Below are 57,671 nucleotides of genomic sequence, written 5' to 3' on the forward strand. Positions count from 1 at the left end.
GAAACATCTGGTTTCTTTACCCAAGTGTAGTCGGTACCATCAGGCATATCACCCTTGTTGGAGATAGCATCGCCTGGGTTTGGCAGCTTGCCTGGCTTGGTATCAACGTCTTGGCCCTTAGGTTCAGGGTTCTTGGTAGTTTCACCACCATTGTTCTTAGTATCATCCTTGACATGGATAGTTACTGGAACTTCATCCTTTGAACCATCTGGGTAAGTTACGATGATAGTTGCATCCTTGTCGCCAGGGGTTGAAGTGTCTGGAGTTTCTTTCCAAGTGTAGTCAGTGCCATCTGGCAAGTCGCCCTTGTTGGAGATACCGTCTTCAGCCTTAGGAGTTTCGCCCTTGTCGACCGTGACGTCTTGACCCTTAGGATCGTACTTGTCGGCGTCAGTAGTCTTAGTTGGAGTGTTGTCCTTGACGTGGATAGTTACTGGAACTTCATCCTTTGAACCGTCTGGGTAAGTTACGATGACCGTGGCATCCTTATCACCAGGGGCTGAAGTGTCTGGAGTTTCCTTCCAAGTGTAGTCAGTGCCGTCTGGCAAATCGCCCTTGTTAGAAATACCGTCTTCAGCCTTAGGAGTTTCACCCTTGTCGACCGTGACGTCTTGACCCTTAGGGTCGTACTTGTCGGCGTCAGTAGTCTTAGTTGGAGTGTTGTCCTTGACGTGGATAGTTACTGGAACTTCATCCTTTGAACCATCTGGGTAAGTTACGATGACCGTGGCATCCTTATCGCCAGGGGTTGAAGTGTCTGGAGTTTCCTTCCAAGTGTAGTCCGTGCCATCTGGCAAGTCGCCCTTGTTGGAGATACCGTCTTCAGCCTTAGGGGTTTCGCCCTTGTCGACAGTGATGTCTTGGCCCTTAGGGTCGTACTTGTCGGCATCGCTTGGAGTTGTTGGCGTGTCGTCCTTGACGTGGATAGTTACTGGAACTTCATCCTTTGAACCATCTGGGTAAGTTACGATGACCGTGGCATCCTTATCGCCAGGGGTTGAAGTGTCCGGAGTTTCCTTCCAAGTGTAGTCAGTACCGTCTGGCAAGTCGCCCTTGTTAGAAATACCGTCTTCAGCCTTAGGGGTTTCGCCCTTGTCGACCGTGATGTCTTGGCCCTTAGGGTCGTACTTGTCGGCATCGCTTGGAGTCGTTGGCGTGTCGTCCTTAACGTGAACGGTAATTGGAACTTCTTCCTTTGAGCCGTCTGGGTAAGTTACGATGACCGTGGCATCCTTATCGCCAGCAGTTGAAGTGTCTGGAGTTTCCTTCCAAGTGTAATCAGTACCGTCTGGCAAGTCGCCCTTGTTAGAAATACCGTCTTCAGCCTTTGGAGTTTCGCCCTTGTCAACAGTGATGTCTTGACCCTTTGGATCGTACTTGTCAGCGTCGCTTGGCGTAGTTGGCGTGTCGTCCTTAACGTGAACGGTAATTGGAACTTCTTCCTTAGTACCGTCTGGGTAAGTTACGATGATAGTTGCAGGCTTGTCGCCAGCAGTTGAAGTGTCCGGAGTTTCTTTCCAAGTGTAGTCAGTGCCATCTGGCAAGTCACCCTTGTTAGAAATACCATCTTCAGCCTTAGGAGTTTCGCCCTTGTCAACAGTGATGTCTTGGCCCTTTGGATCGTACTTGTCAGCGTCGCTTGGCGTAGTTGGCGTGTCATCCTTAACGTGAACGGTAATTGGAACTTCTTCCTTTGAACCGTCTGGGTAAGTTACGATGATAGTCGCAGGCTTGTCGCCAGCAGTTGAAGTGTCCGGAGTTTCTTTCCAAGTGTAGTCAGTACCGTCTGGCAAGTCGCTCTTGTTGGAGATACCGTCTTCAGCCTTAGGAGTTTCACCCTTGTCAACAGTGATGTCTTGGCCCTTAGGGTCGTACTTGTCGGCGTCGCTTGGAGTCGTTGGCGTGTCATCCTTAACGTGAACGGTAATTGGAACTTCTTCCTTTGAACCGTCTGGGTAAGTTACGATGATAGTTGCAGGCTTGTCGCCAGCTGTTGAAGTATCTGGAGTTTCCTTCCAAGTTTAGTCAGTACCGTCTGGCAAGTCGCCCTTGTTGGAAATACCGTCTTCTGCCTTAGGGGTTTCGCCCTTGTTAACAGTGATGTCTTGGCCCTTAGGGTCGTACTTGTCGGCATCGCTTGGAGTTGTTGGCGTGTCATCCTTAACGTGAACGGTAATTGGAACTTCTTCCTTAGTACCGTCTGGGTAAGTTACGATGATAGTTGCAGGCTTGTCGCCAGCAGTTGAAGTATCTGGAGTTTCCTTCCAAGTGTAGTCAGTACCGTCTGGCAAGTCGCTCTTGTTAGAAATACCATCTTCTGCCTTTGGAGTTTCACCCTTGTTAACAGTGATGTCTTGACCCTTAGGATCGTACTTGTCAGCGTCACTTGGAGTTGTTGGAGTGTTGTCCTTAACAGTTACGGTGACATCGACAATTTGCGGATCTTGACCAGGGATAGTAACAGTTACTTTACCTGGCTTGTTTTCACCAGCAGTTGAAGTATCTGGAGCTTCGTTCCAAGTGTAAGTAGTACCATCTGGCAGCTTGTCCTTGTTTGAAATAGCATTCTTAGCATCTTCATCAGTTAAGGTGTGACCCTTGTCAACTTCAATGTGGCCGCCTTCAGCATCCTTGGTCTTTTCATGTGGATCTTCAGTGTCTGGGATACCATCGTTGTCATCGTCAGTATCCTTGGTGTCTGGCGTGCCATCACCATCGGTGTCGCGCAAGATCGTTACTGGAACAGTAGTATTAACTGTTTGTCCACCCTTGGTTACTGTTACTGGGATTTCGATTTCGCGAGTATCATCGCCAGCCTTGTCAGTCCAGTCATCTACCTTTGGAGTACCAGTCAAGTTGCCATCCTTATCAACAGATACGCCATCTACTGGAGTTGAGGTAATGGTTGAGTCTGGAATGCTTGGTACTACTACCTTAGTTGATGGAACTTCCTCGCCATCCTTTACTGGATCAGGGTTGTTAACCTTGACGGTTAATTCATCCTTGGTCTTTTCATGTGGATCTTCAGTGTCTGGAATACCATCGTTGTCATCGTCAGTATCCTTGGTGTCTGGCGTGCCATCACCATCGGTGTCGCGCAAGATCGTTACTGGAACCTTAGTATTAACCGTTTGTCCTCCCTTGGTTACTGTTACTGGGATCTCGATTTCGCGAGTATCATCGCCAGCCTTGTCAGTCCAGTCATCTACCTTTGGAGTACCAGTCAAGTTGCCATCCTTATCAACAGATACGCCATTTACTGGTGTTGAGGTAATGGTTGAGTTTGGAATGCTTGGCTCGATTACCTTGGTTGATGGAACTTCCTCGCCATCCTTTACTGGATCAGGGTTAATAACCTTAACAGTTAAAGTATCAGCATCCTTTGGATGTTCATCATCAGTATCAGGAATCTTGTCATTATCGTCGTCAGTGTCTTTGGTATCTGGCGTACCATCACCATCGGTATCACGCAAGATCGTTACCGTAACTGTCTTATCAACGCTTTCAGAGCCATTAGTTACAGTTACTGGAATTTCAATATCACGTGATTCTTCACTGTCATCTTTCCAGTCGTTAATCTTCGGCGTACCAGTTAAATTACCATCCTTATCAACAGTTAAGCCATCAACAGTGTCCTTGGCAGTCACAGTTGAACCATTCTTAGTTGGGATAACTACTTGGGTACCACTAGGAACTGCTTGACCTTCAGTTACTGTTTCATGCTTGGTAGTAGCATCCAAAGCAGCTTCGTTTTCAGAGACATTAACTGTTACGGTGACATCCTTGGTTTGACCGTTTGGCAAGGTAATTGTAACTACACCCGTGCTAGTACCAGCTTCTGAAGTGCTTGGCTTGGTCTTCCATTCGAATTTGGCGTCATCTGGGTAGGTACCAGTCTTGTCAATGTAGTCTTCTGCATCACCAATAGCTGAATCTTTATCAACATTAACTGTCTTACCAGTTGCATCGACAACGTGAACTGGGGCATCTGAAACAGTATCAGTTGAGTCGTCAGAGTAAGTTACCGTAACATCGCCGGTAGTGTCGCCAACCTTTGATACGTCAGGCGTCTTAGCCCATTCTTCGCTCTTTGGCGTTACGGCATTGCCATCAGTGTCCTTCAATGAACTTGGGTCAATTGAATCAGCAGCCTTCACATCGTTGCCAACAAAAGTGTATTGATCTTGAGCCTTTGGATCTACCTTATCAGCAATCTTGGTTTCAGTACCATCCGTTATTGTTACGTTTACTGGTAATGGATCAGTCTTGGCACCATCAGGGTAGATAACTCGTACAGATGGACTTTCACCATTTGCTGTTTGGTTTGTACCAACCTTAGTCCAATCAGGTTCATTTACCCAAATGACCTTAGTACCTTTGGTTTCTGAACTATCGTCAGCAGGTACGGTGGTTGGCATGTCACTCATATTTTCAATGGTAGTTGAAGCATCCAACCCGTCTTTTACTTCATCTAGCGTTCTAGTAACATCTTGTGTAACTGGATTTGGATATACAAAGACCGTAATCGGTACATCCACACCTTCACCGTTCGTGGAATTCTGAACATGAACCACTGCTGGTGTACCTTCATTGACAACGGTTGTAACCGTACCAACTCCGTCTTTACTTGGAGTAGTAGTACTTACCATCTTGGTTGCTTTAGATACATCTGGAGCTTGCGTCCAAGTATAAACCGTATCCGAAGGAAGACCCTTTCGAGCTTCTTCAGCAATCCCTTGAGATGCGTCTGGCATGTTGCCAACAGTCGTGTAAATATCTTGACCTTGGTAAGTTACAGGATTTGGTGCTAAGGTGTATTGTTCACCAACTAACTTGTATGCATTTGACTGAGTATTTTGTTGGTAAGTTGAAAAACCAGCTAAAACCCCAGAGAATTGGGTACCATTGTCACCAGTCGGCAAGGTACCTTGAGTAGCATCAGTATGGTCGGCATCAAATTCGATCGTGTAGCTTGAGTATTGAGAGTTACGAGTCTTCCCCCATGACTTCAAGGAAATGTAGGTTGAGAAGTCACGTGAGTTAACCGGTGCTCCAGAATTAATATTCTTTTGTTGAAGCTGATCGTTTACGCCATTTTCATCCGTCTGCAAGTATGACCGTGTTGAATCATCTTGAGAAGCGGTGATAATTCCTGAACCATTGACAGTCTTACCGTTGATCGTGTAGCCAGTATTAGTAGTATTACTGTTATCACCCTTATATTGGCCAAACGAGTCTAGCAAGATCCCGTGGGTATCACCATCATAAGCATTACCCATCATGTCTTTTCCTTGATCAACATCTTTATCAGCAAAAATCAAGGTATATAAGTTGTTCAAAGTGTTAGCACTTGAGCCTTCCAACATTGAACCGTAGTATAACCCTTGAATATATTCGTTAGTGGCCGAAGTCCCTAAAGTAGAGCTACCAACCAAGTTAGGAACACCATTGGCATTAGAATCTGTAGATGGATTAAAGGTTTGAACAACATGTTCTTCTGGATCAGAAACTACTCCATAATTTCCTCGAACGTAACCTGCACCATCATTATCGGCACTCTTTGGAGTATCGATAGTTACCGTCACATCACCAGTAATCTTGTAGTCACCAGTTAAAGCAATCCCCATCCGGGCGTTTTGTAAACCTTTAACACCATTAGCGTAGTAACCATTGTAATCAGTGTAATTTAACCCATATGATGGGAAGAAGGTAATCTTGTAGTGAACCTTGCCGTTACCGTTATCGGTCTTTTCAACTTTAATGTTGTTGTTAACAAAGTCGTTATTTTCTTTTGGTTCGTCCTTGTTACCTAAGTTGGCGTTTACAATCTCGTAAGCCTTATTAACCCCATTGGTAGTAATAAACTTGTACCACTTTCCATCAGTACCTTTGAAAATACTTGAGGTTCGATTGTTAGATGAGGTTAAGCCAGTTTCTTGTGAAAGCTTGTTATTAACCTCAGATGACTGGTTACTAATCCCTGGTCCAGAAATGTTAACTGCATTTGAATCAGTTGCTGAAGCTGCAGCAGCTTTAAGAACCGCTTTAGTAGCAACAGGAGCCTTGCTTGCTGCACTAGTGTTCTTGTTTGCAGACTCAGTTGTTGAACTGGTCTTAGCTGAACTTTCACTAGTAGCAGAACTTTCATTAGCGTCTGAGCTTTCAGCTGCAGAGTTGGTTGAACTTTGTGCTGAACTAGAGCTGGTCGTTGCAGCTTCCTTAGTTTCTGCAGAACTATTAGTACTTGCTGCCTTGTCAGCAGATTCCGTGCTTGAAGTAGTATCTGCGCTAGTGGAGCTGCTAGTTTCAGCACTAGCATCCGTGTTGCTTGAGCTCGAACTAGTACTGCTTGAGCTTTGACTAGTTGCCTTGCTAGTTTCCACTACACTAGTATCAGTTGTTGCTGCTGATACCTTTTGCAATGGAATCCCTGCACCTAAAGCTATACTAAAAATAGTAGCGCCAATAAATACCGAAGCAGTCTTGCCTGAAACTTTCCGAATGGAATAGTGGCGCTGCTCTTTGGTCTCAATGCGTTTTCCCATTATAATACATTCCTTTCAATACACACACGATACAGCAATTATTTAGAATAACTAATAATTCTGAGCACACAAATTAAATCTGTATCGCTTGATTTTTCCCTTACACTCGTAATCATATACCGTTTAGTTGGTAAAGTAAAACATTTACGGCCGTCAAAATTATCGTCTGATCTATATTTATTTGCTTATTCATTTTCCGTTATAATAACAATCTTGCCCATATTTTGTTATCTTAATCACAATATTTATTGGATGATCTGCAAGAAGTGCGTAGCTAATGCAGAAAGCGATTGCATTTAAAATTACACATAGATAAAATAATAACCGTTTGTTTCAAATTGTAAAAATGATTTTATAACGGATTTTATTTTATTTTTGCCCCTTATTTTTGATTATTTAATTACAAGTTGTTTATCGTTGATCAGCAAACGGCATACCCTCAACGTTTGATTGCCTTTGTCAATGGGAATTTATTCCTAAAATAAAAAATCTTGACATTTTTTAAAAAAATCCGCAAAATAATATGTGTTATCTGAATAGTGATGACCTTTAATTTAGTCCAGTGAGGCTTGGAAGGAATTCTGCATGTAGGCATTTTTTAATATTTGCCCGTAAGCAAGACTGCCCTGGACTACCAGAGCAGTCTTTTTTTCTTCGGTCATCCGCAATGAAAGGAGATTTATATGAGTAAGGTAATTATTGACGCCACTGGCATGCGCCGGGCGCTGATGCGCATGACTTATGAAATAGTTGAGCGCAATAAAGGTACCGAGGATCTAGTTTTAGTTGGAATTAAAACTAGAGGCTGGTATATCGCACAACGAATTGGAAAAAATTTAGAGAATTTGGAAGGTGTTAATGTTCCGGTTTTGGCTCTAGATGTTTCCAATTATCGGGATGATTTGCCAAAAGCCGAACGTGAAAGCATCATCCGCAGTCAGCAGCTTGACTACGATATTACCGATAAGAAGGTAATTTTGGTCGATGACGTGCTGTTTACCGGTCGAACTATCCGAGCTGCGCTTGATGCTCTAATGGATCAAGGACGGCCAGCTGCAATCAATTTAGCAGTACTGGTTGACCGTGGACATCGGGAATTACCAGTCCGGCCAGACTTTATTGGGAAGAATATTCCGACCGCTTTAAGCGAAACCGTCAAAGTCGCCATGACGGAAGTTGACGATCGCGATGCGGTCAGCTTGGCCTAAGCATAGTAAGGAGTTAAAATCTTGAAAAATCAAACTCATGCTAATGGCGCCATCCTTGACGTCGATGAAAAGCCAAAATTAGGCGAAGGAATTGCACTGTCGTTGCAGCACATGTTCGCCATGTTTGGTTCCACTGTCCTGGTTCCTATTCTGATCGGAATCAACCCTAGCATTGCCTTAATGGCCTCCGGTGTGGGAACGCTAACGCACATGCTGCTTACCCACTTTAAAATCCCTGCCTATCTAGGTTCCAGTTTTGCCTTTGTGGCTACCATGCAGGCCTTAATGAAGGCTGATGGCTATCCTGCCGTAGCTCAAGGGGCAATTGCTTCAGGGTTGGTTTATGTCATAGTTGCTTTTATCATCAGCAAATTTGGTTCTGACTGGGTGAACAAAGTGCTCCCGCCAATTGTGGTTGGCCCAATCGTCATCGTTATTGGCTTGTCGCTTGCTTCAACCGCTGCCAGCGATGCGATGATGAATAATAATAAGTATGATTTAACCTACTTTGCCGTAGCTATCTTCACCTTAATCATGACCTTGATCTTTCAAATGTACTTCAAGGGCTTTCCAAGTTTAATCTCCATTATGTTGGGATTGATTTGTGGTTACCTGCTTAGCTGCGTGTTAGGAATTGTGGACTTCTCCACTGTTGAAAAGGCTAAATGGTTCTCATTGCCAGCCTTCCAAGTGCCATTTGTTACTTATAAATTTAAGTGGTATCCAGAAGCAATCCTGACCATGGCCCCGATTGCCTTTGTTACCATGACTGAACACATGGGCCACATTATGGTGCTCGATTCGATGACGCAACGGAACTTCTTTAAAGATCCTGGTTTGCATCGGACAATGCTGGGAGACGGGATGTCAACGATTATTGCCGGCTTTATTGGTGGACCTCCAACAACCTCTTACGGTGAAAACATCGGTGTCCTTGCCATGACCAAGGTTTACTCAGTCTGGGTATTGGCTGGGGCAGCAGGCTTTGCGATCGTCTTCAGTTTTATCGGTAAGATTTCAGCTTTAATTGAGTCAATTCCGATGCCGGTTATCGGAGGGATCTCCTTCCTGCTATTTGGGACGATTGCCTCTAATGGTTTAATGATCTTAGTCGATAACAAGATTGACTTTGGTGAAAAGCGCAACATGCTAATCGCCTCCGTGATCTTAGTCATTGGGATCGGCGGTGCCTACCTGCAAATCGGCAGCTTCCAATTAACCAGCGTTGCTCTTTCAACGATCTTGGGAATGTTAATGAACTGGATCCTGCCTGAAAAAGCAGCTAGCGAAAAATAAGCTTACTTAACTAATTCAAAATCAAAGAACGTGTGGTGCTAATGCATCACACGTTTTTTAGATAAGAAAAAGCCAGATTTCTGATTGAAATCTGACTTTTCTTTATTTAATGCTCAATGTGTGTATTGAAATTAATGACGCTTACGCTTCCGAGTATCGGCCAGGCCGAACAAGAATGCTGCGCCTGCTAACAAGACACCTGCAACTGACCAGGCAGTCTTCTCATTCTCACCAGTTTGTGGCAATTCTGATGAGTTGTTGTTAGTTTGAGCAACCTGCTTAGCCGGTTCAGCCTTCACATCAGAAACTTCCTTAACTACAGTCTTCTTGCTCTTGTTAGGAGTTTCTGGTGTCTTCGGCGTTACATTCTCGACTGTCTTGCCTGTATTTGGCTTTGAAGGAGTCGATGGAGTCGAAGGCTTGGATGGCTTTTCTGGGGTGACATTGTCAGTCTCCTTGCCTGGCTTCTTAGTGTAGACAACCGTAGTGTCCTTGCCTGGGTTTTCTGGCGTTACCGTTGGCGTTGATGGCGTGTAGCCTGGGATGTCTGGCACTGGTTCGTCAGGAGTTACCTTGGTTGGATCGTTAGGATCCGTTGGGTAAGTTGGCGTTGGGGCATTTGGAATCTTGTTGCCATTAGGGTCAACCGGAATAATCTTACCGTTAGTGGTGTACGTTACCGTATCAGTTACGTTAGGATTTTCTGGAGTTGCCGTCAAGCCACCAGCTACCTTCTTGTCTGAGTGGTAGCCGTTTACTACAGGTACCGAAACATTGCCAAAGGTCTTAGAACCAGTCCAAGGAGTGGTTGAAATCGTCTTGCCAGTTACCTTGTCGACAGTGACAGTTCTAGTGAAGGCGTTCTTTTGAGTTTGAACGTTGTCGCTAGGAGTATTGTCGCCGGCACCGGTGTAGTGAACGGTTTGACTAGCATCGCGAGTAACATCGGTTTGATCTTCAGTGTACTTCGGACCATCTGGGTTGTTAGGGTTGATTGGCGTATTTGGATTCTTTGGATTGTCTGGCGTTACCGTAGTTGTACCGTGCTTGAATACAACAACGTAAGTTTGACCATTGTTCGAATCGCCAAATTCGCTACCAACTTTGCCAGTGTAGCCATCTGAAACTAATTCGTAACCCTTGTCTTCCAAAGACTTAATCGTGTCAGCAGTCGTGTAGGTGATCTTGTCGCCATACTTGCCTGACAAGTCCTTAGTTTCTAGAACTGCATCGTTATTGTCTTGGTCAACGTACTTAACAGTTAATGAACTGTCTTTCTTGTTGTAAACAACTGGCGTGTCCTCACCTGGATTGCTTGGAGTTACCGTTGGCGTTTCTGGCGTGTAGCCAGGAATGTTTGGTACTGGTTCATCCGGCGTTACCTTGGTTGGGTCAGTTGGATCCGTTGGGTAAGTTGGCGTTGGCGCATCTGGAATCTTGTTGCCGTTTGGATCAACCGGAACAATCTTGCCGTTAGTCGTGTAGGTTACAGTATCAGTTACGTTTGGATTTTCTGGCGTTGCTGTCAAGCCACCCGCTACCTTCTTATCAGCGTGGTAACCATCAACAACTGGCGTATCAACTGAGCCAAAGGTCTTAGAACCAGTCCAAGGAGTCGTTGAAATGGTCTTGCCAGTTACCTTGTCGACAGTAACAGTTCTAGTGAAGGCGTTCTTTTGAGTTTGAACGTTGTCGCTAGGAGTATTGTCGCCGGCACCGGTGTAGTGAACGGTTTGACTAGCGTCGCGCGTTACATCGGTTTGGTCTTCAGTGTACTTAGGACCATCTGGGTTGTTAGGGTTGATTGGCGTATTCGGATTCTTTGGATTATCTGGCGTTACCGTCGTTGTACCGTGCTTGAATACAACTACGTAAGTTTGACCATTGTTCGAGTCGCCAAATTCGCTGCCAACTTTGCCCGTGTAGCCATCTGAAACTAATTCATAGCCCTTGTCTTCCAAAGACTTAATCGTGTCAGCAGTCGTGTAGGTGATCTTGTCGCCATACTTGCCTGACAAGTCCTTAGTTTCTAGAACTGCATCGTTATTGTCTTGGTCAACGTACTTAACAGTTAATGAACTGTCTTTCTTGTTGTAAACAACTGGCGTGTCCTCACCTGGATTGCTTGGAGTAACCGTTGGCGTCTCTGGGGTGTAGCCAGGAATGTTTGGCACTGGTTCATCCGGAGTTACCTTGGTTGGGTCCGTTGGATCCGTTGGATAAGTTGGTGTTGGGGCATCTGGAATCTTGTTGCCGTTAGGATCAACCGGAACAATCTTGCCGTTAGTCGTGTACGTTACCGTATTGGTTACGTTTGGATTTTCTGGCGTTGCCGTTAAGCCACCCGCTACCTTCTTGTCGGCGTGGTAACCGTCGACAACTGGCGTATCAACTGAGCCGAAGGTCTTAGAACCAGTCCAAGGAGTGGTTGAAATCGTCTTGCCAGTTACCTTGTCGACAGTGACAGTTCTAGTGAAGGCGTTCTTTTGAGTTTGAACGTTGTCGCTAGGAGTATTGTCGCCGGCACCGGTGTAGTGAACGGTTTGACTAGCATCGCGAGTAACATCGGTTTGGTCTTCAGTGTACTTAGGACCATCTGGGTTGTTAGGGTTGATTGGCGTATTTGGATTTTGTGGGTTGTCTGGCGTTACCGTCGTTGTACCATGTTTCAAGTAAACATTGAACGTTTGTAAGGTCTTGTCATCGTTATCATAAACATCCTTGGTCGGATATTCAGACTTGTCAAGGACATAACCTTTATCCAGATAACTTTGAAGTTTAGCGTTATAGCCACTATAAATAATGGTTTCGCCAATCTTGCCAGTTAATCCACCAGACGTGCCGATTTGAGTTGGAACTTTTTCGCCTTGAGCATTGACATAGTCTTCATCAATAAAGTTGACGATTGCTGCAGGACTTGCATAGTAAACGACTGGCGTATCTTTGCCTGGGTCACTTGGAGTTACTGTTGGTACTTCTGGCGTGTAACCAGGAATGTTAGGAACAGGTTCATCCGGCGTTACCTTGGTTGGGTCAGTTGGATCCGTTGGATAAGTTGGATTTGGCACGTTCGGAATCTTGTTGCCGTTTGGATCAACTGGAATGATCTTGCCGTTAGCAGCATAAGTTACCGTGTCCTCAACGTTTGGATTTTCCGGCGTAGCCGTCAAACCACCAGCTACCTTCTTGTCTGCATGGTAACCGTCAACAACTGGCGTATTTTCAGTGCCAAAAGTCTTCGTACCAGTCCAAGGCGTACTTGAAATTGTTTCGCCAGTTACCTTATCAATCGTTACGGTTCTAGTGAAGGCATCCTTTTGGGTTTGTACCTTGTCAGCCGGAGTCTTGTCGCCAGCACCTGTGTAGTGAACGGTCTGACTAGCATCACGGGTAACGTCCGTTTGGTCGCTAGTGTACTTAGGACCATCTGGGTTGTTAGGGTTGATTGGCGTATTAGGATTCTTTGGATTGTCTGGCGTTACTGTCGTCGTTGCGTGGTCGTAGTAAACCTTGACATCGCTGTTTTCGGTATTACCGTCAACCGTTACCGCTGCAACAGATGCTTTATCTGGAGCAGTGTAGCCGTAGTTGGTCAAATCTGGTGAATCGACCTTGTTCCAGCTGCCTGATTCAACCGACCAATCGCCGTAGGTAACTTTACCCGTCGTCTTGTTAGTTGAAACCGTCCGCGTCAAAATTACGTCTTGCTCAACTGGCTTAGCTAATTTACTTGGAATAGCTTCGCCAGTTTGCTTATCAAGATATTCAATTGTCCGTTTAACGGTCTTGGATTCAGTCTTTGTATCGACATCGTCTGAATTCTTGATATAAGTAACCGTAAAGGTCTGTTCTGGATTATCGTAGGTTGCGGTAAAGCCACCGGCAACTGTCTTATCAGGCGTGTAGCCTGATACTGCTGGAGTATCAACTGATGAGAATTCATTGGTGGTCCAAGGAGTTGACGAGATGGTTTCGCCAGTTACCTTGTCAATCGTCACTGTCCGCGTAATCGTGCCAGTCTTGACATTGTCGGCTGGCGTTTGATCACCGGCACCAGTGTAGTGAACGGTTTGCTTAACATCCTTGGTAACCGTAGTTTGGTCGCTCGTGTACTTAGGACTGTTAGGGTCGTTAGGGTTGATTGGCGTATTTGGATTTTGTGGGTTGTCTGGCGTTACCGTGGTCGTTGCGTGGTCATAGTAGACCTTCACATCACTATTTTCAGTATTGCCATTTACCACTTCGGCTGCAACCGAAGCTTTATCTGGAGCAGTGTAGCCGTAGTTAGTCAAGTCTGGTGAATCAACTTCGTCCCAGCTGCCTGATTCAACTGTCCAGTCGCCGTAGGTAACTTTACCAGTTGTCTTGTTGTTTGAAACCGTCCGCTTCAAAGTTACGTCTTGTTCAACTGGTTTAGCTAAACTTGCTGGAATAGCCTTGCCAGTCTTCTTGTCAATGTACTCGATGGTCCGCTTAACGGTCTTTGATTCGGTCGTAGTTTCAATAACGTCTGGATTCTTAGTGTAAGTAACCGTAAAGGTTTCTTCTGGGTTGTCGTAGGTTGCAGTAAAGCCACCAGCAACGGTCTTATCAGGCGTGTAGCCTGAAACTTCTGGAGTATCAACGGATGGAAATTCATTGCTAGTCCAAGGGGTTGATGAAATGGTTTCGCCAGTTACCTTATCGATGGTAACCGTCCGCGTAATCGTACCAGTCTTAACATTGTCGGCTGGAGTTTGATCGCCGGCACCTGTGTAGTGAACGGTTTGCTTAACATCCTTGGAGACATTGGTTTGGTCGCTAGTGTACTTAGGACTGTCTGGGTCATTAGGATTAATTGGCGTATCTGGCGTTTGTGGATTGTCTGGAGTAATCGTCGTGGTTGCGTGCTTGAAGGTTACTTCGTAGACTTTCCCATTGTTGCTGTCACTGAAGTCTTGACCATCTTGGTTAAACCCATCTGCTACTAACTTGTAGCCTTTATTTTCCAATGACTTAATGGTGTCAGCAGTTGAGTAGTTAATCTGGGTACCATAGTCGCCCGACAAAGACTTGCTTTCCAAGACTTTATTGTTGGCATCAAGGTCAATATAGTTAACAGTTACGTTGCCGACTTGGCTCTCGTCTTTTTTATAGTAAAAAATCACGTCACCATTATAACGTTGGTTTACTCCAGTAAGAAGAATTTTCCCATCGAAAGGAGTTTCAACGTTAATTGCATTAGTACTGTCATCGACCCCCAGTTCGTAAGGTCCCAGCGTCTGGGTCGTTCCATTATAATAATTTATCTTTACATTTGCTTCAAATCTACCATATCCTGTTGGCCCCCACCCAAGATAAGTGTATTCGGCGTATATATCTTTAGTGCCCAAACTATATGGGACAAAGTGGATAACCTTAGTATCACCGATAGTTGAAAAGTTAAAGTTAGAGACAGTACCTTGAGTAGCACCCTCAGTCTTGACGTAAGAATAGCCTGGAATTGTTGGTGCAGCTCCAACAGAATAATTTGTACCAGTCATCTTATCATAAACAGTTGGATCTACACCGGGAATTTCTTTATCAGTGTCAACATCACGATATTGAATAGAAACTTTACCCAAAACTGGATTAAAGTCATTTAAAACAGCTACCCAATCGCCAGTTTCAACCATCTGACCATTTTGGGGCACCATATCTTTAAAGTTTTCTTCTGTCTTATCACCCTTGTTGGCAGAAGAAATTAAGTAAGAATCGCCGTAGTTAACCAGGGTGTCACCACTAAGAAATAGTTTCATATCTGCACCCTTAACTAACTTAGTAGGCGTGGCGTTGCCTTTTTCAAAGACATAGATTGTTCCTGGTTCAGAACCGTCTGACTTAACCGTCAAATACCAATCCGGGCCGTGTCCCGCAGGGTTGTTTTCGTGAAAAGCACCATAAATGTAGTAGTCACTAGAAATAAAATCGGTCTTTACGTTATTTGCGCTTTCAGTAAAAGTTACATCTGGCGTAATTGAATTTTTACTTGAACTTGAATCATTTGATTCCAATGCTGCAGCCTTCAGCTGAGAAGCTTCAGCCATATTCTTCAAGTTTGAAACATCGACTGTGTTGTTTGTTTCATTAGCTGAACTATTTGTAGCCTTTTCTTCTTGGCTGTCATTTGATTGAGTGCTTTCACTAGTTGTGTTGGCACTTGCTTGTGAAGAACTTGAAGCAGCTGAGGAAGTCTTCTGTTCAGATGCTGAACTGCTTGCAGTCTTTTCGCTTGATTCACTAGCTACATTAGCTTTGTTAGTTGAATCTGCGGAACTACTCGTAGAGCTTGCTGCAGTTTTACTTTCACTAGTTGACGCAGCTGATTTTTGATCAGATGATTTAGCATCGGCATTATTAGTTGAAGTGGAACTTGTAGTTGCTTCACTTGAACTTGATTTAGAAGCTGCACTAGCATCACTGGATTCAGCAGCAACACTCGTATCATTTGAGCTGGATTTTTGGGAGTTAGCAGTATTTGAGGCTGTTACAGCCGTTGAATCAGTTGCAGCATGTACCTCAGATACTGGAACTCCAGCACCTAATGCGATACTAAAGATAGTTGCCCCGATAAAGACGGAGACAGCTTTACCCGACACTTTTCTGATCGAATAGTGTCTTTGTTCTTTAGTGTTTATACGTTTCCCCATTTCTAAACACATTCCTTTCAATACACACTTTTACCTTACAAAGTAATTAACATTTTTCCCATAGATGCATAACTATAAGCTAAGTATCTAACACTTACATTGTAGCATTAATTTGCATATGCGAACATTTTGACCACTTGTTTATTTCACGTATTTCCTTAAACGACAGCATTTACACCTATCTGTTATAATAACCACCTTTTATTTTTAAATTGCTGCTTAAGTTGCAAACTCCACAAGTCAAAGCTCTGACCTTGTTACAACAAGATATTTTTAAATCACGCTTATTTGAAACCGCAAACAAAAAAGAATCGCATAGAGTTTTTGCTCTATACGATTCTCAGTGGTTACTCATCATCAACAGGACCTGATAATGAGACTTTTATTTTTATTAATGACGTCTACGCTTTCTGGTGTCTGCCAGTCCAAGAACAAAGGCTGCACCTGCAAGCAATAAGCCAGCAAGCGACGGCGTGCTCTTATGCTCTTCGCCAGTTTGTGGAAGAACTTTACTATTATCAGTCTTTTCTGCCGAAGTATTCTTTTGAGCAGAAGCATTCTTTTCAGGACCTACGTTTACATTGGATCCACCACGACGCTTATTCTTGTTTCCTTCTGGATTAGTATTGCCAGAATCTTCTCCCTTTCCATGTTTCTTTGGAGTTTCTGGTTTAGCTGGCTTTGTTTTCTTGTTGTAGACAACCAGCGTGTCTTCGCCAGGATTTTCTGGAGTTACCGTTGGCGTTTCTGGCTTGTAGCCAGGAATGGCAGGAACTGGTTCGTTCGGCGTTACCTTGGTTGGATCGTTTGGATCCGTTGGGTAAGTTGGTGTTGGCACGTTCGGAATCTTGTTGCCGTTTGGATCAACTGGAACAATCTTGCCGTTAGTCTTGTACGTTACTGTATCAGTTACGTTTGGATTTTCCGGCGTAGCGGTCAAACCACCAGCCACCTTCTTGTCAGCATGATACCCGTTTACTACAGGTACGGAAACGTTACCAAAGGTCTTTGACCCAGTCCAAGAAGTGGTTGAAATGGTCTTGCCAGTTACCTTGTCAATCGTAACGGTTCTAGTAAAGGCGTTCTTTTGAGTTTGAACGTTGTCGCTAGGATTCTTATCGCCGGCACCAGTGTAGTGAATTGTTTGGCTAGCATCCCGGGTAACGTCTGTTTGATCTTCAGTGTATTTTGGTCCATTTGGATCATTAGGATTGATTGATTCGCCTGGATTCTTAGGATTGTCTGGCGTTACCGTCGTAGTTCCGTGCTTCAGAACAACTTCATAAGTCTTGCCATTGTTGCTCTCAGCAAATTCTGAACCTGCCTTGCCAGTATAGCCGTCTGATACTAATTCATAACCCTTAGCTTCTAACGACTTGATAGTATCAGCAGTCGTGTAGGTGATCTTGTCGCCATATTTGCCTGACAAGTCCTTAGTATCAAGAACGGCATTGCTATTGTCTTGATCAAGGTAGACAACCTTGAATGAACTCTTTTCCTCAGTTGGCGTAGTTGGGTTCTTAGTATACGGAACATTGGTATCCTTGCCAGGGTCACTTGGTGTTACCGTTGGCGTTTCTGGAGTGTAGCCTGGAATATCAGGAACAGGTTCATCCGGAGTTACCTTGGTAGGATCGTTAGGATCAGTTGGATAAGTTGGATTTGGTACGTTTGGAATCTTGTTGCCGTTAGGATCGACTGGGACAATCTTGCCGTTAGCAGCATACGTTACCGTGTCTTCAACATTTGGATTTTCTGGCGTAGCGGTCAAACCACCAGCTACCTTCTTGTCTGCGTGGTATTCGTCAACAACTGGCGTATCAACTGAGCCAAAGGTCTTAGTACCAGTCCAAGGAGTCGTCGAAATGGTCTTACCCGTTACCTTGTCAACTGTCACAGTTCTGGTGAAGGCGTTCTTTTCAGTTTGAACGTTATCGCTAGGATTCTTTTCACCAGCGCCGGTGTAGTGAATGGTCTGCTTTGCATCCATAGTCACGTCCGTTTGGTCTTCAGTATACTTAGGGCCATTTGGATCATTAGGGTTGATTGGCGTGTTTGGATCCTTTGGATTATCCGGCGTTACCGTCGTTGTCCCGTGCTTTAGGTAAACATTAAAGGTTTGTAAAGTCTTGTCGTCATTATCATAAACATCCTTAGTCGGATATTCAGACTTGTCAAGGACATAACCATTATCCAGATAGCTTTGAAGCTTAGCGTTATATCCATCATAAGTAATGATGTCGCCAATCTTACCAGTTAATCCACCTGACGTGCCAATTTGAGTTGGTACTTTTTCGCCTTGAGCATTGGTGTAGTCTTCATCAATAAAGTTGACGATTGCTGCAGGACTTGCATAGTAGACAACCGGCGTATCTTTACCTGGGTCACTTGGTGTTACCGTTGGTACTTCCGGCGTGTGGCCAGGAATGTCAGGAACTGGTTCATCCGGAGTTACCTTAGTTGGGTCAGTTGGATCCGTTGGGTAAGTTGGAGTCGGTACGTCAGGAATCTTATTGCCATCAGGATCAACCGGAACAATCTTGCCGTTAGCAGCATACGTTACCGTATCCTCAACGTTTGGATTGTCTGGAGTAGCGGTCAAACCACCAGCTACCTTCTTGTCTGCGTGGTAATCTTCAACGACTGGCGTATCAACTGAGCCAAAGGTCTTAGTACCAGTCCAAGGTGTACTTGAAATAGTTTCGCCCGTTACCTTGTCAACTGTCACAGTTCTGGTGAAGGCGTTCTTTTGAGTTTGAACGTTATCGCTAGGATTCTTTTCGCCAGCACCGGTGTAATGAACAGTTTGACTAGCATCCCTAGTTACATCAGTTTGGTCATCCGTATACTTAGGACCATTTGGATCATTAGGATTAATTGGCGTATTCGGATCCTTTGGATTATCCGGAGTCACCGTAGTTGTACCGTGCTTAAATAAGACCAGGTAAGTCTTGCCATTGTTTGAGTCGCCAATTTCTGAACCGGCCTTGCCAGTATAGCCGTCCGAAACTAATTCATAACCCTTATCTTCCAAAGACTTGATCGTGTCAGCAGTCGTATAAGTAATCTTGTCACCGTATTTACCTGACAAGTCTTTAGTTTCTAGAACCGCATTATTGCTGTCTTGGTCAACGTACTTAACAGCTAGTGAACCATCTTTCTTGTTGTAGACTACCTGCGTGTCTTTGCCTGGGTTTTCTGGGGTTACCGTTGGTACTTCAGGCGTGTAACCAGGAATATCGGGCACTGGTTCGTCCGGCGTTACCTTGGTTGGGTCGTTCGGATCAGTTGGGTAAGTTGGGGTTGGTGCATCTGGAATCTTATTTCCATCAGGGTCTACCGGAACAATCTTGCCGTTAGCAGCATAAGTTACCGTATCTTCAACATTTGGATTGTCCACAGTTGCGGTCAAACCGCCGGCTACCTTCTTATCGGCGTGGTAACCGTCAACTACCGGAGTATCAGTAGTACTGTAAGTAAGCTCTTCGCCAGTTTCAGTCTTTCCGTTAATCGTGTAAGTCCATGGCGTTGATGAAATTGTCTTGCCGGTAACATTATCAACCGTGACGGTCCGATCAAATTCACCAGTCTGGACATCCTTAGCTGGAGTCTTGTCGCCAGCACCAGTGTAAGTAATGGTTTGAGTCGACGGAACCTTTACCTTGGTTTGGTCTTCGGTGTACTTAGGACTATCTGGATCGTTAGGGTTGATCGGCGTGTTCGGATCCTTTGGGTTATCTGGCGTTATCGTCGTTGTGCCATGCTTCAATACGACCAAGTAAGTCTTGCCGTTGTTTGAGTCGCTAATTTCTGAACCTGCTTTGCCAGTATAGCCATCAGAGACTAATTCATAACCCTTAGCTTCCAAAGACTTGATCGTGTCAGCTGTTGTATAAGTGATCTTGTCACCGTATTTGCCTGACAAGTCTTTACTCTCAAGAACCGCATTATCGTTGTCTTGGTCAACGTACTTAACGGTTAAAGCACCGTCCTTGCGGGTGTAGATTACCAAATCTTCGACAACCGGATTTTCATAGGTAGCCGTGCCCGCACCAGCTGAAGTTTTATCAGGAGTATAGTTTTCAACCGTTGGCGTGAGGACATCTTTGAAACTATAAGTTGTCCAACTGCTTTCAGGTTCATATGTCGGATTAGGTCCGTCTGTTGAAGTTTCGTTTAAAACCAGCGTCCGAGTTAAAGCATTATCAACAGTTGATACAGCCGTAGAGTCAGGTTTAGCACCATCAGCATAGTGATAAGTAATTTTCTGAGTAGCCGGCATACTTGCTTTGTACAGTAATACATAAAAAGAAGTACGGCGTCCGTCAATCATACCTGATGAATTTGGCGGCGTCACAAATGACGTGATTAAATTAGTTTCATCTGAATAATCGATGCCGAAAATTGTACCATTATTGGCCGGCGTGTATTGATCAAAATCAACTAATTTTCCATCAGTATTGACCTGAACAACTTTATACCCTTGTTTAGCCAAGGCTGCTATTTCGCTAGCAGTCGTATAATCTGATACGCTTCCTCGCTTGCCGGTAACACTATCTGTCTTGAGAATTTCTACTCCGGATTGATCGCTTTCCAGCCAGCCCTTCAAGTCGCCACCCGCATCATTTAAGGACTCTTTGGTAATACTGCTAATATCCGCATATATGACTTTAATAGTAGCAGTATCGTCTTTAATATAAACAACTTCCGTGTCCTTTGTCGGATCTGACGGTGTAACGGTTCCAGTATTGTAATTATTAACTTTTTTAATAGTTACATCTTTACTAGTTTGATCTTCAGCTGGTGCAAGACGGTAATCTTTGACAACCGAAGAAATCATTACATTAGATTCTACTTTGCTCGGATCGTAAAAATTGTTGAGGTATGGAAGCTTATCGCCAATTTGCTTTCCATCTTTATCTACTGGAACAATATTACCAACTTCTTGGTAGGTTAAGTGAACATTAGCTGTGTCAGGATCATATGGGTTTGGGAAGCTGTAGACATACCCAGTGGAAGGATCCGTATAACTTGCAGACTTACTTGCTCCTAAATTGTAGGTGCCCACCAGCTTATCATTCTCATATACCTTAACTTCAAAATCACCCTGGGTATTCTTAAGAGTATAAGTAGCATAAATGTTATTTCCGAAGTCGTCCTCTGAGAAGTGGCGGGTCCAAGTTTGGCCAACTTTATCTGGCGTGTATTCAGAGATAGTCCCATCACTATTTTCACCAACCAAGACATACCCTGGTACTACTGCCGGGGCATCCATCTGGATGGCTTTCCCGGCTAAGCCGGTAACTGTCGTTGAATACGGGTTTCGAGCCTGACTTCCATCTTGCTTTAAATAGTTAACTGTTACTGTGGCCGTGTTTAAAGTGGGAATAACTCCAGTAATACTATCCTGGTTATTCTTGGTGTTTTCATTGATTTTTTTCACCATCACTTGAATAAGCATAGTTTAGGTCGTTATGACCTACTGGCAAAGCAACTGTGTAGGTGTCGCCATAATTGTACAAGGTAACATTTCCATCAGATTGTTGCTTGCCCTTCTCCACTTCTAAGGGACCGCTAATTTGACCATTCTTTTCTGAAAAGATATATACAGTCCCTGCTTGAGAACCATCATTCATTACGGCACCATAATAAGTCGTGCCGCTTTCAGCATCATATATCCCTTTAAATACGTAGTAATCTTTGTATTGATCCGTATTAAATTCACTTGGATAGTCTTTTGGTAAAGCTACCGAAGCTGACGGGGCATATGTGTCAGGAGTTCGAATCAAAGGTTTATTTACTGCACTTGCCGTCGCCTGTTTGGTCTTGTCGCTTGTAGAAGCAGAACTTTGATCGGCTGAAGCACTGGATGAAGTTGAGCTTTCATCATTTACAGAACTTGTCTGCTCGCTTGATGAGGCTGAGCTTTCGCTTGCAGCTTCATTCGTCTTGTTACTTGTGGAAGCAGAACTTTCATCAGCTGAAGCACTGGATGAAGTTGAACTTTCATCATTTACCGAACTTGTCTGCTCGCTTGATGAAGTTGAGCTATTGCTAGTTGCTGCCGAATTGCTTGCCGATTCAGAACTTTCAGTTAAATCGGCATTACTACTGGTTTCACTTGTCTTTTGGGAGTTGGTTGTACTTGAAGTTGTCACAGCCGTTGCATCGGTTGCAGCATGCACTTCAGATACTGGAACTCCAGCACCTAATGCAATACTAAAGATGGTTGCTCCGATAAATACCGAAACAGCTTTACCAGACACTTTTCTGATCGAATAATGCCTTTGCTCTTTAGTGTTTATATGTTTATTCATTATAAACACTTTTCCTTTCAATCTACACTATTACCTTCAAAGTAATTAACATTTTTCCCATGGATGCATAACTAATTGCTAAGCATCCTAACGATTACATTGTAGCATTTATTTATATACATGATCATTTTAAGCATTTGAAAATTATGCAGTATTTCGCAAAAGATCCCATATTTATCGCTATTTACATTATGTAACCATTTAAGCATCTGATAAATTTATATTTTGTTTGAATAAACGAATAAGTGATATTATCAAACCTTTACAGTCGATAATGGTTTGAGCTTAATGATAAATAAGCTATTTTTAAATGATAATAATCACCTAATCGTTATGCTGTTTCAGTGAGAAATAGTGGTAGATCATTTTTTATAGCAGCAACATTTTTTTGCAAACAAAAAGCGCATTACAATCAATGATTGCAATACGCCATTTATTTTCTAGGGTAATATATAAAATATTGAAACGTTGAGATGAATTTGGGGAATAACGCTCAAAAATTGGGGTATATATTACTGCTAACTTCCTAAATTTATTGTAACACTTATTCAGTTCTTGCCAAGAAAAAATTACATGGTAAGTAAATATTTATCCTATGGAAGCCTTTACATGTATTAATAATGCTTATATCAAAATAATAATCACGCTTGGATAATCCCATGATTACAACATTTTTAGTTTGGATTTCAAACTTTATTGGCTTTCCTATTAAATAACAATCACGGAATTATATTTGTGAATCAATTACTAGTTTCTAATCTAATGATTAGTGCTAATTTTGCCAATGTTCAGCAATGAATTTTTGGCGCCCGGCAGCAAGTTCCGCTTGGTGACGCTCGGGGTGTTTTTTATAAAAGGCTTGATGATAATCCTCAGCAAGGTAAAAGGCTTGGGCTGGTTCAATCTGCGTGACAATCGGATCATCGAACCGGCCGCTTGCTGCCAAATCATGCTTGGAAGCTTCCGCAATTTGCCTTTGATAGTTGTCTTTAACAAAAATGACTGGTCGATAGTTGTCCCCGCGATCCTGAAATTGCCCCATCGCATCCGTTGGATCAGTTTGCCCCCAATAGATTTGGACTAGTTCAGGGTAGGAAACGATATTGGGATCAAAGGTAATTTTGACGGCTTCCGTGTGACCGGTTGTGCCGCTTTTTACTTGTTCATAAGTGGGATTAGGAACATGGCCGCCGGTATAGCCGGATTCTACTTTGATTATTCCCGGATAGGTGTCAAAAGGTTCAACCATGCACCAGAAACATCCCCCAGCAAAAATTGCCGTTTCTACTTGTTTACTCATTTTTATCCCTTACTTTCTACCGAAACTTGGCCAAGCAGCAACTTGGGCGCCCTTGTAAGTTTTTTGGATGGCTTTTTTAACTGCTGCTGTTTGATAGGCAGCAACGACTTTTTGCAAAACCTTATTGTCTTTATTCTTAGCTTGGGCGGCAATAATATTGACATATGGCTTAGAATCCTTATTAACCGGTTCAAGGAAAATGGCATCTTTTTTCGGCTTCAAACCAGCAGATACCGCGTAGTTGCCGTTAATAATTGCTGCATCAACCGAAGTTAGCGCCCGCGGAGTTTGCGCTGGGGCAACTTCTTTGAATTTTAAGTGATGCGGGTTGCTGGTAATATCCTTGAGGGTTGGCTTAATGCCAGTGTTAGCTTTAACTTTGATTAAACCAGCTGTCTGAAGCAGTCTTAGTGCCCGCCCAACCGTTGTTGGTTCGTTGGGAATGGCAATCGTTGCCCCATTTGGCAGCTGCTTAAGACTGCGATATTTCTTAGAATATAGTCCTAAAGGTTCAATTACCGTGTTGCCGATGCTGACTAAATGGGCATGCTGCGACTTATTGTAAGACTCGAAGTAGTACTTGGTAAGGCAAGCATGCAGGTCAATCTGACCATTTTTTAAAGCCTCATCTGGTTGGACATAATCATCAAAGATCACATATTTTAAGCGAATGCCTTCTTTTTGCAGCTTGCGTTTCACCACATTCCAGACTGGCTCGGAATCCGTTCCGACCAAGCCCAGTCGCACGGTCGTCACTTTCTCAGCCTGACTTTGCTGCGAGGCCCGTTGATAAATCAAGCCCCCAATGCCAGAAATAGCAATAATTGCCACGATTAACAAGATAATAAAGTTCCGTCTTTTCTTCTTCCGCATGGTTTTTGTCCTTTACAAATAAAAAAGTCCCTAGAAGCAACTTAATGCTTCTAGGGACGCTTACTTTCATCAATAAAGCGTGGTACCACCCTGCTTCAGCCCATCGGGCCCTCAAAGGTACTCCGCAGAATACCCCAACGTGCTAACGCTCGTTACGCGTGCTGCTTTTACTAACATAGCTCAAGCAGCCAATAGCTCCAAGACCATCTTCACTGCCTAATAAACCAGATCGGCTCGCACCTTCCCCGACTCTCTTAGCTGGAGTTCAGCAGTTACTCATCTTTTCTCAGCTAGTTTTAATTATGCTTAGAGTTTACAAAGAAAACTACCGTCTGTCAAGTTTATTTTTCAAATTTAAAGTAGTAGCAGCCAAAGGCTATCTGCGATTTTTTACTTGCCAATAGTCTTTAGTGCCCTAACGGACCTTGTTTAACTTTAATAAATTACCTTCTTAATTCAGAACTAATTATTGATCAAATATCGCACTAATGAACCTGGTGGCGCTGGTGGAAATTATAGTAAAAATTCAAACCAAAGGCACAGACGATTAAAACACAGGAAACCAGCATAATCTCGTGAATACCCTGGTGAAAAATTGCCCGCATTTGTGGCAGCAGCGCTTCAGGCAAGGCCTTGGCAGTTTTAGCATCGGATAGCTTGTTCATCATGCCCATGGTGATGTGCTTTTGCCCGCGGACGCCATTTTCCAAAGACAGGTTCATGATGACGCCATAGACAGCCGACATGACAGTTTGGGCCAGGATCCGAATCAAATAAGAGGTGGAAGTAGCCGTAGCCATGTTTTCTAAATTGGCATCCAGCTGCACCTTGACCTGCAAGCTGACAAAGATGAAGCCGACCCCAATGCCTGAAAAAGTACAAATTATGACTAGCCATGCTAGGGGCGTGTCTAGCCCAGCCAAAAACATCCCTAAGCTGGAAATCAGCATCGTCACTAGGCCCAAAAAGACAATCCAAAAAGTGGATAGCTTTTCTTGCAGTCCCGCAACTGATTGGCTCGCAATTATTTCAATCAGCGAATTAGGAATTAAAGCCATGCCCCCTAACAGTGCCGACATCCCTAATAAGGCTTGTGACCAAGTTGGCAGGTAGGTATTAACGGCAATAAAAGCCCCCCAGGAAAAAGCAAAAAGCAGAAAATCCCCATCCAAGGCACGATTTTGAAAAATTTCCAACGGGACAATTGGACTGGCGGCCGTTTTTTCGGCTCGGAAAAAGGCATATAGCAAGACCAAACTAATAGTGATGAGGACGATTACAATCCAGTTGGCGGCAATTCCCCAGAGCTGGATGCCCAACATGAAACTCAATAGACCCAAGACCAGGCTGATGCCCCCTTTAACATCAAGCTTGGCTTGGCTTTTAGGCATTTGTGGCCGGTAATAAACAGCACAAATGGCAATCGTAATCAACCCAATCGGGACGTTAATGAAAAACACCCAGTGCCAAGACAAGAGGTCAACCAGACTGCCTCCGATTAACGGCCCTAAAATGGCTGCCCCGTTAAAGCAAGCCGTTAACAATCCCAGGATCTGGGTCCGCTGCTTAATGTTGGGAATAATGTAACCCACGATAATATACGGCAAGGACCCCATCCCGCCGGCTCCCAGGCCCATTAACAAACGTGAAGCCAGAAAAAAGTAAATATTCGGAGCAATGCCTTGAAGAAAAGAACCAATTGCAAAGAGGCTGACGGCAATCATCATCGCCGTTTTATTGGTGAGCTTTTCGCCAATTTTAGTCCAAAGGGGAATTGAAATTGACATCCCCAATAAAAAGATCGCCACAATCCACCCCATGAACTTGATCCCATGCAGGGCCGAGACAATGGCCGGGATGGCGGTATTGACAATCGTCCCATCCAAACCGGACATGATGTTTGCCAACATTAAAGCTAGAATCGTAAAATTCAGCTGTTTTTTGGTCATCTTCATTCTTCCTTTCAAATTTACCTAGCCAAACAATAAAAAAGCTTTCTATCAGCCAAACGATAGAAAACTTTTTTGATAACTTTATTTATTATAGAAGCTTTTTTTGAAAATACCAGCCCTAGGCGACATGATTCAAAACATACATCATCAAAATGAATAATAAGAACAAAACCCAAACAATTGCATTGACTTCCTTGCGCCGCCCGGCAGCCGTCATCAAAATTGGATAAGTCAAAAAGCCAAAGGCAATCCCGTAGGAAATGTTATAAGTTAAAGGCATGCCGATAACTGTCAGGAAACTTGGAAAGGCAATTTCAAATTCATCCCAGTGGATTTCCCGCAGCGATGAAGCCATCAAAACCCCGACTACAATCAAGGCTGGAGCCGTAACATTGTCTGTTACCACGGTCAATAAAGGTGAAAACAGCATGCTGATCACAAACAATACCGCCGTTACGACCGCCGTTAAACCAGTCCGGCCACCCACGGCAATCCCGGCACTCGATTCAACATAGCAGGCTGTTGGCGTCGTACCCATGACTGAACCAGCTAGCATTGACAATGAGTCTGCCATTAAAGCTTGACCAATCCGTGGCATCTTGCCGTTTTTCATGATGCCGGCTTGCTGAGCAAGGCCAATTAAAGTACCAGCCGTATCAAAGAAGGCAACCATGAAGAAGATCAGGATGACCGCCCACATTTGCGGGTCGCTCAAGATATCCAAGTGACTAAAAGCAACGCCAAAAGTTGGCTTCATGGATGGGGCAACTGAAATTACCGAACTTGGCATCTTAATCAAGCCAGTTGCCAAACCTAAAATAGTTGTCGCTACCATCCCGATAAAGATGGCACCGGGAACCTTGCGAGCCATTAAAATAGCGATTAAAAAGACGCCGAAAATCGTCAGCCAGGTAGAAGGAACGTTCAAAGAACCAATTCCGACCAAGTTGGACTTGTTGGCAACTACCAAACCGCCCCCCTTAAGACCAATGAAGGCGATAAAGATCCCGATCCCGGCCGCCATGGCATACTTTAAATCTTGGGGAATGGCATCAATGACAATTTCCCGAACTTTAAACAAGGACATGATCGTAAAGACCACGGAAGCGACAAACACGCCGGCCATTGCCTTTTGCCAAGGAATCCCCATTGCTAAAACCACTGAATAAGTGAAAAAGGCATTGTCGCCCAACCCAGGAGCAATGGCAATTGGGTAGTTGGCTAAAAAGCCCATTAAAAGGCAGCCTAATATAGCTGACAAAGCCGTTGCCGTAAAGACTGCGCCCTTGTCCATCCCCGCTGCGCCTAAAACGCTAGGGTTTACAAACAAAATGTAGGCCATCGACACAAAAGTGGTCAGGCCAGCCAAACATTCGCGTTTTGCTGTTGTGTTGTTTTCTGACAGGTGGAAGGTCTTATCCATCCATCCGCTTGATGCTTGTTGAGTATTCACGATTTACCTCCAGATATGGTTAACTCGTTGTGTACTTAGTATCACACATTATTTACGAATATTCAACAAGAAATATCATAAAATTGTTTACATTACATTCTAAAAAGCACCAAAAAAGCACTCGTTTGAGTGCCTTTAAAAGTTTATTTATCACAAAAGCCAATTGCCATGTTCGGTTTTACCAAATCCAGCAGGGGCAAATCACGCGCCTTGATCTGATTGATGACCCCAATTCCACTAGCAGCTGGCCAAGTTTGCTTCATAATATCCAGTTCGCCTTGATATTCCAACATCTGGGCTTGATCAAGCGTCACTGCTCCTCGCTTTCGCTCATCTATCGGACCAGTTAAGTCCCACTGCTGGCTGCGTCCTTCGGCTAAGCGCACGCTGTCGCTAGCCAAATCCGGGCGCTGGTGCCAAATTTTCTGGGTTAATTCCGGCATCGCGTGCTCCAGGTGCAGTAAAAAACCGCCATGTTCTTTATAAAATTCAAATTGCTGCACGCTGCTTTCATCTAGCTGCCCATCTGCCACAAAGATTTCATCTGCCCCCAGCTTTGCTAATTCAAGCAGGGCTGCTAACGGGTTGCGTCCTCGGTCGCGCTCTAAAGTTGGCCTTCCTGCTTTGAAAGGTCCAGCCAATCGGCCTTCCCCAGCCACAAACGCCATTACCGGCAAATGGTTTTCTTTGAGCCAAGCAGCTTGGTGTTTGAACCACTCCGGATCAAGACCGGTCGCTGGCCGCGGATAATAATTGAACGAAGCCCGCAAATTAGCAAAATTGGCCTGGTAGCTGCTTAAGCCGCTTAAGTCTTCCGGGCGCAGCATGCTGGCATTTAAATATAATTCAAAATCCTTGGCTAAAGCCGCAATTTCTTGAGTGTTAAACCCGCTATCCAGGCGCAGGCCGCTGGCTCCCAGACTAGCTAAATCAGTCGCATTTAACGGATCAATATCAATTCGCAGGAGCGCTTTTTTGGAAACCTCACAATTTAGCTTCAGGCCTAAATCTTGACACCATTTACCTAATTCATGAAGTCGCTTGACTAAGACCGGGCTCGGCACGGTTGTTTCGATCGTGGTAAAAACTCCGCTAAAGTCAACGTTGCGCATTTTTAATAAATAATTGCGATCCTCAACGGTTAACTCCTGGTCTAAGTAAATTGAAATACCCTTCATGTCAATTTTTCCTCCGCCAACTAGTGTAGCGGTAAATACCAATGAAAAAAAGACTGGAAATTTTCTATAAAATGTGAGCCCTTACATTTGCTGGCGATAAGCTTCATATTCGGTTGCCTTAAAACAGACCAGATAAACATCCATGGGCCGTTTGGCTTCGGCAGTTAAAAATTCTCGGACGCTGGTCAGTGCAATCCGTGCTGCTTCCATGATGGGATAACCGTATACCCCTGCTGAAATGCAGGGAAAAGCAATGCTTGAATAGCCTTTTTCTTGAGCCAGCAGCAAGGCATGCCGATAGCAGTTGGTCAAATCAATCGCATCTTGCGCCTTGCCTTGATATACCGGTCCGACCGTATGAATAATCGCTTTAGCCGTCTTTAAATTAAAAGCTGGCGTGATTTTCGCTTCACCAGTTTCGCAGCCATGCAATTTTCGACAAGCTTCATCAAGCTTGGGACCAGCTGCCCGGTGAATCGCCCCGTCTACTCCAGCCCCGCCAATTAGGGCCTTGTTAGCCGCATTGACGATTGCATCTACATGCATGTCCACAACGTTGCCGATTAAAAGGTAAATATCGCTGGCACCGTGTTGTTCGACGCGCAAGCTCGATTGGGCGTAAGCCAAGTTCCATTTTCGCTCTTCCATCTTTTTTGCCTCCTTTAAGTATTTTCCTAACTAAATTTTACGCAGATTTTTCCTAAAGCCAAAGTTAAGTTTTTTAGTCATTATTGGTCTAGAGGTCCAGAGCAATAAAATTGGTATAGTCAAATAAAACGGCTGCTTTTTGCATTTGAAAGCGTATTCTTGTAATAATTTGTGTTTTGTCTATTGCTTTCTTTTTAAAATCGGTATATTGTGATCAACATAGTATTAACAGTATTTGTAATAGCAATTTTGGGAGAGGTCCAAATGAATGCAACCAACACGCTTTTCGTTATTCTCGCCAGCATCCTGGTATTTTTTATGATTCCTGGGCTCGCCTTATTTTATGGTGGTCTAGTTTCCAAACGAAATACTGTCAATACCATGTTGATGGTTTTCATCCCTTGTGGCTTATCCGTCGTTTTGTGGGTAATCTGCGGTTACACCTTAAGTTTTTCCGGAGGCGCTAACGGCCTGATCGGCAATTTAGACCACTTGTTGATGCACGGCATCCCGCTGGGTGAGGTTACCGCCACCAAAATACCGACTCAAGTTTTCTCACTCTTTCAAATGATGTTTGCCATCATCACCCCTGCGCTCTTTATCGGAGCGATCGTCGGACGAATGAGAACCAGCTACTTGATCAGCTTTATCCTTTTGTGGTCAATTTTGGTTTACTATCCGCTAGTTCACCTCGTTTGGGGCGGCGGCTTTTTATCAAAACTCGGCACGCTTGACTTCGCCGGCGGTACCGTAGTTCATATTAACGCCGGGATTACCGCCCTGGTTTTATCTAGCTTGGTGGGGCCGCGCAAAGAGCCAGGCTGTACCTACTCTAACCTGGCTTTGGTCTTAATCGGAACCGCCATCTTGTGGATTGGCTGGTATGGCTTCAACGCCGGCAGTGCTTTGGCCCTTGATGACAATGCCGTTACTGCGATTCTGACGACGACTGTCTCCCCCGCCACTGCGCTGCTTGGTTGGGCCGGGCTGGATTATTTATTTAACCACAAAATCACCTTAGCCGGAGCTTGCACCGGTGCGGTCTGCGGCTTAGTTGCCATTACGCCCGCAGCAGCCTATGTCGATTTAACCGGGGCGTTTTTCATTGGTTTAGGGGCAAGTTTAATCAGCTTTTCCTATATTAAGTGGCTTAAGCCGCGCGTTAAAGCCGATGATGCCTTAGATGTCTTTGGCTGTCACGGCGTCAGCGGAATTTGGGGCAGCATTGCAACCGGTTTGTTTGCGCTAAAGGGCGGACTATTTTACGGCGGCGGTTTTAAGCAAGTAGGAATTCAAATTATTGCTACTCTGTTTACGATTGTCTTCACGCTAGTCATGACTACTTTGATTGGCCTGGCCTTAAAACGCCTGATGCCAATTCGCGTCAGTCAGGCCGATGAATTTTCTGGTTTGGATGCCGCCCTGCACGGCGAACAAGTCGCTAAACTTTAAACAGCAAAAAAGCTCAGTTCGCTTGAACTGGGCTTTTTCTACATCTGCTTTAATTGGCGCAAAAAAGTACTGGCCAGCAGCCTCTTGATGTCAGCCAGACTGCCCTTGGCAAAAATTTCGGTATTTTCATCGCTGACCACGACAGTTGAACTGACTGTACTGAGGACTTGCCGCTCCCAATCGGCCATCTGGCCAGGGGCAAGCATGACCAGCATGCGGGTCACCTGACACTGGCTGCCATCCATGGCATCCATGGTAATTGCGTGACTTAAATCCAAGACCGCAAAATAGCAACGATTAACGTCGGCATTTTGCGTGTGCAGCAGGGCTAAATTGGTCTCCGGAATGCCAATTGGCGCAAGTTCTGCCCGCTCCACCAAGGCTGCAGCAACGCTTTGCTGATGTCTTACTACTTGACTGGATAAATGGAAGACTAAGTCTTGCGCTGCTCCCTTTAAGGTCTGCGTGTCTTTATGGGCCAAAAACAGCTGGCAGCTATTCAACAGATCCTGGGCAAAAGCCGCTGACTGCGCTAATAGCTTTAACTTGCGTTCGGGATTGGCATAACTGAGTTCGTGCTGGTGGTGCGGTTCAGCCAACTGATCAAGGGCAGCCTGAATTTGCTTGATCTCATTTTGCAATAACAAAGGACTAACCAAGATATACTTTCGGGCAAAACCGGGGAGTTTCAAGGTGCTCAAAATCAAGTCGAAAGCATCCAGATCCAGCCCTTCCATTTCCGAAATTTTCGAGACGACAATCTTGCCGATTGCACTAAATTCCTTCTTCAAGCGGGTTTTTAAAATCTCGCTGGTGCCGATGCCGTTTTCGCAAACTACCAAGACTTGATAAGCCTGTTCGCTCGCCTTTTTGACATATTCATTGGCAAAATACAACAGAATCAGCTGCATCTGCGCTTCAGTCATGGGATCATTGGGAAAAGCCAAGGCCCATTTTTCTTCAAGCACGCGATAAAGCTCAGGGTATTTATGCATCAACTCTTCCAAGGCGGGCGTTTTCGGGTCATAGGCAACTTCACTGTGCCGCGTTAAAAGCTGGACCACATGCTGCAATAGGCGATCAAAGAAGAGCGGATTGCGCTGAAAATTGTAGCCCACTTCGTCGCTCACTGCCCGCACGAATTCTTTTAGCTGAATGACAATCTCCATTTCGCCCTCAGAGAAATAATCGCTTTCGATCGGATTCAGCACTAAACTATTCAAAAAGTTGCCTAGGTAAATCACATCGTTACGGGTATATTCAACCTCATCATCGGCTGCCACAAACTGATACACAAGGCCTTGATATTTTAAGGAGCCATCATGCATCTTACCGGCCGGCAATTTGCGGTTTTGACTGGTTCTAAGCCGAGCAATGCCAAAAGTTAAAATCAACTGGGTCAATTGCCGATCCGAGCCAATCTTGATTTTGGGGATAATTGTGGCTTTAGCAGCTTGGTAAACTTTGGCCAAATGATCCTGCGACAGCAAATTTAAGAAATAATCTGCTGATTCTGGGGCAATTTCTTGCTTGCAATAGCGCAAAAAGTTGTAGTCATTAATTTGATTAAGCAAAATCTCGCAGGCCATGCGCCGAATCCGAGTTTCGCTCCCACTGATGGCAATCCCGACGCCCTTTTTACGAACAATCTGCAACTTATAAGGTGCTAGGGCCGGGGCTAATTTTTCCAAATCATTCTGGATGGTGGTCTCCGAAACGCTAAGCTTATCAGCAAAGTAAAAGCTCTTCCGATAGTCCGGACTCAGCAGCAGCATCACCGCCAAGGCGTTGCGCCGTTTAGGTGCAGAGAGTTCGCTCGGCATCACGCTATCAAACAGTTCGCTGCGTAAACTTTTTTGGGCTGCGGAATCACCGATTAAGCGATATCTGCTGGCTTCATTGACGATTTCTAAGTTTCGCCCCGCCAGGTATAGGCGCAAATCGCGAAATTCCCGATAAATCGTGCGCCGACTGACTTGCAGCTTTTTTTCTAAACTGGCAACTGACACGCCGTCTTCATGGTCAAAAAGTGCTGCCAAGAGCTTTGCTTGGCGCTTGGTAAACCGTGCCATTATCTTACTCCCCCATTCTTTACTGTTTAATTATATCGTTTACATTGAGCAATAACACACTTTTGGCACAAATCACTGTGCCAGACTTGGCACTGCTACCCCCTTGTGAGAATGTAACCGCCAACATACAATAATCAGTGTGAAAGCGGTTAACAAAGAAAGAAGGAAAAATCGTGCAAGCTGATACAAGTTCTAAGCCAAAGAAGAAATCTTCTTTGAAAGCAAAAGTTCAAAAATTCGGTACCGCCCTTTCAAGCATGGTGATGCCGAACATTGCGGCAATTATTGCTTGGGGCCTGGTAACTGCCATCTTCATGGAAGGTGGTTGGGCACCAAACGCAACGATTGCGAAATTAACTAGTCCAATGCTCCACTACCTGATTCCTATTTTAATCGGGTACACCGGTGGACGCATGGTTTACGATGAGCGGGGTGCTTTAATCGGTGCCATCGGGACCTTAGGGGTAATCGTCGGTGACTTAAACATCCCTGAATTCTTAGGGGCCATGATTATGGGTCCTTTGTCAGCCTGGTGCTTGAAGAAATTTGACCAAGCATTCCAAAGCAAGGTCAAGTCTGGATTTGAAATGATCTACAACAACTTCTCAAGCGGGATTTTAGGTTTGATCCTGGCCATTTTGGGAATGCTGATTGTTACGCCAGTCGTTGAATGGGGCAGCGGTTTGATGAGCTCAGCGGTTGATGCCATCATGAAGGTTCACCTCTTGCCACTAACTGCCATCATCATTGAACCAGCCAAGGTGCTGTTCTTGAACAATGCGATTGGTAACGGGATTTTGGTTCCATTGGGAATTGAACAAGCTGCCAAGGTCGGCAAGTCTGTGCTCTTCTTGCTTGAAGCCAACCCTGGTCCTGGTTTGGGAATCCTGCTGGCCTTCTGCTTCTTTGGCAAAGGCGATGCCAAAGGTTCAGCACCTGGTGCAGCAATCATTCACTTCTTCGGTGGGATCCACGAAATTTACTTCCCATACATCCTGATGAAGCCAATCTTGATCGTAGCTGCCATTCTAGGCGGAATGAGCGGTACCTTCACCTTCCAACTTTTCAACGCTGGTTTGAAAGCTGCGGCTTCACCTGGTTCAATCATTGCCGTTTTAGCAATGACGGCTAAGGACTCATACCTTGGAATTATCGCCGGGGTCTTAGTCTCAGCTGCTGTTTCATTCCTGGTTGCTTCATTCATTTTGAAGCGCGACAAGTCAACTGACAGTGGTGACTTAGCTGCTAAGCAAAAGCAAATGGAACAAATGAAGGCTGAATCCAAGGGTAAGGAAATGCCTTCAACCGATGAAGTAAGAACTTCAATTAACTCATACGCAAATGTAAACAAGATTATCTTCGCTTGTGATGCCGGCATGGGATCATCAGCAATGGGCGCTTCGCTCTTACGTGACAAAGTCAAGAAGGCTGGGATTGACAACATCTCAGTTACTAACACAGCGGTTAGCCGCTTGAAAGATGAAGCAGGACTACTAGTCGTAACGCAAGAAGAATTAGCTGAACGGGCTTTGGAAAAGACTCCAAGTGCAGTCCACGTCTCAGTTGACAATTTCTTAAGCTCACCAAAATACGATGAAATTGTTGCCAACTTAAAGGCGCTTAGCCAAGTTACTGACACTCCTGCCAGTGAGATTGGCGAAAGCAAAAAAGTAGCTGCTTCTGGCGATCAATTAGCTAAGATCGACTTCAGCTCAATCAAAGAAGTTAACTTTATCCGTCATGACCAACACCAAGGTTCAGCAACCATGGCCACTTCCATCTTCCAAGACAAGATGGCTAAGGCAGGTAAAAAGACCCCGGTTAAGGCCGTCCGCATCAATGAACTTGATGATGAAAACGACCACTTGGTAATTGCCACTAAAGCCGCCGGCAAGAACTTAGCGGTTCGCTACAGCAACATTCAAATTGTTGTGGTAAAGGATATTTTGCAAGACAAGTTATTAGATGAATTAGTCAAGAAACTGAACTAGAAAGGCTTAAGCAAATGGAACTAAAGAAAGATATGATCTTGTTAAATCAAGACGTAACCACGCGTGACCAAGCCATTCGCTTGGCCGGTCAACTCTTAGTCGATGGCGGTTGTGTGGATGAAGGCTATATCGATTCAATGATTGCGCGCAATGAAGATGTTTCAACCTACATGGGCAACTTCATCGCCATTCCCCACGGAACCGATGAAGGCAAAAAGCACATTAAGAAAACTGGTATTTCAGTAGTGCAAATCCCAATGGGGGTTGACTTCAGCAATGATGACGACGCAAATGAACAATTAGTAACGGTCGTCTTCGGAATTGCTGGACTGAACAACGAACACCTGCAATTATTGTCACAAATCGCCCTCTTCTGCAGCGACGTTTCAAATGTAGCAAAGTTGGCAGATGCTCAATCAGCAGATGAAATTATTGACTTATTACAGGAGGTTGGAAAATAGTCATGTTAGACGTACACTTTGGCGCAGGTAATATTGGTCGCGGTTTTATTGGTGAAACTTTAGCCGCAAACGGTTTTGAAATTAAGTTTGTTGATGTTAACGACACCATCATTTCCGCATTGCAAGAACGGCACGGATACGACATTGAATTCGCTGCCCCAGGTCAAAAGAAGGTACATGTTTCTAACGTTGACGGGATCAACAACGGCAAACACCCCGAAGACGTGGTTAAGGCAATTGCCAAGACCGACTTGGTAACGACAGCGATCGGTCCAAAGATTTTGAAGTTTATTGCGCCACTCATCGCTGACGGGATTGTCGCTCGTAAAGAGGCCAACAACCTTAAGCCAATCGATGTCATTGCCTGCGAAAACATGATCGGTGGTTCGCAATCATTAAAGGAATCAGTTTACGAACACCTTGATGACGAAGGCAAGAAGTTTGCTGATGAACACATTGGTTTCCCTAACGCAGCAGTTGACCGGATTGTTCCTTTGCAAAAGCACGATGACCCATTGCTGGTTTCAGTTGAAGAATTCAAAGAATGGGTTATCGACGAAAGTCAAATGAAGAACGACTCCTTCCACTTGGATGGCGTTCACTATGCTAAGGACCTTGAACCTTACATTGAAAGAAAGCTCTTCTCCGTTAACACTGGTCACGCAACTGTTGCCTACAACGGCAACTTAAAGGGCTACAAGACGATCGGTGAAGCCGTCAAGGACCCAGAAATCATTGACCTTTTGAAGAGTGCCTTGGAAGAAACCGGCTCACTTATCCTAGCTAAGTGGGACTTCACCAAGAAAGAAATGGATGACTACCACGACCAATTGGTAAAGCGGTTCTCTAACCCTTACATTTCAGACGACATTAGTCGGGTTGGCCGGACTCCGATCCGTAAATTGGGTTACAACGAACGCTTCATCCGCCCAATTCGTGAATTGAAGGAACGGGGCTTAGACTACAGCACCCTGCTTCACACGGTAGCTGCGATTTACCAATTCGACGTTCCAACCGACGACGAATCAGTTAAATTGATGCAAATGCTGAAAGACGAAAGTTTGAAGGACGTAGTTGTTGAAACTACTGGCCTCAAGGATGATCCAGAACTGGTCGATGAAATCGTCAAGGCAACTGAAGCATCAATGGCAGCAAACAAGTAATAACTGTCAACCTAAGTCAAAAAAATAAAAAAGTAAAAACTATTAATTAAACTGATAAATAATCCCATCTAGATAAAACTAAAAACAAAATAGAACTAATTTACACATCAAAAGTACTAGTTAGCGCCAATTGCCCTAGCTGGTACTTTTTTTGTTTAAGAAAACTTAAACATAGCCCTAAATTTTCTTTATGTTTTTATAGACAGATAAGTTGCCATGAGGTAAACTTAAATAGTTTGATTTGCAATATAAAGAAAAAGAGAGAGGTATTTGCAGATGCACGGTTTTATTGGTGAATTTCTTGGTACCTTCGTCCTCCTGGCTTTTGGGGTTGGTACGGGTGCTGAAATTAGTTTAAAGAAAACCCTTGGTCGTGGCGAAGATTGGATCTTTGTTACTTTCTCTTGGGGTTTAGCAATTGCTTTAGGCGTTTACGTTGCCGGCAGCTTTGGTTCTGACGGTCACTTGAACCCTGCTGTTACGTTAGCCTTTGCGATGTTCAACGGCTTCCCATGGAAGGACGTTTTGCCATACATCGCTGGTCAATTTTTAGGTGCTTTTTGTGGTGCAACCATGGCAGCAATCCACTACTGGCCACAATTTAAGGCAACTAAGACTGCTGAAGAAGGCAACAACATTGGTGTCTTCGCAACCGGAGCTACCATCAACAACCCATTATTTAACTTCTTAAACGAAGTTGGGGATACCTTCCTATTGACCTTTGTTTTGCTTAACTTAGGTAACTTTACGACTGGTTTGAAGCCAATTGTCGTTGGGTTCTTGATTATGGTAATTGGTCAAGCCTTTGGTGGAACTACTGGTTTTGCCATGAACCCAGCTCGTGACTGGGGTCCACGGTTGGCTTACACTATTTTGCCAATTCCAAACAAGGGCGATGCAAACTGGAGCTACGCTTGGATTCCAATGGTTGGGCCAATCGTTGGGGCAATTTTAGCAACTTGGCTGCACGGTCTGCTGCACCTGCTTTAATCATTTAAAAGAATTGCGTCTAGGACATCTAGGCGCTTTTCTTTTTGCTAAAATACAACTAAGGAGTTGAGCTAATGGGCGAAGTAAGGCAAACCAAGACCAAGCACAAATTGCATGAGGCTTTTTATCAGCTATTAGCCAAGAGCGGCTACCAACAAATGAACATTAAAGAGTTATGCCAAGCTGCTGGCATTAACCGAGGAACTTTTTACAACAATTATGACAGCAAGGCAGCCTTGTGGCAGGAAATTGAAAATGTCCACATTCAAAATGTCGAAGCAATTCTGTCTAAAAGTCAGGTCGCCGATGAATTTTATGCTGAAGAAATTAAAAATGTAATGGACTACTTATATAGCCAGCAGCGAGAATTTTATATCATTGCACAAAGCGACCTCTTTGTTAGTTTTCAGCAGGAATTGGTACGATTAATCCGGGCAGTTTTTCAACGCCACCATTACGGCATGAAGGATTTAATCCAATCCCGCAAATATGAAGAAGAGATCGTTTATGGCGGTATTGCGTCGATTATCTCCTTATGGATCAAAGACAATTTTCAAGAATCGCCACAAGAAATGATGCAAATCATCCTCGCCTACCGCGATCATGCCCCCAAAGAATATTTCTATCTGCAACTAAAAAATAAACCCTCACTAAAGTGAGGGTTTATTTTTCTTGACTAGTCGATCTTGCGCTTAGGGTTCAAGAGGTTCATTGGGTCAAACATGCTCTTCAATTGGTGTTGAACCATATCCACATCTTCACCTAATTCCACGTTGTTCCATTGGTTCTTCAGCATCCCTACAGCGTGTTCACCTGAAATCGTACCGCCTAATTCCAAACTCTTCTTAAACAAGTCTTGCAAGGCAGCATTCAAGTTGGCAGGGAAAGCGCCATCCTTTGGCCAAGTCAAGGTTGGGTGCAGGTTGCCTTCACCAGCATGGCCATAAGTAAAGATCTCGATACCGTACTTCTTGCCAGTTTCTTCAATGAACTTAGCCAATTCTGGCAGCTTGCTGCTTGGTACGGCCATATCTTCCATCACGGCGTTGCGGCCAGTAAAGATGGCTGGCAGCATTGCTTGGCGGACTTCAATGATCTTTGCTTGTTCATCCTTGTCGGTTGAAATCTTAACGCCATTGGCATTGAATTTAGTCAAAATATCCTTAACCCGCTTTTCGCCTTCTTCTGAGATTGAATCAATCCGGAAGATCAGCATGGAGTTACCTTGGGCTGCATAGTTGGTCCCCTTGAAAGCATCAATTGCCTTCAATGAGTTGGCATCACTAGCTTCAAGCATTGCTGGGTAAGTTCCTGACATGCGAATAGCAGCAACAGCCTTGGATAAAGTTTCCATATCCTTGAAGAAGGCCATTCCCATCAATGACTTGTCTAGCGGAATTGGCATCAACTTAACAGTTGCTTCAACAATTACGCCTAAAGTTCCTTCAGAACCAACAAATAGTTGGGCTAAGTTGTAGCCAAAGGCTTGCTTGGTCGTCTTGCCGCCTAAGTCTAAGACCCGGCCATCAGCCAGCACTACCTTTAAGCCTAAAACGTGATCACGCGTTGAACCATAACGTACCCCGCTCAAACCGCCAGCGTTGGTTGCAATGTTGCCGCCGATTCCTGACATTGGCTTAGAAGCAGGATCTGGTGCGTAGAAGAGGCCTTCTTTGCGAGCAGCTTGGTCTAAATCATTATTAATCACGCCTGGTTCAACGACTGCATAGCTATCAGCCACATTTAATTCCTTGATCCGGTTCATCTTGGCAGTTGATAAGACAAAGGAATTATCAACGGCATCAGCACCAACAACCGTTGAAGTGAAGCGGTCTTGCGTGACAACTGGAACGTGGAATTTGCGAGCGGCTTTAAACACGCCTTGAACATCTGCAACTGACGCAGCTTCGATAAAGGCAATTGCTGGTTTGTGGTCGCCTGGCAGGTTGGCACTAAAACTGCCCTTCTTTAAACTTTCTTCGTCAGTTAAAACTTGACCATCCTTAACTTGGTCTTTTAAATAAGCAATAATTTCATTTTGATCAAATGCGGTAAATACTAAAGACATTAGAAAAACTCCTTTACTTATAATAATTAGCAGTTCTGCTTGACTTACTAAAGTATAGCAACTTACTAAAAATAAGTAAAGGGGTATTTTGATTTTTTCTAACTTTTTGTAAGTACTAGCGGTAATTGGCTAAATAGTAAACCGCTAAAGTAAAGACAGCATTAAGCACCATGATGACTGATTGCATGCGCCAGGTGATCCGCAAGTAGGCGATAAATTCCCGTAAAAAAGCATTCAAGGTGAAATACCACTTGGTCTTTGCACCATAGCCAACGCAGTCCAGCCCCAACCGTTTAGCCAAAACCAAGGCACGATAGACATGGTAAGAATTAGTTACCAAAGCAAATCTTGCTCCGGGGGCCATTAATTTTGAAGAAAACAATAAATTCTCATAGGTCGTGCGAGACTCAGTTTCAGTCATGACCTGATCAGGCAAAAGATGAAAAGTAGTGACGGCGTAGTTTTTCATGGCTACAGCTTCGGGCATTTTTTCACCCGGTCCTTGCCCACCAGACATGATCAATTTGGAGCCGGGATGTTTGCGCCAAAGCTTGACGCCTTTTTTTATGCGGGCAGCCAATAAGGGGCTTACACGATCCCCATTCAACAAGCCTGCTCCTAAAACTACCACATAATCTAAATGCAGTTTATACGGATTTACCAGGTTTAAAAAGGCCGTCAGCATATACATCAAAAAGAGAAAAACCAGCCATAACAAACACAGACTGATAAACAAGTAAACGGCCATCCGCCGTGGACGATCACGGACATGCGGGATTACCCAGGCATTAATCAAGGGGAAAAAGAGCATAGCCAACCCTAAGCCGACCTCGCCCAAGTTTCCAAGACTGAAACCTTCCCGCCGAATTAAGGTGATGCCATTCCAAATCAGCATGATCATCACGGCAATCAGGGCAAGAAAAACAAATAAAACAAAGGCTAAAAACAGAATCGTCAAAAACCTGACCATAAAGTCATGATGTCTGACTGTCCGATCGGTATATTGAATTAAAATTACCCCAACCAACATAGCCAGGGCCATAACTTCGCCGGCCGCAAACGTACCGGCAGCTAGACTTCGACGATCAGTCTGCAGGATGATCGCAAGACCAATTCCAAAAAACACCGCAAGCGCGATGCAAAACATTAAAGGCAAATTGTAAGTCATTTTTCTGTACTCCCGCTTACATTACCAATTAATTACTTTTTCAGTCGCAAAGACAGCGTTATCTTGAAGAACCCATCATCATAGCCAGCTTTAATTTTTCCTCCGAAGGCATTAGTCAACTCTGAAGCCATGGATAAGCCAATGCCAAAACCACTCTTGCTGGAATTATGCGATTCATCAGCGCGATAAAAACGTTCAAAAAAGTGGCTATAATCGACATTTTTCCCGGCGGCATAACTATTTTTGACGGTCAATACTGCAGTTTGACTTAATTTTGAAGGCTTCAAGCTAACTAAAACGCGCCCGTTATCGTCACAGTACTTGGCTGCATTATCTAATAAGATATTGCACAACTCGTACAAAGTTTGCGGTTCCGCATTAACGTACAGATCAGGATCAATCTCAACCTGATATTCTTTGCCATCCTTGGACAAAATTGACTTAAATGAATTCGCTGCCTTTTGGGCAATTTCAGAGAAGTTAATCCGTGACAGCTTCAACTCATCTTTTTCGGCAAAGCGTGCTAGGCGAATCAGGCTATTAATCAAGTCGGTTAACCGGGCCACTTGCTCCTTGGTCGACTTGGTCCACTCATCATCTTTTCCCAGCATTTCTTCCATTTCCGTATTGGCAGCAATAATTGCCAAGGGCGTTTTTAACTCATGCCCGGCATTGGTAATAAAACTTTGCTGCTTGCGGTAAGCCAAAATAATTGGTTTGATGGCGCGATTGGAAAAAGCCACGATCAACAAAGCGAAAAAAGCTAAACTGACCAAGGCAATAACTATTGCCAGCCTGATCATGCTGCGCGTTGAGGACGTTAAAGGATAAGTGTCCAAGAAATAAACCGTGTAGCTGCTGCCCTTTTTAACGGCGTAATAGGCATAGCGACTGCCGTTTATCCGCATTTTGCCCCGCTTAGCAAATTTAATCTGGCGGACAATTCGGCGACTATTATCAGCAATTTGTTGATCATCAATCGCATAAATATGGGTCATATCTTTGGGCGAGACGGTTTTATTTTTTACCGTAACTGAGAAAAAGCGATACTTAAACATATTATCGGGTTTATAATTCGCCCCAAAGCTTTTATGAGCGCGTTTACTGAGCAAATTGCCGTTGTTTTTAGCCAGCACGGTTAAAACGCTATTCATTTCTTGGTCATCCCGAATCATAGAGACAGTCGTAACCCCGCCGATCAAGGCCAGCAAGACTAGAAACAGAGCCATGATTGAAATCAATAAAAATTTGCGTCTAACTTGTTTTATCATAACTAACTGCCTTTTCTAACCAGTTTAAAACTGCCACCCTTTTCTCCAACAATTTCAAAATCGGCACCGACACTAGCGAGCTTCGAGCGCAAGTAAGAAATATATACCCAAACTTCGTCTGCACTAGCATCAGCCTCATCAGCCCACAAGCGAATAAATAGTTCTTGGGTAGTAAATTCCTTGCCTTCATTCATCATGAAGACTCCCAATAAGTCGGTTTCCTTATTGGACAAGCTGATGGAATTAGTACTTGATAATTGCTGCTTTTCCGTATCCAGCTTCACGTTGCCTTTTTCCAAAACCTTCGGGGCATACTCATCGCTGCGTCTTTCTAGCGACCGCAAACGTGCCATCAATTCTTTTAAAGAAAATGGCTTAGTTAGATAATCGTCCGCTCCTGAATCAAAGCCCGTTACCCGATCATCAATTTCGGCCTTGGCAGTCAGCATGATTATGTAGGTTTTATCGCCAGCCTGGCGCAACTTTTTAACCAAAGTAATGCCATCCATAATCGGCATCATGATGTCAAAGATCATGACATCGTATGACTCATTCTTAGCCTTTTCATAAGCTTCTTGACCATTAAAGGTAGCCGTTACCTGGTATCCGACCGCCGTCATGGCCGCCTCTAAAACGTGGTTTAATTGCGGTTCATCTTCACTCAGTAAAATTTTCATTGGTCTTCTCTAATCAGCTTTCTAATGGTTTGCATACTTACATCACACGAGGCTAGATCATCTGCTACCCGAGCCAGTTCTTTGCTAATCATCTCGGGGTTCTTAATATCATGTTTATACTTCATTTCATGTTCCAAACTTGCCCAAGTATCCATAGCAATCGTCCGCAGCTGAATTTCGATGAAATACTTGCCGGGGAAGTTGCCCTCAACATCAGGGTAATTGACAGTCTTTTCCACAATCATATGATAGCTGCGATAGCCATTGGGCTTGGCATGCGTGATATAGTCCTTTTCTTTCACAATGGCAATATCAGGCTGCGCCTTCAGCAAAGCAATCGTGGTATAGATATCATCAATAAAATTAGTCACAATTCTCAGACCAATTGCATCCTTGCAGGCTCTTAATGCAGCCGTCGGGGTCTGGTCATAGCCCTTACGGTGCAATTTTTCAACCATCGAGCCTTCAGATTTAACGCGTCCCTCTAAATGTTCATAGAGTTTGGCTCCCGTCCGTTGTTGATATCCATCATTTAACTGTTTAATTTGTGCCAAAACCTGATCCAAAATAGGTTGCAGGTATTGTTGACAATCACCATAAATACTCATTAAATTTGCTAACCTCGCTTAACTACTATTTTAGCAAGAATTTGTGAAAAACTTTTGATCACAAGATCACAAAAAGTTTGGTATATCTAAAATTATACCTAAGACTTCAAAGGATTGATAAAGAAAAAACGACTGCCAACCAGTCGTCGGTAAGTCGTCTTTCATGCCAAATAATCTAATAAGTTCCATAACAAATCGCGGTTTTGCTCAGGCACGCCATGGGCCGCAATTTCATATGGAGTCTGCTCTAAAGCATTATCAGTCAACGCATAGTCACTGTCATTAACGACAATCTCGCGCAAGCCCGTTTCGGTAGTTTCCAAATGGAACTGGAGCCCAATTGCTTCATCTTGATAAATAAATCCCTGATTCCGCAGCAAGTCACTTGAGAAAAGCAAACTGCTGCCTGCGGGCAATTCAAAACGATCTTGATGCCAATGAAGCACCGTCGCCTTTTCCGGCAAGTCTAAGCCTTCATGCTTGCGACTTACAACCGGAGCCCAACCAACCTCTTTATAGGCAGCCGAGCTCACCTCAGCACCTAGAGCTTTGGCAATTTGTTGTGCTCCTAAGCAAACGCCAAAAACCGGTTTGTGCTGCGCAAGACAAGACTTAATTAACTGCCGTTCTTCCTCTAGCCAAGGAAAATCATCATTTGGACTCATCGGGCCGCCTAAAACGACCAGCATCCCCGTATCCTCTACTGTTGGCAATTTACCAAATTGATATGGGTGGTAAATATAGGTTGGGTAGCGGTGAGCCTCGGCCCACTCGAGAATCGCACCGGGACCCTCATTAGGGGTGTGCTGCAAAACATTTACTCGCATCAAATCATTCCTTTACAGGGGTTTCTTCATCGAGTTCATCCAGCTTAGCCATTAACGTATCGACCATCCACTTAAGACCTTGCTTGCGATCAATTATAGTCAAGTGGAACCGGTCCGTTCCGACATTAACTAACTCGCCCACCACGACATTCATTAGTGACCGTTTAGCCAGAACTCGTACTTTTTCCTGCTTATAACTTACCGCCAAATATTGATCAAGTAAAGTTTCATACTCAGTAGGCGTATTTTTATCCTCTTGCACCATCGTCACGATAAAAGCACTCAAACGCGGCTTCTTCAGGCCAAGTTCGCAACTGGCAGAAATAATTTGCTTAACAGCGTCCTTGCCGGTAAGTACACCAACCTGCTCTTTAATTTGTGCCACTACTTTGGTTTCGGCATCTTTGGCAATAGCCCGTTTTAAAGCAGCAACGTTCGGATAATACAGGTAAAGTGCCTGTGGGCGAGTACCCAATTTCCGCGCAAGATCAGAAAAAGTTAATGGTTGATCATGTCGAATTAGTTCGATGCTGGCATCGATAATTTTAGCTTTTGATAAGATTTGTTTTGGCATAATAACCCTCCCGACTGCACATTTTATATAATATAAAGTTTACCATCTTCTCACTGCAAATTACTAGTACATATAAGAATTTAGTTATAAGTATCAAAATACTTTTACATGTGAAAAGTTATCAGGTAAAAAATAAAAGCCGCATATTGCGACTCCGATTTATTTAATTGTTACGCTTGTGATTTGGGTATTGCTGCTTTTCTTTTTAGTGGACTTGTCATAAGCAGTATCGGTCTTAAATAATGACTTGCTAACAGCATCAGACTTGAGCTGAATACTTTCAGGCTGAGGTTTTAACTCATGATTAGCGCCAAACAAGGTCTGGTTGTATGGGGCAACCCGACGAAGGTGATGACGGCGACTAATCTGTTCAGGTTGAGGTCGATCTGCTTCAACCTGCCACTGAGTATAGCCAGCAGCCAAACCCAGCAGCAACAGCAGGCCCACTATCCCCGCCGTAACAGCTTTTTTCATTTTACTCATTCTCCTCTTTGAAGTTATTGCTAACTACCTAGTTAGATTATAGCAAATATATTCATAATGCGCTATATTCATATATAACCCTATCAGACTAATTCTATACTACTACTTTAACTATAATCTATCAATAAATAAAAGTAAGATAATTCTGCTCATTTTTCGAAAATACGTTACTTTTTCTCTATTTCTTACACTATATCTAGTGTTAACACTTAGGTCTCCTGATATTAACGTTAGTACTTTAAAATATATTAATCACTATGAAACAACAAAAAAACTCTGAACTAGCTCACCCATCTGGATGAACTAATTCAGAGCTTGGCAATTTCTGTACAAACTAATAATTTTCAGTTAACACTTCCCCGACTGCTTGGGTAAATGGCGTCAACTTGTGTCCTAGAATTTTTTCTAAGTCATGATCGTCATATTCCATATCCCCAGCTGCCTCAGGACTTATTTTTTCCAACAAAAGATCAGCTTGGTGATAACTGAGGCCGACCTTTTTTTGCAAGTATTCCAAGTAAGCCTGCCCGCCAAGGTTATGAGCGGTAACCGGCTGACCGGAAACTTGTGAAATGGCGGCTGCTAAGTCAGCAAAACTATGTGGTTGACCACCAAATTCATAGATTTTTTGCGGATGGTCAGCAAGCAAAATTTTGCTTAAGCCTTCAGCATACTCGCGCTCAAGCGCCCAGCCTACCTTGGCTTCACCAGCACAATAGGCAAATTCGCCGGTAGATGCTCCTTGATGAATAAAGGATGCCACATTTTCCAAATATTCATTGGTCCTGACTAAAACATAATCGAGGCCACTAAACTTAAAAGCATTTTCAGTAAATAAAAAGTCATAGGCAATTGGTGAAGCAGCAGTTTCCACATGGGCATAACTGGTAAAGATTACCTGCTTAACTTTAGCTTGTGCTAACGCCTCCACTGCCTTGGCCTGCAGTTCTGCTCGATGATAGCCGACTCCAGGCTGAATTGAAATAAACAGCACTTTGTCAATTCCGTCTAGGGCTGCCTTTAGTTTTTCGGTTTCCCGCAATTTAGCTTCACGGATACCTATTCCTTTGGGCAAAACCCGCTCGGCCTTTTCGCGGTTGCGCACAATTGCCACTATCTCCTCAGGGGCCACCCCGCGCTCTTCCAGCAAATCTTTAATCACGGCTTGCCCTAAATGACCAGTCGCAGCAATTATTGCGTATTTCATGTAATAGCCTCTTTCTAAGGTTCAAATTAGCACCTATTAGACTCTTATCTTAACATTTACACGAAAAAAATACTTGATTTTTGCCAAATTCGATAAGTTTTACCTTATCCATCCCAGGATTGTTAAGCTTCGCAGCTTTCCATCCATTAAGGCGACGTCGGGTAATTCGCCCCACTTTACAAAACCAAATTTTTTGAGCAGCGCTAAACTGGCCTTGTTGTGGGAAAAGACAAACCCAACCAAGCGAGTTAGTCCTAGCTTGGCAGTTTGATCTTCAACATACTTTATTGCTGCACTCCCTAACCCTTTGCCCTGAAAGACCGGATCAAGATAGATGCTCACTTCTGCCGTATGTGCATAGGCTGGTCGGCCGTAAAAGTCTGACAGACTCACCCAGCCGGCAATTTGTCCACGATATTTGATTAACCAAATCGGCCGGCTCGTTTCATTAAAACTTGCAAACCAGGCTTCCCTGTCAGCTACAGTAACTGGTTCCAGATCTGCGGTAGCAATTCTGGTAGGGATTGCTTGATTATAAATTTCAACAATTCTAGGCAAATCTTTGTGCCGAGCGTATTCAAAACTTATCTGATCCATAATTCTGCCTCCTATTTAAATCTGAGATAGATTCATTATACCAGTGATAAAGGCAATCAGGAAATTGGTATTTACCAGTATTAGTTGAAAGCTTAAGAATTCGTTTTCAATTATTAAAGTTGGTCTAATTGCTTGAATTTATTCCATTGCTTGTCGTATTATCAAAGTGACATACGTCGGACACGATTGGCATGTCAACTAGCCTAATCTTAATTATTGTGTATTTCTCATCATATAGGCTTAAAAAACGACTTAACCGGATTTGCTGGTCAAGTCGTTTTTTGGTTATTACCCAGGAAATATTATTGCTTGTGGCGCTTTATCAAAAATACGATTCCCGTCACTAAAATTACGAATGCTCCAATAAATAAGAAGCCAAAGCCTACTGGCAACAGGTAAAAGTTTTCATGGAGAAAACCATTTTTATCAACATATTCCACTGAATTGGCTTTGATGAACAAGCACATAAACCCCATTAACATCAATACCGCACCGATAATCGTTGAAACCATGTTAAATTTAGCCCGCTTATTTTCACTGCCATCTGCAATTAGTTTTTCAGTCATTTTGTTCATATCTGAACCTCCTAAAATCAAATCATCAAGGGAGACATGGAAGGTTTCAGCAATGATAATCAAAGTCTCGATATCGGGGAGATTTTTATTATTTTCCCAGTTGGAAACTGCTTGCCGCGTAACGTGCAATTTATTGGCAAATTCTGTTTGGGTTAACTGATGATCCGTTCTAATCTGTTTGATTTGATCGCTGAATTCCATTTTTCTACTCCTGTTTTGTTTGATTCTAGGATACGTCTGCAATCCGGTGGCAACAAGCAAGTAAAGCTTGCAAGCAGGCGGGCAAGCGTGGCTTGCTAGCTACAAATTGCTTGGCAGCTTGTATTGACTATCTATCAAAATATATGGAAGTTGATATTTTTGGGCTTGTTCAAGATATGTTTGGTTCTCTTTTAGGGCTATCTCCTTGGTAAATCCACTATCATCCACTCTTTTTTCTACTATGTTTGCATATTCTTTTACCTTCGTAAAATGCTGCTCAAGATAGTTTGGACTCATCACCAAACAATAATACTTGATCTGAGCTAAATATTGTTCAGAAAAGTCGTCTTTCCAAGTAAAGGGCACATAACCCCCTTCAACTATCAAATTCTGCTGATTTTCAATTGCCGTTTTGATCATTTCCCGGACAATCGGCCAGAGATAATCTCTTAATGCTAAATCATCTTCAGGAGTCAAACTTGTTTGGCCACTCCGAATTAATCCCATTTTCAAATGATCAATCGATAAATATGGATAATGATACTTTTCTAATAATTTTTGCGCTAGATTTGTTTTTCCAGTGTGTGAAGCCCCGGTTATCAAAATAATCATCATTAACTCCTTTTATTAAAGCATACAGATTCTACATACTATTATGCAAACAAATTACTAACTTTTCTGCAAAATTCTAGGTAAACTTTATTTAGCATCAATTATTGTTTTCAAGGAGGAACTTTATGAAAGCTGCAATTTTTGAAGAACCAAAAAAGCTAGTAGTTAAAGAGGTTGACAAACCAACTATTCAAAAACCAACCGATGCGATTATCCGCATTGTGCGCGCTTGTGTCTGTGGCTCTGACCTATGGTGGTACCGCGGAATTAGCAAGCGTCCTACTGGTTCCTTAACTGGCCACGAAGCCATTGGCGTGGTTGAAGAAGTTGGCTCCAGCGTAACGCACGTAAAGCCAGGCGACTTCGTCATCGCGCCCTTCACTCATGGCTGTGGCCACTGTGCTGCCTGTTTAGCCGGCTTTGATGGCAACTGCCTTAACCAAGAGCCAGGCATGAATGCCGGCTACCAAGCTGAATATTTGCGCTTCACTGGTGCCGATTGGGCCTTGGTAAAAATTCCTGGCCAGCCAAGTGATTACACGGATGAACAATTAAACGACTTATTAACCTTATCTGACGTGATGGCTACTGGCTTCCATGCTGCTAAGAGTGCTGAAGTCAAACAAGGCGATACGGTAGCAGTCATTGGTGATGGTGCCGTAGGTTTATGTGCCGTTATTGGGGCAAAACTTTTAGGTGCTAAGCGCATTATTTTGCTTAGTCACCACGAAGATCGGGCTAAATTGGGGCAAGCGTTTGGAGCAACCGATATTGTAACTGAACGCGGCGATGAAGCTACTAAACATGTTTTGGACTTAACCGCTGGTGCCGGTGTTGATGCCGTGATGGAATGTGTTGGGGCAACCAGTGCGATTGAACAATCCGGCCAAATTGCTCGGCCAGGTGCAATTGTCGGCCGAGTTGGCGTTCCCCAAACTGAACCTAAATCCAACCAAATGTTCTTTAAAAATATTGGTTTACGCGGCGGTATTGCCTCAGTTACTACGTATGATAAAGACTTGCTGCTCGACGCAGTTTTAAAGGGTGAAATTCATCCCGGCAAAGTCTTCACCAAACGCTTTGATTTGGACCACATCCAAGATGCCTATGCAGCCATGGACCAAAGAACTGCTATTAAGTCTTTGGTAATCGTAGCTGATAAGTAACAATTATCCACAAAAACAGCCCACTCCTAGCGAGCGGGCTGTTTATTTTTCCACATGTGGATTAAAAGCGCCGCAATAAAACCCCCAAGTCCGAGGCTAAGCCAGCCAAAGCCTAAATCAAAAAATGGCAGATATTGACTGGCAAATTTTATCATCTCTTGCGCCCAAGCCTGGCTGCGTAGAATCGCTGGCAGGTTATTAACCATGTCAAAGATGGCCGGCAGCAAGGTTAGCGCCAAGGTAATTCGATATACCAGGGGATCATTTTGGAAAAGCGGCGAAGTTATCCCCAAAATAATCAACATGATTGCCAATGGGTACAAAAACATCAAGACTGGCGTCGACCAGCTAATGATTTCATCCAAGCCAACGTTGGCAACTAAAAACGACAAGACACAGTTGCCTAATAAAAATTGTTGATAAGAAATGCACGGAAAACGTTGGTGCAAGTCTTGGGCAAAAGCGACGATTAAGCCCATCGCCGTAGTTAAACAAGTAATGGCAGTTAAGGCAGCCAATAAAGCATCCCCCGCACTCCCCAGATAATAATGGGCAATTTGGGCCAAAGTGATCCCACCATTATCGGCCAAGGCAAACTGGTGCCGGCTTACTGCGCCCAAATAAACTAAAGCCAGGTAAATTAAACCGATTCCCAAGATGCCAATTGCTCCTGATTTTGCAGCCGTCAGGGAAACGTCCTTGCGTTTGTTAATGCCTAAAGCCCGAATGGCGGTAATTACCGTGATCCCAAAGGCTAATGAAGCCAAGCCATCCATGGTATTGTAGCCTTGCAAAAAGCCATTGGTAAAAGCTTGCTTGCCATAACCGGCCATTGCCGAGATTGTGCTGCTTGTTCCCATTGGGTTTAAAGCCGCCAAGAAAAAGATCACAAACAGCATAAATAAGAAGATCGGATTTAACACCTTGCCAATAATGGTGGTTATTTTGCCATCGCTTTGTGAAAAAAAGTAAACCAGGATAAAGAAAATTGCCGAATAAACCAACAATCCCGTTCCCTGTGAGGATTTAGGCAAGTAGTTGGCAATTCCAATAGTATACGACACCGTGGCAGTTCGCGGAGTCGCAAAAAGCGGTCCCAGAGTGGCGTGCGCCAGGATTAAAAAGATCAAGGCAAATTTTGACCCAGTTGGCAGGGCCAGCTCATAGATGCCATTGCTGCCGGTAATCGCAATTGCAATAATGGCACAAAGAGGCAGCAACACTCCTGACAAAAGAAAACCGCCGGCTGCCAATAACCAATTGTGCCCGGCAAGTTGCCCTAAATGCACTGGAAAAATTAAGTTGCCGGCACCAAATAACATGCCAAAAATCAGCGAAGCCAATAACAGGTAATTTTTCAGACCTAAATGTTTTTTCATAATTTTGCTCCTTTTTGATAAAAGATCAAGAAGAAGACTTAGCTAAGTCTAGTTGAACGAAAAAAAACGCCCCTCTAGGCCAATTGACCTAAAGGGACGCCTGTAGCGTGTTACCACCCTATCTTTACAGCATTCGCTGCCTCACCGCATACTCGCAAAAGCGAAGATGTTGGCGCGTTTACGGGCGCTCCCGTTCGATGCTCATGTGCACTTCGCACCGACCACTCCTAGGTTACTTTCATTTTCCACAGCTAGGTCCGCTCACACTTTACCGGACTCGCTTAACTGGCTGGTTGGAAAACTACTCTCCTAATCAACGTGTTTATTCTCGTATCAACTTGTTAATCAGCTTACACGCTTTTTTGAGCTGTGTCAAATATTTTTCTCATTTTCTTTTGCCAATTTAATCCAGCAAACGAGGAATACTACAAATAAATATCCCCCTAAAACCAGATGACTGGCGTTAATGAATTCAGCCATATCAGGGTAGAATGTATTAGTTGCAAAACTCTTTAAGATCAAGTTTAAGCCAGCCGGTTTTGCCAATACCAGTAGACTTAACCAGAAAACAAACTGGGTGAAGAGACTGCTGGCTGCAGCATAATTATAGTTTACGAGGTATGAAATAGCCTTATCTCCGCCACCTGCCTCATAGACCATAACAGCTTGCTGCCGCAACTTAGCAGCACCAGCCCGCAGCAAGAAGATGCCTAAGACATAAATGGGAAACCAAAAAGTTGCCGCTAAACCTAAAATCATGCTCAGCATGCAGATTGTTACCGTAGTAAAACCAGAAACTTTCTCGAGCCAGCTCAATACTGCTCCGCCAAACAGCATCGCTAAGAGATAGGCAACCAGCACTAAGTAATACTTCTTCAGGCCGTAGTTGGCTCCAACATAAATTGTGCTGTATAAGGTCCAATATTGCCCTCCGGCCCCTGCTACCATCGCTGCTAAACGCAAACCGGGAGTCTTGGGGCGCTGCCGATCTAGAAACAACAATATCAGCATAATCACAAAGAAGCTGCCTAAAAACAGCATCCCCCATTCAATCGGCTGATTCAATGAATTGCTGCGGCCCCAGCGAACCAAGCCCATTGAACAGAACAATAAAATTCCCAAAACATAGTTGTACCAATGCCAATTTATCTTGCTGCTGGCAGTTTGGACAGGACTGTACCCTAGAATGGCAACAATCACAATCACAAACATGACAGCATAGCCCAGCCAAGCTCGTTTGAGCCAGTATATTCCAGCTGCTAAGGCCAGCAGTATTAGCAAACTAATCACTTGCCCAACAATGCTGCTTTTGTTTTCTGCTAATCGCTTGTTTTGATTGACTGCCACGGGGAAAAGAGCCGAGCCTAAACCGATGCCGACAGCTGCCAGATCATAATACCAGGAGCCAAAATATCCCAATAGCCCCAGTCCGTAGCCAATTAGGGCACTAACTAGGCCAATCCAGCCCAATAGACTATAATTTTTCTGAAAATCCCGCAGCAGCAACAAGCCAGACCGCCTAAATGCATAATAGAGCGCAAAAGGCAGGATCCCGCTAGCTAAATCCTGTTGCTGAATAATCAGAGACAGATAGATGATGAACGGCATTAAATTTATTGCATAGCTGGCAAAATCGGTGAACTTGCGCCAATTGCCAGCATTATATTCAGGTTTTGTATCGGTCACAAAAAACTCCTAACTTTAATTAATACAACTATCTTATCCTAAATCCTCATTTTTAGGCACAAAAAAAGCAATCCTTGCAGATTGCTTAAGAAAATAAACTAGTGTTCGGCTGCTTCAATCCCTGCTTGCAAACTGGCCGTGTCGACTTGCATTTGACGGAATTCGGGATTTTCAATTGGCAAATGCTGCTCGAAGCTGTCAAAAATTTCCAACTTGCCGCTTAAGCCCTTGGTTGACAGGCTTAAAATATGGCCACTAAAACTCCGGTCATCAGAGATGAAATGCAAATGCCAGCCACCGGCCGTAACCGTCCCAAAAATGTCCGGTGCATAGTAACCGACCACGCTGCCCGAAATAGCACTAGCCTCAAAAGTTGGTTGATGCTTGGCTACTTCTAATAAACCTGGATATGGTTTGCTTTGCTTAGGGGCAATGCGAATTTTCACCTGATCCAAGACGCCATCAAGTTTTACATAGGCAAACACATTTGCTAACTGGTAGCTTTTAGTTAAATTGCTGGTCAAAGAAGCAAAGTCGTTTTCGCCTACCTTCAGCGGGACTTCGTTTTCAGGGAAATGAACTGAAGCAAAGGGCAAGGTCGTTTGCATATCAGTGACATGGTTGACCTTGCCGCTAGCATCGGCTTGATAAACCTCGCCATCTAAAATTACGACTTCACCATCTAAGCCATCAAAGGTGCCTAAACCATAGGAGCCATGCTTGAGCAATTCCCCTAAAGTTTGGGTACCAGCTAATTTGCCGGCCATCAGCATGGCCAGGGTTCCATGTTCGTATAAAGTTGCCATTTTTGTCATCCTTTTTTAGAATTCACTATCAAAAATCTGGTTTGCCAAATCAATATTGTGTGAGTAGTTAACCGGCACGTCAACTACTACCGGTCCCTTAGTATTGTAGGCTTGCCGGAAGACTTTTGCCAAATCCTCAGCCTTGTCCACGCGTAAGCCCGTGGCCCCAGCAGCTTGGGCAAATAAAACATTATCAAATTGACCAAAGTTTACGCCGGCTGCCTTGCCATATTTCTTTTCTTCTTGGAAACGAACCATATCGTAGTGGCCACCATCGTTCCACACAATGATCATGATGTCTAAGCCCAAAGCTACTGCCGTACTTAATTCAGCTCCAGAAAACATCAAGCCGCCATCGCCAACTACCGCAATCGCCTTCTTTTCTGGATGCAGCAGGGCAGCCACCATTGCCCAAGGCAGGCCCACGCCTAAAGTCTGCATCCCGTTGGAAATCAGCAAATGACGCGGCTTATAGCTTCTAAAGTGGCGCGCCATCCAAATGTAGTGCGAGCCCACATCAACTGAGACGATCGTATCATCGTTAACCACTTTTTGGGTGGCCTGAACGACTGCTAGCGGATCACTGATGTCGTCCGAGTCGCTCCGCGGAGCCTTTTTGTCGCTATCCAGTTCAGCTTTATATTGATCCAGCAATTGCTGAGCATCATAAGAAATCTGGTAGTTGAGCAACTGGTAGGACAACTGTCTAAGCGTGGTCGCAATATTGCCGATCAGCTGCAAGGAAGGAATATAATTATTGTCAATTTGCGCAGACGACGTATCAATCGCCGCAATATTCAGCTGCCCGTCCACATTCCAGTTGCGCGGTTCATATTCAATTGCGTCATAGCCAACCGTGATCACTAAATCGCTGGCCTTGAGTAACTTATCGCCCACTTGGTTACGAAAGAGCCCAACCCGGCCAAAGTAAGCCTGGCGTTCAAATTGCCGCGAAACCACGCCGGCAGCTTGGAAGGTTTCAACTACTGGCAGGTGGGTTTCAGAAATCAATTGCTGCAAGGCACCAGCAACTTCTGCCGATGAGCCCCGCATGCCGACCAAGATCACCGGCAATTTTGCCTGCTTGATTTCTTGGGCTAAAGTTTCAATGGCATCTGGTGCGGCCGGTCCCTGGCCAAAGTCTTGGTAAACCGGCAGCGGCTTGCCCGTAACTAAGCTGTCATCCACATCTTGCGGGATGCTGACAAAGGCCGCCCCGCGTTTTGCACCTTGCGTCGCCTCAAAAGCATTTGCCATAATTTCCGAAATATTTTCAGGATCTTGCACTTCAGCAGCATAGTTGGTGATTGGGCGAAAAATTTCAACTGAAGACGTACTTTGGTGGGTTTGCCGATACTGGTCCTTGCGCTGTACTTGGCCACCGATCGCTAAAACGGCATCGCCTTCAGCTTGGGCCGTCATTAGTCCCGTAACTAAATTGCCCACGCCTGGGCCAGAAGTCGCAATTACCACCCCAGTTTTGCCAGTTAGGCGCGAATAAGCTTGGGCCATAAAAGCAGCATTTTGTTCATGTCTGGTCACGATTAGCTTGGGCGCATCAGGATCAGCCTCCAAAGCTTCAAACAGGCGATCGATCTTCGCCCCGGGAATGCCGAATACGTAGTCAATATGGTGCTTCTTTAAACTATCAACGATAATGTCGGCACCGTAAATTTTTTTGGTCATATTTTATCTCCGATCATTGTTATTTACTTTTTCCTCCATTCTACTTACTTTTGGTAAGCTTATCAAGGTAAAAAGTAAATTTGTCTTTCATATCTTACCCCAGCAACTAAAAAAACCGAAAGCAGAAAGTCCTGTTTTCGGAAATTTTGAGCTTTTAGTCCTTGCCTAGATAGTTGCTAGCCGTGCCAAACCACTTTTTATTCAATTTTGCTAGCTGTCCATCTTGCTGCATGCGGCCTAGGGCTTGGTTTATTTTACGTCGCAAAGTCTTGTCGCCCTTGCGTAACCCCACGGCAAACAAATCGCTCGGCAAGGTTTTATCAAAATAAACCTGATAGTCCGATTTATCTTTTTCGTGATTAATATAGTATCTAGCGTAGACCTCATCCATGAAAATTCCTTGAATTCGACCAGCATTCAGATCGATAAAGGCATTGGGAAAAGTATCATACAATACCGCCTGCTTGCCCTTGATTTTGTCCTTGAGCAGTTTCGGATACTCATCCAAAAAAGTCTCTGCCGTTGAACCAGTTTGGACGCCCAAAGTCTTGCCGGCAATTCCGGCAAAACTCTTAATGCCATATTGTTTTTTAGTTACCAAGACTTGTTCATTTTTCAAATAAGGACGACTAAAGGCGACCTTTTTCTTACGGGCACTGGTAATTGAATAGCCATTCCAAATTAAATCAATCGTGCCATTCTTGAGCTCGGTTTCCTTCATCGACCAGTCAATTGTTTGAAAATCAACCTTGAGGCCATATTGCTTAAAGACGGCTTTAGCCAAATCGATATCATAGCCAATCAGCTGACCATTTTTCTGCCGAAAACCCATCGGAACAAAACTGTCGTCCAGGCCGACCACCACGCTCCCGCGTCTTTTAATGGTTTTCCAGGTATCTTGCGTATTAGCTTTTTCCGTCAAATTAGTGCAGCCGCTCAAAGTTATTAAAGCTAGCAAAAACAGCAAGACCAGAGCTAGTTTTTTCTTTAAAAAGCGCATCTCTCTGCCCCCTTACTGGGCTTGAACCCGATAGACGCTGTCCGCAATCTTTTGGGCAAAATCCATATCGTGCGTGACCACCAGTTGGGTCATGCCTTGTTCTTTCAAGCCGATAATCAGCTTGGCTACTTCATCGCGCAAGTTGGGGTCAAGGGCACTGGTCGGTTCATCGTAGCACAGAATTTTCGGCTTCATCGCTAGCGCCCGGGCAATCGCCACCCGCTGCTTCTGGCCACCGGATAATTGCCAAGGATACAACTTTTCTTTTCCGCCCAAGCCTAGTTGTTCAAGCAAGCCGCGCGCCTCTCGCTCAGCTTGGTCAGGTGCTTCTTTTAAAACCAGTTTGGGAGCTAGCGTCACATTTTCCAACACCGACAGGTGAGGAAAAAGGTTGAAGTTTTGGAAAACTACGCCAATTACGGCGTCGCTGGCGTCCATGCCCTGGGGATCAAAAGCGGCCCCATCGAGCAAAAATTGACCGCTATCAGCTGTTTCTAATCCCGTAATACAACGCAGCATGGTGGTTTTACCAGCTCCAGATTGCCCGACAATGGCTAACACCTCGCCATCTTTCACCGTTAAATTGATATTTTTCAAAATAGTGCGATTGCCAAAGCTCTTGTTGAGATTCTTGATTTCCAGCATCCTAGTCGCCCCCCCTTATTTGAAGTATGAATAACGTTTTTCGACCTTGTGCAAAACAAAGGTGCAAATTCCGATTAGCAATAAATAAATAACCGCTACTAAAATCAAGGGAACCAAAGTGACATCCCTTGAGGTGGCAACATTTCCGGCCCGCAGCAAATCGCCCAAGCCGATGACGTAAACCAGTGAAGAATCTTTTACCAAGTTAATCACTTCATTGCCGATTGACGGAATAACGATCTTGACCACCTGGGGAATGACAATTTTGCGAATGGTTTGACCATAAGATAAACGCAAAACCTTAGCTGCTTCGTATTGGCCTTCGTCAATTGATTGAAAGCCACCGCGAAAAATTTCGGCAAAATAAGCGGCATAGTTGAGAATAAAGGCAAAAATTGCTGCTCCAAAACGGTCAAACACAATCCCTATAATGGGCAGGCCATAAAATACAAAGATTAATTGCAGCAAAAGCGGCGTGCCCCGCATTAACCACACATAAAAATTCAGCAGCCATTTCAAAGGTTTAAACTTAGAGGTTAAACCTAGACTTACTAACAGACCCAACGGCAAAGAGCCAACCAAGGTCCAGAAAAATATCTGCAAAGTTAGTTCTGCTCCCTGCAGCAATGACGGCATGATTTCAGCTACATATTTCAAGGTCATAATTCTTCCTCTTTCCCAATCAAAAAAGCGTCCTCTTGGATCGCGTTTAATCCAAGGGGACGCCGATGGCGCGGTTCCACCCCGCTTCACTGCTTGCTTGCACAAGCAGCCTCAGTGAGTTTATTTTGAAAATAAAAACGCCTTCCTAGCCAGCTTGGCTAAGAGGGCGCTTGGCGCGGTTCCACCTCATCTTGCTGCTATCTCG

General features: G+C 44.1%; 38 protein-coding genes, 2 pseudogenes and 2 other annotated features (2 of these 42 cut by a window edge). Of the genes and pseudogenes, 9 read left to right on the forward strand and 31 right to left on the reverse strand.

Annotated features, from left to right (window positions below; all coding sequences use genetic code 11):
* Both KI210_RS09170 and KI210_RS09175 read right to left on the reverse strand, forming a co-directional pair.
* A pseudogene (locus tag KI210_RS09170) lies at positions 1-3,647 on the reverse strand (Rib/alpha-like domain-containing protein); it reaches 331 nt to the left of the window's first position.
* Positions 3,648-3,767: 120 nt separating this feature from the next.
* Positions 3,768-6,545: pseudogene (locus KI210_RS09175) on the reverse strand (LEA family epithelial adhesin); the annotation flags it as partial.
* Positions 6,546-7,228: 683 nt separating this feature from the next.
* On the opposite strand from KI210_RS09175, the gene pyrR reads away from it, so the two are divergent.
* Both pyrR and KI210_RS00830 read left to right on the forward strand, forming a co-directional pair.
* Entirely contained in the window at positions 7,229-7,753 is a 525-nt protein-coding gene (gene pyrR / locus KI210_RS00825; protein ID WP_212779994.1) for a bifunctional pyr operon transcriptional regulator/uracil phosphoribosyltransferase PyrR, read from the forward strand.
* Positions 7,754-7,774: 21 nt separating this feature from the next.
* Positions 7,775-9,049 carry a solute carrier family 23 protein gene (locus tag KI210_RS00830; RefSeq protein WP_212779995.1) on the forward strand — a complete coding sequence of 425 codons (1,275 nt, stop codon included), beginning with the start codon at positions 7,775-7,777 and terminating at the stop codon, positions 9,047-9,049.
* Positions 9,050-9,180: 131 nt separating this feature from the next.
* Here KI210_RS00830 and KI210_RS00835 read toward each other — a convergent pair whose 3' ends face one another.
* The 9 genes from KI210_RS00835 to KI210_RS00875 all read right to left on the reverse strand — a co-directional run bounded on the left by KI210_RS00835 (position 9,181) and on the right by KI210_RS00875 (position 29,336).
* The gene (locus KI210_RS00835) at positions 9,181-15,717 is read right to left on the reverse strand and encodes a mucin-binding protein (protein ID WP_212779996.1); all 6,537 of its coding nucleotides are present in this window, start codon (positions 15,715-15,717) and stop codon (positions 9,181-9,183) included.
* A gap of 391 nt (positions 15,718-16,108) precedes the next feature.
* Positions 16,109-21,178: a mucin-binding protein gene (locus tag KI210_RS00840; RefSeq protein ID WP_212779997.1), complete on the reverse strand. Its 5,070-nt coding sequence runs from the start codon at positions 21,176-21,178 to the stop codon at positions 16,109-16,111.
* Complete coding sequence (locus tag KI210_RS00845) at positions 21,144-22,034, reverse strand: YSIRK-type signal peptide-containing protein (protein WP_212779998.1); 891 nt, start codon at positions 22,032-22,034, stop codon at positions 21,144-21,146. Before KI210_RS00845 ends, KI210_RS00840 begins: the two co-directional genes overlap by 35 nt.
* A 772-nt stretch (positions 22,035-22,806) precedes the next feature.
* The gene (msrA, locus tag KI210_RS00850) at positions 22,807-23,334 is read right to left on the reverse strand and encodes a peptide-methionine (S)-S-oxide reductase MsrA (protein WP_212779999.1); all 528 of its coding nucleotides are present in this window, start codon (positions 23,332-23,334) and stop codon (positions 22,807-22,809) included.
* A gap of 9 nt (positions 23,335-23,343) precedes the next feature.
* Positions 23,344-24,207 carry a MetQ/NlpA family ABC transporter substrate-binding protein gene (locus KI210_RS00855; protein ID WP_212780000.1) on the reverse strand — a complete coding sequence of 288 codons (864 nt, stop codon included), beginning with the start codon at positions 24,205-24,207 and terminating at the stop codon, positions 23,344-23,346.
* A gap of 485 nt (positions 24,208-24,692) precedes the next feature.
* Complete coding sequence (locus tag KI210_RS00860; protein WP_212780001.1) at positions 24,693-26,156, reverse strand: MFS transporter; 1,464 nt, start codon at positions 26,154-26,156, stop codon at positions 24,693-24,695.
* Between the two features lie 121 nt (positions 26,157-26,277).
* Positions 26,278-27,582, reverse strand: a complete 1,305-nt coding sequence (locus KI210_RS00865; RefSeq protein WP_212780082.1) for an NCS2 family permease — start codon at positions 27,580-27,582, stop codon at positions 26,278-26,280.
* A 173-nt stretch (positions 27,583-27,755) separates the two neighbouring features.
* The gene (locus KI210_RS00870; RefSeq protein ID WP_212780002.1) at positions 27,756-28,790 is read right to left on the reverse strand and encodes a MupG family TIM beta-alpha barrel fold protein; all 1,035 of its coding nucleotides are present in this window, start codon (positions 28,788-28,790) and stop codon (positions 27,756-27,758) included.
* A gap of 81 nt (positions 28,791-28,871) precedes the next feature.
* Positions 28,872-29,336, reverse strand: coding sequence for a macro domain-containing protein (locus tag KI210_RS00875; protein WP_371870174.1), 465 nt, complete (start codon positions 29,334-29,336; stop codon positions 28,872-28,874).
* A 366-nt stretch (positions 29,337-29,702) separates the two neighbouring features.
* Here KI210_RS00875 and KI210_RS00880 point away from each other — a divergent pair, with 366 nt between their 5' ends.
* Positions 29,703-30,890, forward strand: a complete 1,188-nt coding sequence (locus KI210_RS00880) for an ammonium transporter (RefSeq protein WP_212780004.1) — start codon at positions 29,703-29,705, stop codon at positions 30,888-30,890.
* A 38-nt stretch (positions 30,891-30,928) separates the two neighbouring features.
* Here KI210_RS00880 and KI210_RS00885 read toward each other — a convergent pair whose 3' ends face one another.
* Positions 30,929-32,962 (reverse strand): BglG family transcription antiterminator, encoded by a 2,034-nt coding sequence (locus KI210_RS00885; protein ID WP_212780005.1) that lies wholly within the window; start codon positions 32,960-32,962, stop codon positions 30,929-30,931.
* Positions 32,963-33,135: 173 nt separating this feature from the next.
* Between KI210_RS00885 and KI210_RS00890 the strand changes: the two genes are divergently transcribed.
* The 5 genes from KI210_RS00890 (at position 33,136) to KI210_RS00910 (ending at position 38,226) form a co-directional block, all read left to right on the forward strand.
* Positions 33,136-34,953, forward strand: a complete 1,818-nt coding sequence (locus tag KI210_RS00890) for a PTS mannitol transporter subunit IIBC (RefSeq protein WP_212780006.1) — start codon at positions 33,136-33,138, stop codon at positions 34,951-34,953.
* Positions 34,954-34,967: 14 nt separating this feature from the next.
* Positions 34,968-35,414, forward strand: coding sequence for a PTS mannitol transporter subunit IIA (locus tag KI210_RS00895; protein WP_212780007.1), 447 nt, complete (start codon positions 34,968-34,970; stop codon positions 35,412-35,414).
* A gap of 2 nt (positions 35,415-35,416) precedes the next feature.
* Positions 35,417-36,577, forward strand: coding sequence for a mannitol-1-phosphate 5-dehydrogenase (locus tag KI210_RS00900; protein WP_212780008.1), 1,161 nt, complete (start codon positions 35,417-35,419; stop codon positions 36,575-36,577).
* Between the two features lie 276 nt (positions 36,578-36,853).
* The gene (locus KI210_RS00905; protein ID WP_212780009.1) at positions 36,854-37,567 is read left to right on the forward strand and encodes an MIP/aquaporin family protein; all 714 of its coding nucleotides are present in this window, start codon (positions 36,854-36,856) and stop codon (positions 37,565-37,567) included.
* A 74-nt stretch (positions 37,568-37,641) separates the two neighbouring features.
* Entirely contained in the window at positions 37,642-38,226 is a 585-nt protein-coding gene (locus KI210_RS00910) for a TetR/AcrR family transcriptional regulator (protein WP_212780010.1), read from the forward strand.
* A 17-nt stretch (positions 38,227-38,243) separates the two neighbouring features.
* Here the strand turns inward: KI210_RS00910 and KI210_RS00915 are convergent, their stop codons facing one another.
* The 12 genes from KI210_RS00915 to KI210_RS00970 all read right to left on the reverse strand — a co-directional run bounded on the left by KI210_RS00915 (position 38,244) and on the right by KI210_RS00970 (position 48,435).
* Positions 38,244-39,635 (reverse strand): FAD-binding oxidoreductase, encoded by a 1,392-nt coding sequence (locus tag KI210_RS00915; protein WP_212780011.1) that lies wholly within the window; start codon positions 39,633-39,635, stop codon positions 38,244-38,246.
* Positions 39,636-39,750: 115 nt separating this feature from the next.
* Positions 39,751-40,803 (reverse strand): YdcF family protein, encoded by a 1,053-nt coding sequence (locus KI210_RS00920; RefSeq protein ID WP_212780012.1) that lies wholly within the window; start codon positions 40,801-40,803, stop codon positions 39,751-39,753.
* A 32-nt stretch (positions 40,804-40,835) separates the two neighbouring features.
* A complete protein-coding gene (locus tag KI210_RS00925) occupies positions 40,836-42,074 on the reverse strand; it encodes a sensor histidine kinase (RefSeq protein WP_212780013.1) in 1,239 nt (412 codons plus the stop codon).
* 2 nt (positions 42,075-42,076) lie between these two features.
* Positions 42,077-42,751: a response regulator transcription factor gene (locus KI210_RS00930; protein WP_212780014.1), complete on the reverse strand. Its 675-nt coding sequence runs from the start codon at positions 42,749-42,751 to the stop codon at positions 42,077-42,079.
* Complete coding sequence (locus KI210_RS00935) at positions 42,748-43,359, reverse strand: GTP pyrophosphokinase (protein ID WP_212780015.1); 612 nt, start codon at positions 43,357-43,359, stop codon at positions 42,748-42,750. The genes KI210_RS00930 and KI210_RS00935 overlap by 4 nt, the downstream gene beginning before the upstream one ends.
* A 161-nt stretch (positions 43,360-43,520) precedes the next feature.
* The gene (locus tag KI210_RS00940) at positions 43,521-44,186 is read right to left on the reverse strand and encodes a type 1 glutamine amidotransferase (protein ID WP_212780016.1); all 666 of its coding nucleotides are present in this window, start codon (positions 44,184-44,186) and stop codon (positions 43,521-43,523) included.
* A 4-nt stretch (positions 44,187-44,190) separates the two neighbouring features.
* Positions 44,191-44,760, reverse strand: a complete 570-nt coding sequence (locus KI210_RS00945; RefSeq protein ID WP_212780017.1) for a TetR/AcrR family transcriptional regulator — start codon at positions 44,758-44,760, stop codon at positions 44,191-44,193.
* A gap of 159 nt (positions 44,761-44,919) precedes the next feature.
* Positions 44,920-45,234, reverse strand: a complete 315-nt coding sequence (locus tag KI210_RS00950; protein ID WP_212780018.1) for a hypothetical protein — start codon at positions 45,232-45,234, stop codon at positions 44,920-44,922.
* Between the two features lie 343 nt (positions 45,235-45,577).
* Positions 45,578-46,450: an NAD(P)H-binding protein gene (locus KI210_RS00955; RefSeq protein ID WP_212780019.1), complete on the reverse strand. Its 873-nt coding sequence runs from the start codon at positions 46,448-46,450 to the stop codon at positions 45,578-45,580.
* Between the two features lie 99 nt (positions 46,451-46,549).
* Entirely contained in the window at positions 46,550-47,047 is a 498-nt protein-coding gene (locus tag KI210_RS00960; RefSeq protein ID WP_212780020.1) for a GNAT family N-acetyltransferase, read from the reverse strand.
* A 302-nt stretch (positions 47,048-47,349) separates the two neighbouring features.
* The gene (locus KI210_RS00965) at positions 47,350-47,823 is read right to left on the reverse strand and encodes a helix-turn-helix domain-containing protein (RefSeq protein ID WP_212780021.1); all 474 of its coding nucleotides are present in this window, start codon (positions 47,821-47,823) and stop codon (positions 47,350-47,352) included.
* Positions 47,824-47,922: 99 nt separating this feature from the next.
* A complete protein-coding gene (locus tag KI210_RS00970) occupies positions 47,923-48,435 on the reverse strand; it encodes a P-loop NTPase family protein (RefSeq protein ID WP_212780022.1) in 513 nt (170 codons plus the stop codon).
* A 125-nt stretch (positions 48,436-48,560) separates the two neighbouring features.
* On the opposite strand from KI210_RS00970, the gene KI210_RS00975 reads away from it, so the two are divergent.
* A complete protein-coding gene (locus tag KI210_RS00975; RefSeq protein ID WP_212780023.1) occupies positions 48,561-49,601 on the forward strand; it encodes a zinc-dependent alcohol dehydrogenase family protein in 1,041 nt (346 codons plus the stop codon).
* A gap of 26 nt (positions 49,602-49,627) precedes the next feature.
* On the opposite strand, the gene brnQ is transcribed toward KI210_RS00975, so the two are convergent.
* From brnQ to KI210_RS01010, 7 genes are all read right to left on the reverse strand, one after another.
* Complete coding sequence (gene brnQ, locus KI210_RS00980; RefSeq protein ID WP_212780024.1) at positions 49,628-50,980, reverse strand: branched-chain amino acid transport system II carrier protein; 1,353 nt, start codon at positions 50,978-50,980, stop codon at positions 49,628-49,630.
* Between the two features lie 89 nt (positions 50,981-51,069).
* Positions 51,070-51,306 (reverse strand) — a binding site (T-box leader).
* Between the two features lie 46 nt (positions 51,307-51,352).
* A complete protein-coding gene (locus tag KI210_RS00985) occupies positions 51,353-52,666 on the reverse strand; it encodes a hypothetical protein (protein WP_212780025.1) in 1,314 nt (437 codons plus the stop codon).
* Positions 52,667-52,764: 98 nt separating this feature from the next.
* Positions 52,765-53,472: an acetolactate decarboxylase gene (gene budA / locus KI210_RS00990; RefSeq protein WP_212780026.1), complete on the reverse strand. Its 708-nt coding sequence runs from the start codon at positions 53,470-53,472 to the stop codon at positions 52,765-52,767.
* A gap of 15 nt (positions 53,473-53,487) precedes the next feature.
* A complete protein-coding gene (gene alsS / locus KI210_RS00995; RefSeq protein ID WP_212780027.1) occupies positions 53,488-55,158 on the reverse strand; it encodes an acetolactate synthase AlsS in 1,671 nt (556 codons plus the stop codon).
* Positions 55,159-55,312: 154 nt separating this feature from the next.
* On the reverse strand, positions 55,313-56,158 hold the full coding sequence (locus KI210_RS01000) for an amino acid ABC transporter substrate-binding protein (protein WP_212780028.1): 846 nt from the start codon (positions 56,156-56,158) through the stop codon (positions 55,313-55,315).
* 12 nt (positions 56,159-56,170) lie between these two features.
* Positions 56,171-56,803: an amino acid ABC transporter ATP-binding protein gene (locus tag KI210_RS01005; protein WP_212780029.1), complete on the reverse strand. Its 633-nt coding sequence runs from the start codon at positions 56,801-56,803 to the stop codon at positions 56,171-56,173.
* 15 nt (positions 56,804-56,818) lie between these two features.
* A complete protein-coding gene (locus tag KI210_RS01010; protein WP_212780030.1) occupies positions 56,819-57,466 on the reverse strand; it encodes an amino acid ABC transporter permease in 648 nt (215 codons plus the stop codon).
* Positions 57,467-57,625: 159 nt separating this feature from the next.
* Positions 57,626-57,671: a binding site (T-box leader), on the reverse strand; it runs 173 nt beyond the window's last position.

Origin of the sequence: Lactobacillus corticis, assembly GCF_018327645.1 — a bacterium.
GTDB classification, from domain to species: domain Bacteria; phylum Bacillota; class Bacilli; order Lactobacillales; family Lactobacillaceae; genus Lactobacillus; species Lactobacillus corticis.

Excerpts from the sequence above, each read along its gene's own strand:
- KI210_RS00865 (WP_212780082.1), bottom strand. The coding sequence starts at position 27,582 with ATGGATAAGACCTTCCACCTGTCAGAAAACAACACAACAGCAAAACGC.
- KI210_RS01010 (WP_212780030.1), bottom strand. The coding sequence starts at position 57,466 with ATGACCTTGAAATATGTAGCTGAAATCATGCCGTCATTGCTGCAGGGA.
- KI210_RS00885 (WP_212780005.1), bottom strand. The coding sequence starts at position 32,962 with ATGGCACGGTTTACCAAGCGCCAAGCAAAGCTCTTGGCAGCACTTTTT.
- KI210_RS00835 (WP_212779996.1), bottom strand. The coding sequence starts at position 15,717 with ATGGGGAAACGTATAAACACTAAAGAACAAAGACACTATTCGATCAGA.
- budA (WP_212780026.1), bottom strand. The coding sequence starts at position 53,472 with ATGGCAACTTTATACGAACATGGAACCCTGGCCATGCTGATGGCCGGC.
- KI210_RS00955 (WP_212780019.1), bottom strand. The coding sequence starts at position 46,450 with ATGAAATACGCAATAATTGCTGCGACTGGTCATTTAGGGCAAGCCGTG.
- KI210_RS00895 (WP_212780007.1), top strand. The coding sequence starts at position 34,968 with ATGGAACTAAAGAAAGATATGATCTTGTTAAATCAAGACGTAACCACG.
- KI210_RS00965 (WP_212780021.1), bottom strand. The coding sequence starts at position 47,823 with ATGGAATTCAGCGATCAAATCAAACAGATTAGAACGGATCATCAGTTA.
- KI210_RS00855 (WP_212780000.1), bottom strand. The coding sequence starts at position 24,207 with ATGCGGAAGAAGAAAAGACGGAACTTTATTATCTTGTTAATCGTGGCA.
- KI210_RS00870 (WP_212780002.1), bottom strand. The coding sequence starts at position 28,790 with ATGAAGGGTATTTCAATTTACTTAGACCAGGAGTTAACCGTTGAGGAT.
- KI210_RS00945 (WP_212780017.1), bottom strand. The coding sequence starts at position 44,760 with ATGCCAAAACAAATCTTATCAAAAGCTAAAATTATCGATGCCAGCATC.
- KI210_RS00940 (WP_212780016.1), bottom strand. The coding sequence starts at position 44,186 with ATGCGAGTAAATGTTTTGCAGCACACCCCTAATGAGGGTCCCGGTGCG.
- KI210_RS00950 (WP_212780018.1), bottom strand. The coding sequence starts at position 45,234 with ATGAAAAAAGCTGTTACGGCGGGGATAGTGGGCCTGCTGTTGCTGCTG.
- KI210_RS00960 (WP_212780020.1), bottom strand. The coding sequence starts at position 47,047 with ATGGATCAGATAAGTTTTGAATACGCTCGGCACAAAGATTTGCCTAGA.
- KI210_RS00840 (WP_212779997.1), bottom strand. The coding sequence starts at position 21,178 with ATGCTTATTCAAGTGATGGTGAAAAAAATCAATGAAAACACCAAGAAT.
- KI210_RS00935 (WP_212780015.1), bottom strand. The coding sequence starts at position 43,359 with ATGAGTATTTATGGTGATTGTCAACAATACCTGCAACCTATTTTGGAT.
- KI210_RS00920 (WP_212780012.1), bottom strand. The coding sequence starts at position 40,803 with ATGACTTACAATTTGCCTTTAATGTTTTGCATCGCGCTTGCGGTGTTT.
- KI210_RS00845 (WP_212779998.1), bottom strand. The coding sequence starts at position 22,034 with ATGAATAAACATATAAACACTAAAGAGCAAAGGCATTATTCGATCAGA.
- alsS (WP_212780027.1), bottom strand. The coding sequence starts at position 55,158 with ATGACCAAAAAAATTTACGGTGCCGACATTATCGTTGATAGTTTAAAG.
- pyrR (WP_212779994.1), top strand. The coding sequence starts at position 7,229 with ATGAGTAAGGTAATTATTGACGCCACTGGCATGCGCCGGGCGCTGATG.
- KI210_RS00970 (WP_212780022.1), bottom strand. The coding sequence starts at position 48,435 with ATGATTATTTTGATAACCGGGGCTTCACACACTGGAAAAACAAATCTA.
- KI210_RS01005 (WP_212780029.1), bottom strand. The coding sequence starts at position 56,803 with ATGCTGGAAATCAAGAATCTCAACAAGAGCTTTGGCAATCGCACTATT.
- KI210_RS01000 (WP_212780028.1), bottom strand. The coding sequence starts at position 56,158 with ATGCGCTTTTTAAAGAAAAAACTAGCTCTGGTCTTGCTGTTTTTGCTA.
- KI210_RS00925 (WP_212780013.1), bottom strand. The coding sequence starts at position 42,074 with ATGATAAAACAAGTTAGACGCAAATTTTTATTGATTTCAATCATGGCT.
- KI210_RS00900 (WP_212780008.1), top strand. The coding sequence starts at position 35,417 with ATGTTAGACGTACACTTTGGCGCAGGTAATATTGGTCGCGGTTTTATT.
- KI210_RS00910 (WP_212780010.1), top strand. The coding sequence starts at position 37,642 with ATGGGCGAAGTAAGGCAAACCAAGACCAAGCACAAATTGCATGAGGCT.
- KI210_RS00880 (WP_212780004.1), top strand. The coding sequence starts at position 29,703 with ATGAATGCAACCAACACGCTTTTCGTTATTCTCGCCAGCATCCTGGTA.
- msrA (WP_212779999.1), bottom strand. The coding sequence starts at position 23,334 with ATGAGTAAACAAGTAGAAACGGCAATTTTTGCTGGGGGATGTTTCTGG.
- KI210_RS00860 (WP_212780001.1), bottom strand. The coding sequence starts at position 26,156 with ATGACCAAAAAACAGCTGAATTTTACGATTCTAGCTTTAATGTTGGCA.
- KI210_RS00975 (WP_212780023.1), top strand. The coding sequence starts at position 48,561 with ATGAAAGCTGCAATTTTTGAAGAACCAAAAAAGCTAGTAGTTAAAGAG.
- KI210_RS00875 (WP_371870174.1), bottom strand. The coding sequence starts at position 29,336 with ATGCATGTAGATGCAATCGTCAATGCGGCTAACAAGGCCCTAATTGGC.
- KI210_RS00905 (WP_212780009.1), top strand. The coding sequence starts at position 36,854 with ATGCACGGTTTTATTGGTGAATTTCTTGGTACCTTCGTCCTCCTGGCT.
- KI210_RS00930 (WP_212780014.1), bottom strand. The coding sequence starts at position 42,751 with ATGAAAATTTTACTGAGTGAAGATGAACCGCAATTAAACCACGTTTTA.
- KI210_RS00915 (WP_212780011.1), bottom strand. The coding sequence starts at position 39,635 with ATGTCTTTAGTATTTACCGCATTTGATCAAAATGAAATTATTGCTTAT.
- brnQ (WP_212780024.1), bottom strand. The coding sequence starts at position 50,980 with ATGAAAAAACATTTAGGTCTGAAAAATTACCTGTTATTGGCTTCGCTG.